The sequence below is a fragment of the Clostridiales bacterium genome (assembly GCA_017569285.1).
In the GTDB taxonomy this organism is placed as follows: Bacteria; Bacillota; Clostridia; order Christensenellales; family Aristaeellaceae; genus Aristaeella.
Map to the genome: position 1 here is coordinate 3,050,683 of CP069419.1, position 57,671 is coordinate 3,108,353.

The following is a 57,671-nucleotide window of genomic DNA, read 5'->3' on the forward strand; positions in this document are numbered from 1 at the left end:
ACAAATGGAAACCCAATTCAGTACTCGTTTGATATTTCACCATACAATTACACAAGAAAGAGAGTTGTTGTACATAACGGATCTTTAAGCAACAACGATAATACGATATCGTTCCGGAATGTGAACGGTGATGTGACTGTAGACATTTACCTTGATGCGAATTCCGGAAAGAGGATATTCAATTCCGGTATGCTGATCGCTTCCGGCGGTGTTGCTGTACTGGGCGGCAACAGGAGCAATTCAGGCCTGCCAGAAGGGTATGCGGTCGATTCCGATTTCCAGACACTCACCATGGTACTGAACAGTGGAAACAGTTGGGAGAATGTATTCAGGCATCTGGATATTTTTGATGACTATGGCCGTGAATACTATTACGGGATTGAAGAAATCTCTATACCTGGATATATCACAACTATCAATCCAAGCGGACCGATATCTGCCAGGACAGAGAATATAGCATTTACGGTTACCAATGATCCTGTTTTGCCAACACTTGGCGACATTTCCCTGAAGAAAACGGTTGCCGGCGAGGGATGTGATCCAAACCGGGAGTTTGTATTCACGATTACCATTGTGGATGAAAACGGAGATGCAGTGGCTTCCTTTACGGGCGAGCACGGGGATGTGACGTTCACAAATGGAACCGCGACAGTGACACTGAAGGGAAGTGACACTGAGCCGAAGTGGATCCGCAACCTGCCGAGCGGAACAAGATTTACTATTCAGGAGACGCCGGTTGAAGGCTATCAGCAGGGCGTAGTGACGATTACACCGGAAGGCCGTGCATCAGTGGACGGTGATGGTGTAATCTCCGGAACCATAATCGGTGGAGAACAGGACGGGCTGAACAGCGCAGTCACCATTCAGGTTCAGAATATTCATGTTCCGACGGTGAACATCAGCGTAACCAAGAACTGGGCAGAAGGAACGACGGATTACCAGAAGGCAAAGGGAATCCGGTTCGAACTGTATCGAACTGCGGGTGAAGGTGGAGAGAAGACAGCGGTTCCGGCGGAAGAAGCCGGAGAGAATCCGGCCGTACTTGTTGGGAACACTGACTGGACAAACAGCTATACATGGGAGAAATTGCCCCGGTATGTGGATTCCATGGCGGATCCGCTGGTGGAGTATATCTACAGCGTTGAAGAAACGGCGGCATACTTTGGAGAGTTGGAAGAAGGACAGGTGCCCGATGACGCAGCATGGTCGTCTGCTGCACCGGATGATATTTATACAATTGAGTACAGCGATATCACTGCCGGCGTGATTACTGTAACCAATACGCCGAAGACCATTAATATTCCGGTGGAGAAAAAGTGGACCGGCATTGAAGCCGACACACTTGACTGGACAATCACAGTAAAGCTGCAGTCCGATCATGAGGTTACGGTGGATCCGGATACAATGACCATCTCCAAAGCAACCGCTGAATCAGAGCGAACATTCCGGAACCTGCCGAAGTACTACAATGGCCAGGAAATCGTGTATACCGTTGAAGAAACAGGATACCTGGTTAAGCGGGGGGATGAAGTTCTTTACTCCAAAGACGGTACAACAACCGTTGGTGAAAAAGAAGTCACGACTTATTATTCTTATCTGATGGATGAAAGCAGGGAGAACCAGAAAGCCCTCATAACCAACAGTATTGCCACAGCTACATTTACAGTTTACAAGGAATGGAAGGATATTGTTAATAAGAACGATATGCCGGCCGTTCACTTTACACTGTACTGCTACAGAACATCGGAAGGCAATAACAGCGCAAGGGTTTATGTGGATGAAAACAACATACGATATGAGAACCTGGAACTGAGCCCAGCAACCCAGTGGAAATGGGAGAAAGAACTGCCGGATTATTATCCGGGTGATGAAGAAACTCCCGGGAACAAGTTGTGCTACTATATTATTGAAACCAAGGAGAATGGTAAGGTTGCTTTTGACAAAACCACAATTCCAGAAGAATTAAGGAACAGCCGTTTCATTGAAGAGGACAGCTATGTTTCCAGCCAGGGAAGACACACAGATCCAAATTCAGAACAGGTCCAGGACCCATACAATGCGTACGTGGAGGGTGGAACAGGGTCCATCACCGTTACAAACAGAGCACCGGGCGGATACATGCAAATGGATATCAAGAAAAAATTCCTTATGCATCAGGACGGATCCCTGTATACGGTGACAGGTTTTGATGTCCTTAAGCAAAACCGTGTAATCGAGGTACAGATATACCGCAGGGCGGTTGAAGACATAGCAATAACGATTCAACAATTCCACCCAAACGTCCCAATTGTTCAAAAAGACGGATGGAGACCATATGGAGATCGAATCCGGGTTGGATATGACAGCGCAGGGAATCCTGTGAAAGATCCAGGTAATAATACATTTACGGTGGATTATGCCGGAGACTGGCACTGGACGATCAATCAGGGAGAGCATAAGGGCGGACTTCCCAAATATGGTTTTATCTATAACAACAATACAAACCAGTATGAATCAGTCCGATATCAATATGTGCTGGTAGAAACCGGTATGTACAAAGATTTGTCCGGCACACAACTCGATGACGGCTTTGACTGGTATGCGATTCTTCCGGCGGTTTGGGAAGCTAACGGGCAGATCATTATGTTTGATCAAGAGATTGCACAGGACCAGGACCGCCTGATGAATGCCCAGGGAACGGATCTTACTATTACCAAGGCCTGGAAAGGCAAGCCACAACCGGGAACAAAAGTGTATATCAAGGTATACCGGCTTGCAGACATGAATTATAATCCGGGAAGTGCTGAAGACTATACAGCAAAGATTAATAAACCTATTGCAAACTGGTCCGGCGGTGCTGGGCTCCCCATCCCGAATGACGGCAATGTGGGTGACCAATACCTGGACACGACGACAGCAGGCGGGCCGTACATTGTGCTGAGCGAGGAAACAAACTGGACGGTTACAATTAACAGGACACTTGCGGCCGGGAAAAACGGGGCATACCGCTATTGGATTCAGGAAGTGGGTTACAGCTATCAAAACGGAGAGTTTATCCAGAATGTTTCCCAGTTTAATCCTGAATACAGTGTGATATCCGGATGGAGCCAGGGAGTGTTTAACAATAATCCGACAGGTATCAAAGCAATCGTGTTGGAACGGAAGGGCCAGAATAATCTGGGCGTAACCAATACTGTTACAGAGACAGCAGAAGATTTCTCCAAGACATGGCAGACTCACCTGGGAGAAGCGGTTGACTGGCCGACAGACAAGAGCCTGACCGTTGTGCTGAGCCGGTACAGCGGAGAAGGCGATGCACGACAGAAGGATACCTCGTTTGAATATACGATCACGGTAACACCCGACGGGGAGAATTTCAGTTGCAGCGTTACGCCTCAGACGGACGCAATCACGGTGGAAAAGGTCAGCATGACGGAAGGAAAGAAGTATACCTTCCGGATCAGCGGACTGCCGGCAAGGGACGGAGAAACCGAGTGGGACTACGTTGTTGAAGAAACACAGGAGCCTGATGGTTACACCTTCATGGCTGGAGAAGGAGAAAACGAGTTTATCAACAAGGCAGAATTCACGCAACGGCATGCGACCAAAGTCTGGGATGATGAAGGCAATAGGTATGATACACGTCCGGGAAGCATCACATTCAGGCTGATTGCCAAAGTGAACAATACCGCACTGAACGATGCAGAAATGGCCAGTGAAGGGATTACGACAGATGAGCAGCCGGCGGAACAGACACTGACCCGTCCGGAAGACGAAACCGCAGACTGGGGAACTGTTAACTGGACAAACCTGCCCAAGATCACAAAAGCGGGGCAGACCATTGAGTATTCGATTGAGGAACTGCCAGTTCCTGGTTACACATCAGAGGAAGCCACATTGAATGAGGATAACCTGACCTGGACAGTTACCAACACACTTAACAAAACGGATATCAGAATCATCAAGCGGAAGCACAAAGAAGAAGGCGATGAATCTCCTGATGAGTTCCTGACCGGAGCCGAATTCCGCCTTGACCGGAAGAACGGCGGAAGTGCATTCGTCCCCGTTGGGGATGCTGCCGCGGTAAATAATGTCGGTGAACTGTCATTTACAGGACTGCCGGACGGCGAATATCGGATTGTGGAAACGGAGGCACCAGCCGGATATATGCCGCTGGCATCGCCGATCACGTTCACAATTGCAAACGGGAAGGTCAACGAAGAGTCAATTGTCGCATCCAGCCTGGTAACCTATACAGCAGCGACGGAAAGCCTACCTGCTACATTCACTGTGGACAACAGGCCCGGTGTGGCACTGCCTTCCACAGGCGGCGAAGGCACCGCACCGTACATCCTGACCGGAATTGCCCTGATGGCGTTTGCGGGAATACTCCTGATGGACCGGAAAAGAAAAGCACACAAATGACAGATCCGGGGACTGAGAAATCGGTTCCCGGATTTTGTATGCACAAATACCTTCTAAGCCTTGAAAAAAAAGGATTGCAAACCCATATGAAGTATGTTATACTGACGTGCGTGTGGTGATTCACACAGTATATATGGCATAACGCCTTGAAAGAAGGGTTTATCGTAAAGAGTGGAAAAGGCCTGAAGGTTCCCGGAGTCCGGAAAGACATGGCTTTTCCGGCTGACAGGGGGACTGAAGAAGGGTCTTGTTTCCGCTCTTTTTGATTGCCCGGAAAGACGAAAGAAACGGAGCACAAATGGCAAAAGCGGAAGTTGCGGCAATTGAGAAACGGTGCGAGCAAATCGCGGCGGACATGGGCTACGAGCTGGTGGACGTTGCGATTGAAAAGGAACCGACGGGAAAGTACCTGCGGTTCTATATCGACCGGCCGGAAGGCATCTCCCTGGATGACTGCGAAGCGTACCACAAGGCTGTCCGCCAGCTGGCCGACGCGCTGGATTACGACTTCATGGAAGTCTCCTCGCCGGGGATTGACCGCCCGCTGAAGAAGGACCGCGATTTCGAGCGCGCGCTGGGAACAGAAGTGGAGATCAAGCTGTTCAAGGCGATTGACGGCGTGAAGGTGATTACCGGAACGCTGGCCGGGCTCGAAGACGGAGACATTGTGCTGGATACGCCGGAAGGTGAGAAGCGGGTTGCCCGCAAGGCCGCCGCGCTGGTGAAGCCGATCGTCGATATGAGTGGTGTGGAAGACGTCGACCTCGGCGACGAAACGGAACAAGAATAATCATTGCATTGACAACGGATACGAAAGAGAGGATGCACCAATGAAGTCGGAAGTTATTGAAGCCATCAGAATGCTGGCAAAGGAGAAGGAAATCAGCGAGGAATCGCTGTTCGGGACCATTGAGGAGGCGCTGAAGGCTGCTTACAAGAAGAACCTTCCGAAGGGCGAGAACGCTCCGAACAACCTGGACGTGACGGTGAACCGGGAAAACGGCGCCATTTCCGTGTATGCCCGGAAGCTGATCCTGGAAGACGAGGAAATCGAGGATCCCACGAACCAGATTTCCCTGAAGGACGCGCAGAAGATCAATCCCACCTACCAGATGGGCGACATCGCCGAAGTGAACGTGACGCCGAACGGCTTCCTGCGGGTGGCCGCGCAGACGGCGAAGCAGGTGATCATCCAGCATATCCGTGAGGCGGAGCGCGGCAAGATCTACGACGAGTATGTGGAGAAGGAAAGCGAAATCCTGACCGGTATCGTCGAGCGGATTGAGCCGAAGGTTGTGTATGTGGACCTGGGCCGGACCGAAGGCGTGCTGGAAAAGGACGAGATGATCCCAGGCGAAACCTTCCATGACGGTGACCACATCAAGGTTTACATCCTGGAGGTGCACCGCAGCAACCAAAACTCCGGATACACCCCGCAGGTGTATGTGAGCCGGATCCATCCGAACCTGGTGAAGCGCCTGTTCGAAATGGAAGTGCCGGAAATCGCCGGTGGTATCGTGACGATCAAGAACATCGCCCGTGAAGCCGGAAGCCGGACCAAGATCGCCGTGCACAGCGCGGACATGCTGATCGACCCCGTCGGCGCCTGCGTCGGACAGCGGGGCGGCCGTGTGGACCGGGTTGTGGCTGAACTGAAGGGTGAGAAGATCGACATCATCAAGTGGAGCAGCAATCCCGCGGAATTTGTGGCGAACGCCCTGAACCCGGCGCACGTGCTGAGCGTGTACCAGGCCCGGGATGAAAAGGCCTTCCGCGTGATCGTTCCGGACAACCAGCTGAGCCTGGCCATCGGCAAGGAAGGACAGAACGCCCGCCTGGCCGCGAAGCTGACCGGATGGAAGATCGACATCAAGAGCCAGAGCCAGGCCGCCGAAATGGACGACATGGTGGACGAGAACGGCCAGGCGACCGAATACGTGCAGGTGGAGACGCCCACGTATGACAGCTTCACGATGGACTTCGACGCCAGCCTGATGGGCGACGACGACACGATGTAAGGAGCACAGATGAAGCCGAAGAAGATCCCCATGCGGATGTGCGTCGGATGCCGGGAAATGAAGGAAAAGAAGACGCTGATCCGGGTGGTGCGGAATCCCGAGGGAGAGGTTTCCATCGATCCCACGGGGAAGAAGAGCGGCCGGGGCGCCTATGTATGCCGGAATCCGGAATGCCTGAAGCGCGCGATTAAGCAGAAGCAGCTGGAACGCCAGCTGGAAGCGGTGCTGGGACCGGAAACGGCCGAGGCGCTGCAGGCGGAGCTGGCGGCGGCGCTCGCGGGAGAAGCCCATGAATGAGCAGCGGCTGAAGGGCCTGATGGGCCTGTGTGTACGGGCCGGCCAGGCGGTGTTCGGTGAGGACGCGTGCCGGAAGGCCATAACGACCGGGCAGTGCGGAATCCTGCTGACAAACGGCGACATGAGCCGGAACACGCGGGAACGCTACGAGCGCGTGTGCGAAGTGACCGGAACGGAGATGGCGGTGCTTCCGGCAGGACTGCTGGAAGAGGCGACCGGACGGCCCGGGGCAGCGATGGCCGTAAAAACGGGATCGTTCGCGGAACAGATATCCTGCTGTATGAAACAGGACAGCTGAGGAATACCAACTACGACTATTTTAGATGCCGGAAAACGGCGGGGGGACAAACGTCGAATGGCGAAGGTAAACTTGAAAGATGCCACCAAGGGACTTGTGGACGAGGCTTCCGAAATTCTGGAAAAGGCCGTAGGAATGCGCCGTGAGGCGGATTCCCTGATGGACGCGCTCCGCAGGATGGACGCGGAGATGAACCGCCAGAAGGAAGAGGAGGAATTCCGCCGGAAGCAGCAGGAGCAGCTGAAGGCCCAGTCCGCCCACACGAAGGCGTTCACCATGCTGGACGAAGACGAAAAGCAGATGATGGAAGCTGCCATGCAGGAAGAGCAGGTAGCCGCCGCCGAGGCGCCCGCGGAGGAGAAGAAACCCGAACCGAAGCAGGAAGCGGAAGAACCGGTGAAAGCCGAAGCCAAGGCAGAGCCCAAGGCTGAAGAAAAGCCGGAAGCCCCTGCGGCGGAAGAAGAAAAGAAAGAACCCGCGCCGGAACCCGCGAAGCCTGCCCGCCCGGCAGAGCCGAAGAAACCGGCGATCGGCCAGATTGTGAGCCGGCCCGGAGATGCCCCGCAGCGTCCGGCCCAGGGCACAGCACGCCCGGCAGGACAGCCTGGCCAGTATGGCCGTCCGGCAGGACAGCCCGGCCAGCCCGGTCAATACGGCCGTCCGGCGGGACAGCAGGGCCCCTATGGCCGTCCGGCAGGACAGCCCGGCCAGCCCGGTCAGTACGGTCGTCCGGCGGGACAGGGCCCCTATGGCCGTCCGGCAGGACAGCCCGGCCAGCCCGGTCAGTATGGCCGTCCGGCAGGACAGGGTCCCTACGGCCGTCCGGCAGGACAGCCCGGCCAGCCCGGTCAGTATGGACGCCCGGCAGGCCAGCAGGGACAGTTTGGCCGTCCGGCAGGCGGCCCCCAGGGCGGAGCACGCCCGCAGCAGGGCGGCGGATTCGGCCAGAACCGCGGCGGCGGTGCGGGCCGTGCCCGGACCCCCGAGCTGACGGTTCCGATGGAAAAGGAACGGGTATCCAACTATGACCCGAACAAGAAGAACTATATCCGCCAGCACGATCCGGAGCATGTGAGCCGGAACCGGAAGCAGGCGAGCAAGAACACCTTCAACGGCTATGACGATGAGGTGATCCGCGGCGGCAAGCGCGCCCGGGCCAAGAAGCCCAGCGCCCAGCAGATGATGGCGCCCATCAAGATTGAGACGGCGTACATGGCCGGCGACACCATCACCGTGCGCGACCTGACCGAAAAGATCGGCAAGCCCGCCGGCGAAATCATCAAGAAGCTGTTTATGCTGGGCAATATGGCCACCATCAACAGCGAAATCGACTTTGATACCGCCCAGCTGGTATGCTCCGACTTTGAGATTACCCTCGAGCGGAAGCAGGAACAGACGGCCGAAGCCGCGCTGGTTGCCGAAGACTTTGACGATACCGAGGAGAATCTCGTGACCCGTCCGCCGGTTGTGACCATCATGGGCCACGTTGACCACGGCAAGACGAGCCTGCTGGACTACATCCGCAAGAGCCGGGTGACGGCCGGGGAAGCCGGCGGCATTACCCAGCACATCGGTGCGTACACCGTGGACGTGGACGGACGGCAGATCACCTTCCTCGACACCCCCGGCCACGAAGCGTTTACCGCCATGCGTGCCCGCGGAACCCAGGCGACGGATATCGCCGTACTGGTTGTCGCGGCGGATGACTCCGTAATGCCGCAGACCGTTGAATCCATCAACCACGCCAAGGCGGCCGAAGTGCCGATCATCGTGGCGATCAACAAGATGGACAAGCCGGCCGCGAACCCCGAGAAGGTAAAGCAGGACCTGACCCAGTACGGCCTGGTGTGCGAAGACTGGGGCGGCGAGACGATCTGCGTGCCGGTATCCGCGCATACCGGCGAAGGCGTGGACGAACTGCTGGAGATGATCCTGCTGCAGGCGGACGTGCTGCAGCTGACGGCCAACCCGAACCGGATGGGCCGCGGCGTTATCATCGAAGCGAAGCTGGACAAGGCCCGCGGACCCCTGGCGACCGTGCTGCTGCAGAACGGTACGCTGCACGTGGGCGACAGCATTATCGCGGGTATGGCTTCCGGCCGTGTCCGCGCGCTGATCAACGACAAGGGCGAGCGGGTGGAATCCGCCGGTCCGTCCATGCCGGTTGAGATCATGGGCTTTGACGACGTGCCGAGCGCCGGTGACGAGATGATCGCCGTGAGCGACGACCACCTGAGCCGCCAGGTTGCGGACGAGCGCCGCGAGAAGCTGAAGGCCAGCCGCGAGGCCACCATGGCCAAGATGAGCATGGAGAACCTGTTCTCCACCATCGAGGCGGGCAAGGTGACCACGCTGAACCTGATTATCAAGGCAGACGTGCAGGGCTCCGTGGAAGCGGTGAAGCAGGCCATGGAGAAGCTGAGCAGCGACGAGGTGAAGATCCGCGTGCTGCACAGCGCTGCCGGCGCCATCACCAAGGACGATGTGAACCTGGCTTCCGCGTTCAACGCCATCATCATCGGCTTCAACATCCGGCCGGATGCTTCCGCCCGGGAAGCCGCCGAAAAGGCGAAGGTGGACGTGCGGCTGTACACCGTGATTTACAAGGCCATCGAGGATATGGAACTGGCCATGAAGGGCATGCTGGAGCCGGAGTACCGCGAGGTGCTGCTGGGCCATGCCGAGGTGCGGAACGTATTCAAGATCACCGGTTCCGGCATCATCGCCGGCTGCTATGTGCAGGACGGCAAGGTGCAGCGGAACGCGGGTGTCCGCCTGCTGCGTGACAACGTGGTTGTATTCGAAGGCAAGCTGAGCAGCCTGCGCCACCTGAAGGATGACGTGAAGGAAATGGCAGCCGGCTATGAATGCGGTATGAGCCTGGAAGGCCACAACGATATCAAGGAAGGCGATATCGTCGAGTGCTACATCATGGAGGAAATTCCGCGCTGAGATTTGCGGAAGATCTTCGGACGAGAATTGATTAAGGATTAATCATGAGCAGTTATCAGAGAATTGACCGGATATCGGAAGAAGTCCGCCGTGAGCTGGACGCGATTATCCGGGAAGAGCTGAACGACCCCCGGGTGGACGGAACCTTTTCCATCACCCGGGCGGAAGTGACCGGCGACCTGCGCTTTGCGAAGGTCTATGTGAGCGTGCTGGAGGATGACAAGCGGGACGGGCTGATGGAAGCCCTGAAGAACGCCAAGGGATTCATCCGCCGCTCCCTCGGAAAGCGGATGATTATCCGCTACGCGCCGGAGCTGATTTTCGTCAGCGACAAGAACATTGAGTATGGCGTGCATATCGCCAAGGTGCTCTCGGAAACCATCAAGACAAATGATGACGGGGGAGAACCGGATGAAACGGAATCCTGAAGCGGTTGCTGAAGCGATACGGGAAGCCCGGAAAATCGCGATTGTGAGCCATGTGAACCCGGACGGGGACACAATCGGCTGCGCGGCCGCGATGCGCCTCGGACTGCTTTCCCTGGGGAAAGAAGTCGAAATGTATTGCGAGGATCCGGTGCCGGAGTACCTGGCGTTCCTGCCGGGCGTGTACATGTTCCGTACCCCCGGGGAGAACGACGGGCCGTTTGACCTGCTGCTTTCGGTGGACGTAAGCGACATCAAGCGGATGGGCAAATGCGAAGCGCTGCGGAAGGTGAGCCGGAAAACCGCGCAGATTGACCATCACGGGACCAACCCGGAATTTATGGAGATCAACAGCGTGGACGGGGACGTACCGGCCGCATGCGTGCTGGTGCGCGAACAGCTGAAGGTGCTGGGCGTGGAGCTGACCGAGGATATTGCGAAATGCCTTTACACGGGCATCAGCACGGATACCGGGAACTTCGCCTTCTCCACCACAAGCGCGGAATGCTTTGAAGTGATGAGCGAGCTGATGCAGGCCGGGCTGCCGCTGGCTGAGCTGAACCGGATGCTGTTCCGCGTGAAAAGCCGGCCGCACATCAAGCTGCTGGGCCGGGCGCTGGAAAGCCTGACGTTCCGCGGCTACGGCCAGATCGCCGTGATGAAGCTGACACAGAAGGATTTTGAGGACAGCAATGCAACCGGAGAGCACGCGGATACCATCGTCAACTACGGGCTGGATACCATAGGGACGACGATGGCGCTGCTGGCCCGGGAAACCGCAGGCGGAATGATCAAGATGAGCCTGCGCGCCAAAGAACCGGCCCGGGTGGATGACGTTGCCCAGATCTTTAACGGCGGCGGTCATGAACAGGCGGCCGGAATCACGATGCCGGGCACGCTGGATGAAGCAACCGAGCGTGTGCTGGCAGAAATGGAGCGGAAGATTAAAGCGGAATGAATGGCTTTTTCAATATCATGAAGCCCTCCGGGATGAGCAGCGCCGCCGTGGTGGCGGTGATGCGGCGCCTGACGGGTGAAAAACATGTGGGCCATGCCGGGACGCTGGATCCGGAAGCCGCGGGTGTTCTGCCTGTGATGACAGGGAAGGCCGCGCGGCTTTTTGACTATTTGGTGGACAAGGAAAAGGAATACGAGGCGGTATGCGCCTTCGGCAGCCGGACGGACACACAGGATGCGACCGGTACAGTGCTGGAGACGGGCGAAAATTACCCGGACCTGGACACCGTGCGGGAAAAGGCCGCGGAACTGACCGGCGACATCATCCAGAAGCCGAGCATGTACAGCGCGATCAAGGTGGGCGGGAAACCGCTCTATGCGCGGGCCCGGAAGGGCGAAACCGCCGAAGTGCCGGAGCGCACGGTGCATATCTATGCCATTGAGGTGGCAGGCGAGGAGCCGGACCACGGCGTACGCATCCGGGTGAAGTGCGGCAAGGGCACCTATATCCGGACACTGTGCGAGGACCTGGGAAAGAAATGCGGCTGCCCCGCGCATATGCGGAGCCTGGTGCGCATCCGGAGCGGCGTGTTTACCCTGGATACTGCCATCCCGCTGGACGAAGCGCGGCAACTGGCGGAGCGGGGTGAACTGCTGCGCCGGATGATGGCGCCGGACGCGCCGATCGGGCATATTCCCCGGATTGACATCCGGCCGCGGTACGGCAAGGCGGTGGCTGCCGGGGCGAAGCTTCCGGCGGAAGCCGTGATGAATGAGCTGCCGTCGGACGGGACAATCGTCCGGGTTTACCTGGAAAACCAATTCTGGGGCATGGCGGAGCGGCAGGGAGACCTGATCGTATGGCGGGCTGTGATTGCGCCGGAAAACTGATATTCAGGAGAAAGACAAAGCATGAAAGTGATTTGGCAGAAGGAAACTGCCGGGGCACGGATTGTGGCGCTGGGCACCTTTGACGGGGTGCACCGGGGCCACCGGGAGCTGCTGGATACGGCGATCCGCTATGCCCGGGAGAACAGGATCCGGATGCGGGTATGTACGTTTGACCGGCACCCGCTGGAGGTGATCCGGCCGGAATTTGCGCCGAAGATCCTGACGACGATTCCGGAACGGGCCGGCCTGCTGGCCAAAGCCGGGGCGGACGAGACGGCGCTGATCCGTTTCCGCAGGGAAATTGCGGACATGGAGCCGGAAGACTTCCTGGCGATGCTGCGGGAGACGGTCCAGCTGCGGGCAGTCGCGGCCGGATGGAACTACACCTTCGGCCGGCAGGGCCGGGGAACTGCCGATATGCTGCGCGAAGACGGGGAGAAGCATGGATACGATGTACTGATCCAGCCGCCGGTGACCATGGAAGACGGGACACCGGTTTCCTCCAGCGTGATCCGCGAAAAGATTTCCTCGGGAAAGATCCGGGAAGCGGAAGAACTGCTGGGGCATGAGTATGAGGTGAGCGGCCGGATACCGGACGATGCCGTGACGACAGAAGCAGAAGAATTTCCGGTCCGGGTGCCGGCACGGAAGCAGCTCCCTGCGGGCGGAGCCTACTCCTGCCTGGTGAAGACCCATGACGGACTGTACGCGGCGGCGGTAAACGTTTGCGGCGGAGACGGCACCGTAACGGCGCGGCTGCTGCCGGAGACGGCGGCGGACATCGCCGGAAGGGCCGTGCGGCTGGTGTTTACGGACCGGCTGCACATGGCATAGATGGTAGAAAATCGGACATTTCGTTGCCTTGTAATACAAGATATCGGAATGGTATAATAATATGGTATGTAGTTATCGGAACCCGGACGGAACCGGAGGAGGTTCAGTATGCCAGCTACGAAGTTTGACAAGGAATCGATTAAAAACACGATCATCGGAAAGGTGCAGCGGTACAACGGCCTGCCCATCGAGGAAGCCTCGAACGCGCAGATTTACCGCGCGCTGGCTTCCACGGTGCGCGACCAGATTATGCAGAAGGTTGTGGAATGCCGTGATATCCGCAAAAAGAGCAAGGGCAAGCGCCTTTACTACCTGAGCGTGGAATTCCTGATGGGCCGCAGCATGTACTGCAATATGCTGAACCTGCTGTCCACGAAGGAATATACCGAAGCGCTGCAGGAACTGGGGATTGACCTGCGGGAGATCCTGAAGGAAGAGCCGGAACCCGGCCTGGGCAACGGCGGACTCGGCCGCCTGGCCGCCTGCTTCCTGGACAGCCTGAGCAGCCTGAACCTGCCGGCGATGGGCTGCACCATCCGCTACGAATACGGCCTGTTCCGCCAGAAGATTGTGGACGGACAGCAGGTGGAGCTGCCGGACAGCTGGCTGGACAACGGCAACGCATGGGAAACCGCCCAGATGGAGGACACCTGCGAGGTGCACTTCGGCGGCCATGTGGAAGAAACCATGATTAATGGGCAGCAGAAGTTTGTGACCCGTGACTACTATACCGTGGAAGCGGTTCCGTACGACATGCCGGTGGTCGGCTACGATGCCGTGACCGTGAACCCGCTGCGCATGTGGTCCGCCCGGAGCCCCAAGAAGCTGGACCTGAAGGACTTCAGCGAAGGCCGGTATGTGCAGGCTTCCGAGGAGATTGAGCTGGCCGAGACGATCAGCAAGGTGCTGTATCCGGAAGACCGGCACTACGAAGGCAAGATGCTGCGGCTGAAGCAGCACTACTTCTTCACGAGCGCCTCGCTGCAGTACATCCTGAAGGAATACAAGCAGACCTTCGGCAACGACATGTCCAAGCTGCCGCAGAAGGTGGTTATCCATATCAACGACACGCATCCCGGCATGGCGATTCCGGAACTGATGCGCCTGCTGATCGATGAGGAAGGCCTGGGCTGGGACGAAGCGATGAACATCACGCGGCAGACCATTGCCTACACCAACCACACGATTATGGCGGAAGCGCTGGAAAAGTGGCCGGTGAACATGGTGCAGCAGCTGCTGCCGCGGTGCTACCAGATCATCTGCGAGATGAACCGCCGCCTGTGCGAGCGGCTGTGGAACTTCTTCCCGGGAGACTGGGACCGGATTGCCCGGATGGCCATCGTAAGCTACGACAACGTGCATATGGCCAACATGCTGGTGGCGATGAGCTACTCCGTGAACGGCGTGAGCAAGCTGCACGGCGAGATCCTGAAGGAAGAAACCTTCCATGACTTCAACCTGGTGATGCCAGAGAAGTTCAGCGCGATCACCAACGGCATTACACACCGCCGCTGGCTGATGAGCTGCAACCCCGAGCTGACCGACCTTATCAACCGGTCGATCGGTACGGACTGGATCCGCGAGCCCGAAAAGCTGAGCGAGCTGCGTCCCTTTGCGGATGACGCCGCGTTCCGCGAGGAGTTCGCGAAGATCAAGCAGCACAACAAGGAACGCCTGGCGAAGATGCTGAAGGACCGCCAGAACGTGGACGTGGATCCCGCGTTCATGTTTGACGTCCAGGCCAAGCGCCTGCACGAGTACAAGCGGCAGATGCTGAACGCGCTGCACATCCTGGTGCTGTATAACCGGATTGTGAACGACGAGAACTTTACCATGCAGCCGCGCGTGTTCATCTTCGGCGCGAAAGCCAGCCCCGGATATACCCGCGCGAAGCAGATCATCCGCATGATCTGCGCACTGAGCCGGCTGATTGAAAAGCATCCGCGGGCCCGGAAGATGCTGCAGGTGGTGTTCCTGGAGAACTACGACGTGAGCAGCGCGGAAGTGTTGATTCCCGCGGCGGAAGTTTCCGAGCAGCTGAGCACGGCCAGCAAGGAAGCCAGCGGCACCGGCAACATGAAGTTCATGATGAATGGCGCGGTGACCATCGGCACGCTGGACGGCGCGAACGTGGAAATCAGCGAGCAGGTGGGGATGGACAACATCTACATCTTCGGCATGCGGAGCAATACGGTGCGCGATATGTACCGCGAGAACACCTATAATCCCATGACGATCTACGAATCGAACCATGAGATCCGCGAAGCGATGACCCAGATGATCGACGGCACGCTGATGCCCGAGAATCCCGCCGCCCTGCAGGAACTGTACCACAGCCTGCTGCTGGGCAGCTGGGGAAGCATCGGCGACAGCTACTTCGTACTGAAGGATTACGGAAGCTACTCCATGGCGCAGAAGCGGCTGAACGCCGACTATGCCGACCAGGTGAAGTGGCAGAAGATGGCAGTGACCAACACGGCCATGTCCGGTATCTTCTCCTCTGACCGCACGATCCGCGAGTACAACGAGAAGATCTGGCACCTGGAACCGCTGGCAAAGCCCGGAAAAAAGAAATAAGGGAACAAAAAAGGAACCGGAATTTTTCATCCGGTTCCTTTTTCTATGGGAAGGATTACTTGCCGAAGAGGCTCTTGATCTTGTCAAGCAGGCCTTTGCCTTCCTTCACGACATCACCGACGTTGCTGCCGAGCTTTTCGGTAACGCCCTTGACGACCGCGTCCAGCTGGTCCTTATCCAGGTCGATGCCGAGGAGTTCCTTGATGGCGCCGAGCGGATCCGAGGTGAACTTGCCGATCAGGTCCTTGTTGCCGGTCAGCTTCGGTACGAGTTCGGAGATAATTTTCTGGATATCCATGAAAAAGCCCCCTTCTATTTTTTGAATCGGATATCAACCATCCGATTTGTATTATATATATTATACAAAACAGGAAACGGCATGACAAGAGGAAACGGAAAATTTCCATATAGCAGAAGGGCTTCGGGGTTGAAACCGGAAGGGGAAATGGAGTACAATACAGGCAGCAGAACCGGAAAATAGAAAAGGAGGCATCCGTATATGGCAACAAAGAAGGTTGGAGCGCTGATTAAGGAAGCGCGCACGGCCGCAAAACTGACCCAGGAAAAGCTGGCCAAGGCGGCCGGAGTGACGGCCAATGATATCGGGAAGTGCGAACGGGGAGAGATCGACCTGAGCGCTGCCCAGCTGAAGAAGATTGCGGTAGCCTGCGGCGTGACGCAGACATCCCTGGTAAACGCGCCGAAGAATCTCTCTGCCGCGGCCGCGAAGAAGGCGGCTGCCGCTGCCAAGACCGCTGCCGCCAAGACGACCGCAGCGAAGAAGACGACCACAGCCAAGACCACCACCGCGAAGACCGCCGCAGCGAAGAAGACGACGGCTGCCAAGACAACCGCCGCCAAGACTACGGCAGCCAAGAAGACGACCACCGCCGCCAAGAAGACCACGACAACGGCCAAGAAGCCTGCGGCAGCGAAGACCACCACAGCCAAGAAGACTGAAGCCAAGACCACCGCGAAGAAGCCTGCTGTGCCGGCAAACGCAAACACCTCCATGAAGGTGACGGCGGCCGAGCAGAAGCTGGTGGAAGCCTACCGGGCAGCCACTTCCGACAATAAGAAGATCTCCCTGAAGGTGCTGAAAGGGGAGTACGGCGAGACTGCGCTGAACCTGCTGAACATGGTGGGCGGCGCCGGAAGCGCCGGTTCCAACGCAGCCGACAACATCGGCGACAAGATCGGAACCCTGCTGGGCAACCTGATCGGCGGCGGGAAATAAACCTGACAGCAAATGAAAAACTGCGGTATGGCAGATGCCATACCGCAGTTTGCTTATCTGATTACTTTTCCCGGGATTCCCGGACCAGGGAGATGACCAGGGAAATCACGAGGGTCGGGATGCCGACTGCCCCGGCAAGAACATACCAGCTTGCGCAGAAGTTCTTGAACTGCTCCAGTGCGAAATCGTAGCGGTACCGGGCGCTGAACGCATCGGGGTTATTCGTGACGGTGAGACCGACCACAAATACAACCGTCAGCAGGACGCCGATGAAAATCGCAACCGCGTTGGATTTCGAACGCTGCTTCATCTTACTTCAGGAACTCCTTCTTCATGTAGTATTCCTTACCGTCGATCTTGACCTTGACCCAGGCCTTGTCCTTGGGATAGGTGCCCACAACCTGCACGGTGGTGCCGGGATCGAGGCGCATGACCGCAGAGGACTTGTAGGGCTTGGAGCGGACGTTCACCTTTTCGCCTTCAGGGCAGGTAACGGTGGCCGTGTAGGGCTGGAAAGGAGTCGCCGTGGGCTTGGGAGAGGTATCCACGCCCGGGGCGGGAGTGGCATAACCGCTCGGCAGGGACAGGGTGATGAACTTGTTCTGCATATAGCCGGTTTTGCCGTTCTGCTCGATCTTGTCCCACTTGTCGTTATGCTCGAGGACCTTGATCTCAGAGCCGTAGGGAGCCTTGAAGAGGACGGTGTAGCCGGTGCCGGGGCCCTTGCGGATGTTGACAGACTTGCCGTTGTCACTGGTGACGTAGGCCGTGTAGGCGCCGGGCTTGGGGGTAGGAGTGGCAGGCACATCCGTCGGGGCGGGCTTGGCCGTGGTGAGGAATTTGGTCATCATATAGCCCGTGTTGCTGCCGACCTGGATGTAATCCCAGTCAGCCCCATGGGAAATGACGTTGACTTGCGTTCCGGTGGGATAGTACATGATGATCGCAGACTTGGTGCTCGGTTCCGCACGCAGGTTGACGACGCGGCTGCCGTTGGTGACATAGGCCGTGTAGTTGGCATTGGGCTTGAAGGCGGGGACGGACGCGTTGCCGGAAGCCTTGACCTTCTTCTTGCTCAGCCAGCCGTTCATGACATATCCATAGCCGATGGAGCTCTTGACGTAGTCATACTTTTTGCCGTGGGTGAGCACGGTGACCTTCGCACCGCGGGCAAGACGGCCCACTTCGGTGGAATTGTACGCAACGCCCTCCCGGATGGGAGTATCGTCATTCGTGACCCAGGCAGAGTAGCTCTTGATTTTGGAAATGTACTTGGTCTGGACGTAGCCTTCCTTACCGCCGATGAATTCGACATAAGACCACTTGCTGTCGATCTTCTTGGAATACTTCAGCGCGGTGTCGAGGGAGTAGCTGGCCAGCTTGGTGGCGTCATCCTCGGGCAGCATACGCACGACCAGGGAAGAGGTGTTGACACGGTAGTAGGTGACTGCGGAAGCAATCGCCGGCACCAGCATCAGCAGGACAAGAACCAGGGCCACAACACGTTTTTTCATAGTGATTCCTCCTGTTTTATCCACTCCCGGCCAACCCGGGAGATTCAAATCCAACTTATATTATATCTAAAAAAACATAAAATGCAAACCTGTTCAAAAGGTACAAACGGCGTCATACCGCCATTTTGGCCGGATGAAACCGACCCAAACCACAAGATGTACCCCCCGGGAATCCGGGCAGGCACAAAAAGCGGAAAAACGCGGGAAATTATTAAATTTTTCAGGGCACAAAAAACAGGCCGGCAGCAGGTGCCGGCCCGGGAAAAACGATTACAGCATCAGGCGGTAGATGTTCGCGCAGTCCTCCTCACTGAGGGTGACAAAGCCCGAAATGGAGCCCTGGCGGCCGTCGCCCCAGCAGAGGGCTTTGACCAGCGCGGGGATATCCTCTTCCTTTGCGCCGAGATCCGCGAAATTCTTCGGCATGCCGATGGAAGTGAAGAAGGCACGCAGCTTTTCGATTCCCTCCCGGGCGGTGACTTCCGGATGGGCAAAGTCCATCTGGCAGCCCCAGACGCGGACGGCTGCCTGCGCAAAGCGCATGACATCGTGATTCATGACATAGGTAAACACCGCAGGCAGGGTGACCGCGAGGCCGGCACCGTGCACGCAGTCATACAGGGCGGAAAGCTCATGCTCGATATTGTGGCTGTTCCAGTCCTGGCTGCGGCCGACACCGCAGGAGTTGTTATGGGCCATCATACCGGCCCACATGATGTTTGCGCGGGCATCATAGTTATCCGGATCGGCGATGACGCGGGGGCCTTCGTGGATCATGGTGAGGAGCAGGGATTCGATGAGCCGGTCGGTGACTTCCACCTCTTTGGTGTTGGTGAGATACCGCTCATAGAGGTGCGCCATGATGTCCGTGATGCCGGCGGCCGTCTGGTAGGGCGGGAGGGTCTGCGTGAGGGCAGGATTGAGGATGGAGAAGCGGGGACGGATTGCATCGCCGCTGGCGCCGCGCTTGAACATGCCGTCCTCCCGGGTGATGACGCTGTCCGGGCTGCCTTCGCTGCCGGCGGCGGCAATAGTGAGCACCGTACCGACCGGCAGGGCTTTTTCGATCCGCTTTCCGCTGTAGAAATCCCAGAAATCCCCGTCGTACACCGCACCGGCAGCAATCGCCTTGGAGGAGTCAATGGAGCTTCCGCCGCCGACGGCCAGGATGAAGTCGATGTTTTCCTTTCGGCACAGCTCAATGCCCTCGTAGACGAGGCCGCTGCGGGGATTGGGCCGGACGCCGCCCAGCAGGAAATAGGGGATGCCTTCCGCCTGGAGGGAAGCCTCGACCCGGCCGATGAGACCGGAACGGACAGCGCTGCCGCCGCCGTAATGAATGAGCACGCGGGAACCGCCGAAACGCCTGACCAGCGCACCGGCCTGCGACTCCGTATCCTTGCCGAAAACGAAGCAGGTGGGCGAGTAGAAGATAAAGTTATTCATAAAATCCATCCTTTCCGGAAAGAGTTTCAATAGGTGTAAGACCATCATAAGAGATAGAGTTCACTCTAAGTCAATAACAGGCAGAAATTCTTTTGAAAATCCCCCTTGACTTTATCACAGTAAAGCAGTAATATGATGAAGTATTTTGGCGAGGGGGTTCCCCCGGCCGCCAAAAGAATGTATAGTAGGATGAAACCGAACGGATGAGGTGAACCGGAATGATGATCGAGGATCAGGTAATGGACGCGCAGGAGCGGATCGGCTTCCGCCTCCGGGGACTGTATAACGGCTACGGGTACAGCCGGTACCGGATGGGCAAGTTTGAGGAATACGACCTGTACAGCCGGAACAAGGACTTCCTGTTTTCCGACAGCGTGATTACCTTTACGGATACGAACGGGCGCCTGATGGCCCTGAAGCCGGACGTGACGCTGTCCATAATCAAGAACGGACGGGACAATCCCGGGCAGATCCGCAAGGTATACTACCATGAGAACGTATACCGCGTGACATCCGCCGAGGACGGCTTCCGCGAGCAGACCCAGGTCGGCGTGGAATGCATGGGCAGCGTGGACGGCGCGTGCGTGGCCGAGGTGCTAAAGCTGGCGGCGGAAAGCCTGAAGCTGTGCGCGGATGAGTTTGTGCTGGAAGTGAGCCACCTGGATATCCTGAGCTCCTTTGTGGACCAGATTGCCCCTGACGCGGCAACGCGGGAGGCGATCCTGCACTGCGCCGGGGAGAAGAACCTGCACGGGATCCGCCGCATCTGCCGGGAAAACGGCATTGCGGAAGGCGCCGAGGAGCCGCTGATCCAGCTGCTGAGCCTGTATGGTACGCCGAAGAGCGTAATGCCCAAAATCCGGGCACTGGCCGAGGAAAACGGCGTGGGTGAAGCCGCGGCGGAGCTGGGCCGGGCGGTAGCCGGATTCGCGGGAACCCCGATGGAGAACAAGATCCGCGTGGACTTCTCCGCGACGGGAGACACGAAGTACTACAACGGGATCGCTTTCAAGGGATTCATCAGCGGCATTCCCGGCAGTGTGCTCTCCGGCGGGCAGTATGACCACCTGATGCGCCGGATGGGCCGGCACGACAAGGCCGTGGGATTCGCGGTATTCCTGAATATGCTGGAACGGCTGAACGAGGAGGCAGGGACGAATGCTTAACATCGCACTTCCCAAGGGCAGACTGGGGGAAAAGGTTTACGCCATGTTTGCCGGGGCGGGCTTTGAGTGCCCCGCCCTGCTGGAGAACAGCCGGAAACTGATTTTTGACAACGAGGAAGCCGGCGTCCGCTATTTCTGGGTGAAGCCTTCGGACGTGGCCATCTATGTGGAACGCGGCGCCGCGGATATCGGCGTGGCAGGCAAGGACATCCTGCTGGAGTACCGGCCGGATGTGTACGAGCTGCTGGACCTGAACGTGGGCAAATGCCGGATGGCCGTGGCTGCGCCGGAAGGATTCAAAGACAACCAGGACCGGACGCTGCGGGTGGCAACGAAGTTCAGCCGCATTGCAAGAGACTATTACACCTCCCTCGGACGGGACATCGACATCATCCACCTGAACGGATCGATTGAGATTGCCCCGATCCTGGGACTGAGCGACGTGATCGTCGATATCGTGGAGACGGGGACGACCCTGCGGGAAAACCACCTGGAGGTTATTGAGACCATCGTGCCAATCTCCGCCCGGCTGATTGCGAACAAGGCGGGATTCAAATTCAAGACGGAACCGATTGAACGGCTTGTGAATGAGCTCAGGAAGGAAGTGTCCCAGGAATGATCCGGATTATGAAATACGGCGAGACGCCGAATACGGAGATTTTTGCCCGCACGATGCCGACCGTGAACGTGACGGACACCGTGGCGGAAATTATCCGCAACGTGCGCGAAAAGGGCGACAAGGCGCTGCGGGAATATACAAAGAAGTTTGACAAGGCGACGGTGCGGAGCCTGACCGTAACGAAGAAGGAGATGGAGGAAGGCATCCGGCAGGTGGAGCCGGAATTCATCGCCGTGCTGGAAAAGGCTGCGGCGAACATCCGGAAATTCCACAGCCGGCAGGTGCGGAACTCGTTTATCATCAACGATGAGGATGGCATCGTGATGGGCCAGAAGGTGATTCCTGTGGACCGAGCGGGCCTGTATGTACCCGGCGGCACCGCGGCATACCCCTCCACCGTGCTGATGGATGTGATCCCCGCGAAGATCGCCGGGGTGAAGGAAGTGATCGTGACCACCCCTCCGGGAGCGGACGGGAAGATCAATCCCGTGATCCTGGCGGCGGCGAAGATCGCCGGGGCGGACCGAATCGTGAAGGCAGGCGGCGCGCAGGCCATCGCGGCGCTGGCATACGGAACGGAATCCGTGCCGAAGGTGGACAAGATTGTCGGGCCCGGGAACGCGTTTGTGGCGGAGGCAAAGCGCCAGGTATACGGCGTGGTTTCCATCGATATGATCGCCGGGCCGAGCGAGATCCTGGTGGTGGCGGACGGAAAGAGCAACCCGGCTTACCTGGCGGCGGACCTGCTGAGCCAGGCGGAGCACGACAAGCTGGCCAGCGCGGTGCTGGTGACCGACTCCATGAAGCTGGCCAAGGCAGTCAGCAAGGAGCTGGAGAAGCAGCTGCCGGAGCTGGAACGGTACGAAATCGCCCGGGCATCCATTGACAACAACGGCAAGATCATTGTGGCAGACGACCTGAAGAAGGCCATCGACATCGCAAACGAGATCGCGCCGGAACACCTGGAGCTGTGCGTGGACAATCCGTTTGACTACCTGGACAGCATCCGGCACGCGGGATCCGTATTCATGGGCCGTAACTGCCCGGAGGCGCTGGGCGACTACCTGGCGGGACCGAACCACACCCTGCCCACGCAGGGAACGGCGAAGTTCTCCAGCCCGCTGTCGGTGGATGACTTTGTGAAGAAAACGCAGTATACTTACTTCACGCGGGACGCGCTGGCACGGGTTGCGGAGGACGTGGACCTGTTTGCGCGGAAGGAAGGGCTGACCGCGCACGCGCGCAGCGCCACGATCCGCACCAGGGAATAAAAAGATTAACGGAATCAGGGAGACAGTGGAATATGAGCCGTTATTTTTCGGATAAGTACGCGACCCTGAAGGCATATGTACCGGGAGAACAGCCGCGGAACCAGAAGTACATCAAGCTGAACACCAACGAGAATCCGTATCCGCCGCACCCCGCGGTGGCAAAAGCCGCGGAGGAGGCCGCAAAGAGCCTGCAGCTCTATTCGGACACAGAAAGCACCAGCCTGCGGGCGGCCCTGGCCAAACGGCTGAACGTTTCGATGGATGAGCTGATCATCACAAACGGATCGGATGAGGTGCTGAACTTCGCGTTTATGGCATTCTGCGACAAGCATACGCCGGCGGTATTCGCGGATATCACTTACGGATTCTACCCGGTGTTCGCGCAGATTGACCAGGTGCCGTACCGGGAGATTCCGCTGCAGGACGACCTGACCATCCGGATTCAGGACTATTTCCAGACAGCCGGGACGATCTTCATCGCCAACCCGAACGCACCGACGGCCATTGCCCTGACGCGGGAGGAGATTGTGCAGATCCTGGAGCAGAATCCCTACAACGTGGTGGTTGTGGACGAGGCGTATGTGGACTTCGGCGCGGAAAGCTGCGTGCCGCTGATCCGGGAATATGACAACCTGCTGGTAACCCAGACGTTCTCCAAGAGCCGCAGCATGGCGGGCGCCCGGCTGGGAATCGGCATCGCGAACCCGGAGCTGATCCGGGACCTGAAGACGGTGCAGTTTTCCACCAATCCCTACAACATTGACAGCGTGACCATGGCGGCCGGGACGGTGTGCGTGGAGAACGACGAATACAACATGGAGAACTGCCGCAGGATTATCGAAACCCGCGAGTGGGCCCGGCAGAAATTCGAGGAGCTTGGATTTGAGGTAACGCCTTCCCGGACGAACTTCCTGTTTGCCCGGCACCCGGAAATCTCCGGTGAGGACCTGTACCTGAAGCTGAAGGAACAGGGCGTCCTGATCCGCCACTTCAGCGTGGAACGGATCAAGGATTACAACCGGATTACGATCGGTACCCGGGAAGACATGGAGACGGTGATCGAAAAGATCAGCCGGATCCTGAAAGCATAAAAAGGAGGACTGCGGTATGCGGCAGAGCGAGATCAGCCGGAAGACGGGCGAAACGGACGTGCAGGTCCGGCTGGACCTGGACGGAACCGGAGAATACGCGATTGACACGGGAGTCGGATTCCTGAACCACATGCTGGAGCTGTTTGCCCGGCACGGCCGGTTCAACCTGCAGGTGACCTGCAAGGGCGACACCTGGGTGGACGACCACCACTCCACAGAGGATATCGGAATCGCCCTGGGCCAGGCCTTTGACAAGGCGCTGGGCGACCGGAAGGGAATTACCCGGTACGGGAGCATGCTGCTGCCGATGGACGAGAGCCTGATCGAGAGCGCCGTGGACATTTCCGGACGGGGAATGCTGGCTTACGGGCTGGTCATTCCGACGGAGAAGGTCGGGACATTCGACACCGAGCTGGTGGAGGATTTCTTCCAGGCATTTGCCCAGAACGCGCGGTGCACGCTGCATATCCGCCAGCTGGCGGGACGGAACAGCCACCACATCATTGAGGGGGCGTTCAAGAGCGTGGCCCGGAGCCTGCGGGCGGCCGTGAAGATCGACCCGGACACAGCGGGTGAGATTCCCTCCACGAAAGGAGTACTGTGATGACAGCCATCATTGACTATGGCGTCGGGAATTTGTTTTCCCTTCGCTCCTCCTTCGCGGCAATCGGCGAGGATGCCGAGGTGACTGCCGATCCGGAACGGATCCGGTCGGCAGACCGGGTGATCCTGCCCGGCGTCGGCGCCTTTGAAGACGCCGCGCGCAAGCTGCGGGAAAGCGGACTGGATGAAGTGGTCCGGGAGGAGGCGGCGAAGGGAAAGCCGCTGCTGGGCATCTGCCTGGGAATGCAGATGCTGTTTGAGCGCAGCTATGAATACGGCGAGCATCCGGGACTGGGCCTGCTGAAGGGCGTGATCCGCCCGATGGCCGGTCGGATTCCGGAAAACCTGAAGATTCCCCAGATGGGATGGAATGACCTGAAGATCAAAAAGGAATCCCCGCTGCTGAAGTACACCCGGGAGGGGGATTATGTGTACTTTGTCCACTCCTTCAGCGCGGTGGAATGCGAAGAGTCCCTGCTGGCCACGGTGGAATACGGCGAAGAGATTACCGCGTGTGTCGGCAAGGACAACGTGTTCGGCTGCCAGTTCCATCCGGAAAAGAGCAGCAATACGGGACTGCAGATCCTGCGGGCCTTCTGTGAAACGGAGGGAATCGCATGATCCTGTTTCCCGCGATTGATTTGTTTGAAGGCAAGGCGGTCCGCCTGTTCAAGGGCGACTATGCCCAGATGACCGTTTACAGCGAGCATCCGGAAGAGATCGGGAAGGACTTTGCCGCCTGCGGCACGACCCATGCCCACCTGGTGGACCTGGAGGGCGCAAAGAGCGGCGAGACACCGAACCTGGAGACGGTGATCCGGATCCGGGAGAGCAGCGGACTGTTCTGCGAGATCGGCGGCGGCATCCGGAGCATGGAGGTTGTGAAGCGCTACCTGGACGCCGGGCTGGACCGGGTGATCCTCGGGACGGCGGCGGTGGAGGATGAGAAATTCCTGACCGCGGCGGTGGAAAAATACGGGGAGAAGATCGCCGTCGGCGCGGACGTCCGGGACGGATTTATCGCCGTGAAGGGATGGACGGAAAAATCCTCCATCGGCCTGATGGACTTCTGCCGGAAGATGGAAAAGATCGGCGTAAAGACCCTGATCTGCACGGATATCTCCCGGGACGGCGCAATGCGCGGGACAAACCGCGAAATGTACAGGCAGCTGTCTGAGGAACTGGGGCTGCAGATTACGGCATCCGGCGGGGTATCCAGCCTGGAGGACGTGGAAAGCCTGCGGAAGATGAACCTGTACGGCGCGATTATCGGCAAGGCCTACTACACAGGCGATATTGACCTGAAGAAAGCATTGGAGGCGGCCCGGTGATTACCAAGAGAATTATACCCTGCCTGGACGTGAAGGACGGACGGGTGGTCAAGGGCGTGAATTTCCAGAACCTTGGGGACGTGGATTCCCCGGTGAAGCTGGCCAAGTATTACAGCGACTGCGGCGCGGACGAGCTGGTGTTTTACGACATTACCGCCAGCGCGGAGGGCCGGGCGCTGTTTACGGATATCCTGACGGAAACCGCGCGGACGGTATTCATTCCGCTGACGGTCGGCGGAGGCATCAACACGACGGATGACTTTGACCGTGTGCTGAAGTGCGGTGCGGACAAGGTGTCGGTCAACTCCGGCGCGATCCGGGATCCTTCGCTGGTGGGCAAGGCAGCCAGGCTGTACGGCGACCAGTGCGTGGTGCTGAGCGTGGACGTGAAGCGGGTGGACGGCGTATTCCGGATCTTCGCCAAGGGCGGCCGGGAGAACACCGGGCTGGAAGCAATCGAGTGGGTCCGCCGCTGTGTCGGCGAAGGCGCCGGTGAGGTCGTGGTGAACTCCATGGACACGGACGGCGTGAAGCAGGGATTTGACCTGGAACTGCTGGAGAAGGTGTGCTGCGCGGTGAAGGTGCCGGTGATCGCCTCCGGCGGCGCCGGGAAGATCGAGGACTTCATTACGCTGTTCAAAACGCTGCCCGGTGTGGACGCGGGGCTGGCGGCTTCCATCTTCCACTTCGGGGAAGTGAAGATTGCCGACCTGAAGCAGGAAATGCGAAGGAACGGGATCAGCGCGAGGATCTGAACCGGATTCCGGTAAAATATATACATCTGTAAAGGAGCAGGAAACCATGCTGAATATCGATGAACTGAAGTTTGATGAAAAAGGACTGATTCCGGCGATTGTGACGGATGCCATCAGCGGCAAGGTGCTGACGCTGGCGTACATGAATAAGGAAAGCCTGAAGATCTCCATGGAGAAGGGGCTGACCTGCTTCTGGAGCCGGAGCCGGCAGGAACTGTGGCTGAAGGGTGAGACCAGCGGCAACTACCAGCATATCGTATCCATTACGGCGGACTGCGACCGGGATGCCCTGCTGGTGAAGGTGGAAAAGGACGGCCCGGCCTGCCATACCGGCGCGGAATCCTGCTTCAACGACGAAGTGTGGGAGAGCGATGAGCTGCATGAGTTCACCTACGAAGGGCTGATGAACCTGCTGATCGGCCGGAAGATCGAGAAGAAGGAAGGCTCCTATACTACCTACCTGTTTGAGAAAGGACTGGACAAGATCCTGAAGAAGGTGGGCGAGGAGACCACGGAAGTGATCATCGCCGCGAAGGACAAGGACAAGAAGAACACTGTGTATGAAATCGCGGACCTTGCGTACCACGTCATGGTGCTGATGATTGAAGCGGGGATCTCCCTGGAGGATATCCACCGGGAGCTGGCATCCCGCCATGTGATTGACAAGAAAGTAAAGCAGGAGAAAATGGTCTGATGTTCGATCTTCACATGCATACCGTCTGGTCCGACGGGACGAATACGGCGGAGGAGATGGTACAGGAAGCAATCCGGAAGGGACTGGAAACCGTCGGGATTTCCGACCACAGCTCCGGGGACCCCTGCGGGATGACGCTGGAGCAGAGCGCGGACTACCGTGCGGAGATCGCCCGGCTGAAGGAAAAGTATGCCGGACAGATCCGCGTGCTGTGTGGGCTGGAACGGGACTACTTTACCGACGACTTTGCTGATTACGACTATACGATCGGATCGGTTCACTGGCTTGCCATGCCGGACGGACATCATGTGCCCGTTGACTACATGGCGGAAAAGCTGCGGGAAGGTGCGGACAAGTATTTCGGCGGCGACTTCTACGCCCTGGCGGAAGCTTACTACGCGATGATGGCCAAAGTAGTGGAAGTGACGAAATGCGACATCATCGGGCATTTTGACCTGATTACCAAGTTCATCGAGCAGGATCCTGCCTTTGACACAAACCATCCGCGGTATGTGAAAGCCTGGCAGCAGGCGGCGGATGAGCTGCTGAAGACCGGGAAACCCTTTGAGGTGAACACCGGCGCAATCTCCCGGGGATACCGGACAACGCCGTATCCGGCGAAGGAGATCCGGGATTATATCCGGGAACACGGCGGAAAGCTCATCATGTCCAGCGACGCGCACGCGAAGGAGAATATCGCGTTCCGGTTTGATGAGTGGGAAGGGAAATAAGCAGGGGAAACCCTGCTTTTTCTTTGTAAAAAACATATAATGATGCTCAAACTCAGTAAAACCCGATTTGGGATTTTTCTTGCCTGGTCGCTCCTCAGTTCGCTTCAATCCGAGGAATTTCGTCTCGGGACACGGCTCTCGCCTGTATTCAGCACGCAGCGGCTGCTAAGCTCTGCCGTCGCTTTACAGCTCGGCAATCGCTAAGCATCGGCTTGCTTCATAACGTCCCGAAACGAAACACCCCGGGTTTTCGCTTGTCAGAAAATACTTGCAATTGAAAGGATGTAAAAAATAAAAATCGGCCGGGAACTTTTTCGGATTCCGTGCGTCTGACAGGATGAGACCGGGAGAACCGGACACTGAAAGGAGAACACGGAGATGAAAAAGATCATTGCGGCATTGCTGGCGGCGGTCCTGGCGCTGACCGGGATGGCGGCGGCGTTCGCGGAAGGAAACGAGATCCTGCGGAAGGGCGACAGCGGAGAGAAAGTGACATGGATCCAGACGAGGCTGATTGAGCTGGAGTACCTGGAGGGAAATGCCACCGGAACATTTGATGACGCTACGGAGAAAGCGCTGCAGTGGTTCCAGAAGGATAACAGGCTGCTGGCAACGGGAATGGCGGACGAGACCACGATGAACGTGCTGGCGGAATGTACGAAGAAAGCGTACAAGCCGACCGATTCGGGCCTGGAATGGTTGTTCGGGGACAGTGTGGTGTACGAGGCGTGCACGGAAGCCGACGCAAGTGTGAATTACGCACCCATGCCGATGACCACCGCAGCCGCCATGAAGATGATGGATACGGGTTACTGGAATACGGAGGAGTACACCACATTCCGGGGCAACCGTTTCCTGAGCACGAAGGTATCCCCGCTGAGCACCTTTGCGGCGGACGTGGATACCTCCAGCTACACACTGCTGCGGCGGAAGATTCTGAGCGGGGAACGGGTGCCGGCAGACAGCGTGCGGATTGAGGAGATGCTGAATTATTTCCGGTATGACTACAAACAGCCGGAAGGGGACGAGCCGTTCGGCGTGACGATTACCTGCGCACCGTGCCCCTGGAATGAAAAGACACAGCTGCTGCAGATCGGCCTGCAGGCGAAGGTGATTGAGGAAGAAAACCGGCCGGGGCATAACCTGGTGTTCCTGATTGATACATCGGGCAGCATGCAGGGGGAAGACCGGCTGGACCTGGTGAAGCGCGCGTTCCTGATGCTGCTGGATGACCTGAAGCCGGAAGACACGGTGTCCATCGTAACCTATGCCAGCCGGGACCGCGTGGTGATTGAAGGCGTGCCGGCCCGGGAAAAGACCCGGATTATGGAAGCCATCAACGAGCTGGAAGCTCACGGATCGACCAACGGCAGCGCCGGCATCATGCGGGCATATGAAATCGCGGAGAAGTACTACCTGAAGGATGGTGTGAACCGCATCCTGCTGGCGACAGACGGCGACCTGAACGTCGGCATGACCAGCGAGGGCGACCTGGCCCGGCTGGCGGAAGAAAAGCGCAAAGGCGGCGTAAGCCTGACCTGCCTGGGGTTCGGCATGGGCAACTACAAGGACAACAAGATGGAAGCGCTGGCGGATTACGGCAACGGCAACTGTTGGTATATCGATACGATCCATGAGGCGCGGAAGGCCCTGGTGACCGAAGGCGGCGGAACCTTCATCACCGTGGCGAAAGACGTGAAGATCCAGGTGGACTTCAATCCGGCATATGTGCGCGGATACCGGCTGATCGGCTATGAAGACCGGCTGCTGGAGGCGGAGGATTTCGCGAATGACGCGGTGGACGGCGGCGAGATCGGCAGCGGGCACCGGATGACAGCCCTGTATGAGATCGTTCCGGCAGGCTCCGACTTTGACTTCGGTGACGCGGAAAGCCGGTATTCCATGGCAGTTCAGAAAGTGGGCAGCCAGGAAATGCTGACTGTCAGCATCCGTGCCAAGGAGCCGGACGGCAACGAAAGCCGGCTGTATGAATATCCGGTGAGTGCCGCGACGGTGAGCACAGAGATGGATGACAACATGAAGTTTGCGGCGGCGGTGATCGAGACCGGCATGATCCTGCGGGACAGCGAGTGGAAGGGAACCGCCACATATGCCGGCGCACTGGAACTGCTGCGGAGCTGCGGCAGCGTGACCGGGGACAGCTGCAAGGAAGAATTTGTGTACCTGGTGAACCTGCTGGAGCGTGGAAACTGACAGCGGGAAATGAAACGGGCGGGGTATCTGGAAGGATATCCCGCCTTTGCGCGTTATATGGATGTCCGGTTGATTTTTGCGGGGGACAATGCTATTCTCTTGGAAGAACCTCCGGAAAAAAAGGAGTGATCGGGCATAATGAAAGAATGGCGGAGATGGCTGCCGGCGGTGTTCTTCATCGCGGCCCTGGGCATGTGCGTATACGGCGCGGTGACCGGGCAGGCGGAGGACGTGCTGCGGAAGGCCATCCGGATCTGTATGGAGTGTATCGGCCTTGGGTAAGTTTTTCAGGAAGATGGCCTCAGCCATCGGAAGGCACCGGAGGAAGATCGTCCAGCTGGGATGGGGCCTGCTGTCCAATGCCTATGTCCAGGGATTCCTCCCGGGAGGCCCAAACCTGTACGAAGGCGGGCTGAAGCGCGTATGCGTGCCCGGACTGAACTGCTATTCCTGCCCCGGAGCGCTCGGTTCCTGCCCGGTCGGAGCGCTGCAGAACGCGCTGAGCGCGCGGAGGCTGAAATTCCCGTTTTATGTGCTGGGATACCTGATCGCCATCGGGATGCTGGCGGGCCGGCTGATCTGCGGATGGCTGTGTATCTTCGGCCTGATCCAGGAGCTGCTCTACAAAATCCCGACGCCGAAGCTGAAAATACCCGAAAAAATCGACCGGCCGCTGCGGTGGCTGAAGTACATCGTGCTGGCGGTGCTGGTGATCGGGCTTCCGCTGTTCTGGAGGGATGAATTCGGATCCGGCGCACCGTTCTTCTGCGAATACCTGTGCCCGGTCGGCACGCTGCAGGGCGGGATTCCGCAGGTGCTGATGAACGACGTACTGCGCCCGGCCCTCGGATGGCTGTTCCGGTGGAAGATGGCAATCCTGGTCCTGTGTGTGCTGAGCTCCATATTCATTTACCGGCCGTTCTGCAAGTACCTGTGCCCCCTGGGCGCGTTCTACTCCCTGTTCCAGAAGGTGAGCATCGTCCGGATGAAGGTGGACAGGGAGGCCTGTGTGGACTGCGGCGCCTGCGGAAAGGCATGCAGGATGAACGTGGATCCGCATCAGATACCGAACAGCACGGAATGTATCCGCTGCGGGGAGTGCATGAAGGCATGCCCCGTACACGCACTGAAATATACCGTTGCGGGAAAGGAAATCCGCAAACGGGAAGGAAAGAAGGGGAATGCTGTATGAAGAACCATGGAATGATGAAAACCATCCTGACCCTGATCCTGGCATTATCCATCTGCCTGATTCCGGCCTGTGTAACGGCGGAAGAGATTCCGCAGGACACACCGGTGTTCAAGTATCCGGGTACCGGTGTACAGATTGAAATACTGCCGGCTTTCGAGGAGGCAGAAGGTGTTATCACGCCCTCGTACGATTTTGAATTTACGGGCACCGGCGTATATGTGGCAGGCCTGACCTACTATGCCTTTACAAGTGAGAAATATGCCGAACTGGCCGGGAAGGACCAGCTGACAGACGAGGAAATGGAATTCGTGACACAGCGGACAGCCGACCTGCTCTGGGTATTCGGTATCAAAAAGGACCGGGATGTGAGACAACTGCTGGATGTACTGGGCGGCGTTGTCGGCATCCAGGTGGACGGACTGCAGGAAATCGAATCAGCCGGAGAATACCGCTACTTCCGCAAGACCGGACCTGACCGGGAAATTGCCGGCGGATTTGAAGCAAAGTACCGGGACGAATACGAAGCACTGGTGAAGGCCTGTGAGGAAAAAACGTCCATGATCCGGGTAACGGAACCGGCAATACAGGCATCGGCGGAAAGCGGATCCGTGATTTCCTTTGAGACGACCGACCTGGCCGGGAATCCGGTGAAATCAGAAGAGCTGTTCAGTCCTTATAAACTGACGATGATCAACCTGTGGGGGACCTTCTGCGGACCGTGCATCCAGGAGATGCCGGGACTGGAAACCCTATACCAGACAATGAAAGCGAAGGATGTGAACGTCATCGGGGTGGTGGTGGACATCAGCGGACCCAACGACAAGGGCCTGATTGAAGAAGCTGAGGACATTATCAGCACGACCGGCGTGAAATACATGAACCTGCTGCCCTGGGACGGAATCGACGCGGCGCTGCCGGCAACGGCCATCCCGACCACCTACTTTGTGAATTCGCAGGGACAGCTTGTCGGGAGACCGGCTGTGGGCTCCCGGAGCGCGGCTGCCTATGAGGGACTGATTGACTCGGTTTTGGCGCAGATGGGCAAATAACCCGGTAAGGAAAACAGTACGGAACGCCCGGAAGGGCGTTCCGCTTTTTTTGTCAACAACAGGCACGGTTTTTATCTTGCGAAGCGGATGGGTTTCGTGTAATATAAGACGGTTGCTGAGGGAAGGAGATCGGAAATCATGCCGTTTTTGTATGAAACCCACATGCACACTTGCCTGGCGAGCGCCTGCGGGACGAGCACCGGGAAGGAACACGCGCAGTATTACAAATCCATCGGATATACCGGAATTATCATGACGGACCACTTTTTCCGGGGGAACACGGCGGTGCCGCGGGACCTGCCCTGGGAGGAACGGGTGGATCTGTACTGGCGCGGATATGAAGACGCAAAGGAAGAGGGCGACCGGATCGGGCTGGACGTTTTCTTCGGAATTGAAGAGAACCATAAAGGAGACGAATACCTGATCTACGGCCTGACGAAGGAATATATGAAAGCCCATCCGGAAATGGAACACTGGACCCGGCAGCAGCAGCTGGATGAGGTGCACAAGGCCGGGGGCTGTGTGATCCAGGCCCATCCTTTCCGGATGCGGAACTACATGGACCGGATCCGCCTGGGACTGCACTTCTGCGACGGAATTGAGGCCGCCAACTTCGGAAACGACCCGCTGGACGACGCACGGGCAATCCGGTACGGACGGGAGTTCGGCCTGGTGATGACCGCCGGATCGGACAACCACAAATCCCCGGCAAAGGAAACCTACGGGGTGGAGCTGCCGAGGAGGCTGACCTGCATCCAGGACTATGTTCAGATGATCCTGAACCATGAAGAGATCAAACTGCATGTGCCGGAAGAAAGGTTTGCGATGGAGCCCGGGATTATCCCGGATGAACGCCATAAGGCATATATGCTGAACGAACGCGAGGAGGATGTCCCCGCGGGCAAGGAATGGCTGGACTGAGCCGCCCATGCCGGAAAGAAAAAGCCGGCCGCTTCACTCGAAGCGGCTGGCTTTTTCCATGATGCGGAGTCCCCGGCGGGACGGTTCCTTTCGGTCCGGGGTATCCGGAAGATCGAACACATAGGATGTGGAGGCATTGATGACCGGAATGCCGTGGTAATCCCGCTGGCGCTGGAAAAACGCGGAATAGGCCTGGTGCACATGACCGTGGATCATGACGGCGGGACGGTACTTGTCCAGCAGGGGCCCGAAACATTCGAACCCGCGGTGGGAGATATGCTCCTGGTCGCCCACACCGCGGATCGGGGAGTGGGTGAGGAGAATATCGAAACCGCCGGTGGAACGGAGATTCCAGCGGAGCGACCGGATCCGGTCTTCCATCTCCTGCTCGGAATACATATTGACGGCATCCGGCCGGTAACGCAGGCTGCCGCCGAGACCGAGAATCCGGACCCCTTTGAGCTGCACGATCTTTCCGTCCGCACAGAGGCAGCCCTCCGGCGGCTTCTGGGCATACTTGTCATCATGGTTGCCGTGGACATAGATTACCGGGGCATTGGTGAAGCATGTGATGAATGACAGGTAGCTGGAGGGAAGGTCACCGGCGGAAAGGATCAGGTCAATTCCGCTGAGCGCATCCCTGCACCGGTCGCTCCACAGCCGATCGGAAGGTTCATCCGCGAGAGCCAGAATCCGCATAATTGTTTGCTCACTTTCTGTTCCAGCTGAAGGAGGAGAGCTCCGGACGAAGTTCGCCCCGGATGCCCTGGAGACGGACGAGCGGACGTGCGGTTTCGATCAGTTCCTCCTCCGCGGGGAAGGAACCAACAATATTATCGACCAGGTAATCCATGCAGAGGATTTCGGCCGGGGTCATGCGGCGGTCGGCTTCGCAGCGCAGCGTTCCGGCCTGGTCCCGGATCTCGCCCTCGAAGGGGGAGAACGTGTCTTCCTTCAGCTCATCGCGGAAGTGACGGATGATCCGGGCAGCATAGGGATCGAAGCGGGAAGAGAACGCCACATCAATGATGCGGGAGCCGAGGCCCCACCAGTAGTTGGTTACGGACTGCCGGTCACCGGCAGCATCGAAGGTGCCGTCCAGCATCATTTCAATCATCGTGCGGTAGAGGACACCCCAGCGTGGGACCAGGGTGGCCATGTTGATGATATCCTTTCCGTCCCGCACATACAGGCCGTAGTCGCGGGCGGTGTGGATCGGGGCGGTGATATCCCGGTTGCAGATGACGCGGATTTCCGGGTCCTCAAACGGGTTTTCCGGATCGAACCAGGAGGCGGAAGACCAGTTGAGGAAGACCTTTGCCTTCGGGTTGACCATCCGGGCACCGAGGGCGAAGGCATTGGCGGCGGAAGGGGAACCGTGGATCGGGAAGTCGGCGATGTAGCCGATTTTTCCGCTTTCCGACAGGATGCCCGCCGCCAGGCCGAGCAGGAACTTCGGCTCGTAGAACCGGATGTAGTAGTTGCGGATGTTCTTGTAGTTGGACAGCAGCGAGCAGCAGAGGAAGCGGACTTCCGGATGTTCAAGCGCCGGCTGGATCGCGCTGTTGAGCATGACAGGGGATGTGGCGAAGATGGCAGTGTAGCCGTCTTTGATCAGGGCGTCGACCTCATCGGCAAAATCCGCCCGGGAAGGAATAATCCGCATAGCGGTTTCCAGCTTGCTGCCGAGCTTTTCCTCCGCTTCGATCCGGCCCAGGTTGTGCCAGTAGTTCCAGGCAGAAAGCTCAACCTGCCTTGTAAACAGGAAGGCGGCCCGGACCTTTGAGGGGGCGAACAGCTGGCCGAGAATCGGGATGGGCGCCGGCTTGCTCCGGTCCATGACGAGGCGGACCTGGCCGTCGTGCGCTTCGAATTCGCGGGCCATCAGGCGGATCCGCTCTTTGGTTTTGCCCATGTCGTCATCCCGGACTTCCTTATAGCCGAAGGCCACCAGGTAGGCCAGGAAGGCATCCCCGGCGGGAATGGAGGGCGTACCGCGCATGACGGAATTGTAGGACGAGTAGAAATAGTGATACAGCTTCCGGAGGGACATGATTTCGTCTTCCGTCCACTTTTCCCCGGCACGGACACCGGGGAAGGAAACCAGCTTCTGGTAGGAGCCGGGACGGGAGAACAGGATGTTGTACAACCCTGTTTCTTTCGTGAAGTCACAGTATTCATAGTAGGCGATGACATCCGGATCGTTCGTATGCTCCGGCAGGACGCGGGTGACATCGGCCTCGATATCCTCGGCTTCCATGGCCTTCATGACGGAAACACGCTTGTTTCCTTCAATTACATAATACAAGCCCATATACTCGAGCGCGGTGATGGGCATGTTGACGCCTTCCGCCTCGACACTCTCGTACAGGCGGTCCCATTTGGCGGCGAACTCGCTGCCGCCGTCGAGGATCGGCAGGAAATTTTCCGTAAACGCGAAGGCGCGGCCCTGGGATACGGAACCGACCACCCGATCCAGTGGGACGGTCATGACCCCCAGGGAAAGACGGCTCAGCTGGGCAAGGTTCGGCACCTTGTTCTCCAGCACGGGCAGGTAGGGATCTGTATTGGCCTGGATTGCGGCGGTATAGATCCGCAGGCCGTCGCGGCGGGCTTTGCCATAATGATCGCTCATAATCTCCCTCCCATCAGAAAAGCAAACAAAAAAGCGCGGGTTAACCCACGCCGATCATACGATGAAGCACTTCCTGGTATGCTTCCGCGACATTGTCCATATCTCTCCTGAAACGGTCCTTGTCGAGCGGCTCGTGGGTACTGCTGTCCCAGAAACGGGAAGTGTCCGGGGTAATTTCATCGGCCACGATGATCTTTCCATGGAAACGGCCGAACTGCAGCTTGAAATCAATCAGCTCAATATTGATGCTTCCGAGGTACTCCTTGAGGATGGTGTTCACCTTCAGGGCGGTTTCGTCAATCTGCTTCATGTCCTCCGGGGTGGCGGCCTTCATGGCGTAGATATGGGTATGGTTGATCACGGGATCCAGGTCCATATCGGTATCACGCATGATATACTCCACCACCGGCTGCTCCAGCTTCATACCGATGGGAAGACCGGTGCGCAGGGACAGCTGGCCCGCGACCACGTTGCGGATCTTGACGGAGAAGGGGAACATTTCACAGCGCTTGATAAGACTGTGGCGCGCGTCGATCCGGCGGATGAAATGGCTTTCGATGCCATGTTCCGCCAGGAGGTTGAACAGGGTTTCACAAATCTGGTTATTCACTTCGCCCTTGCCGAGAATGCGGCCGCGCTTGAGCCCGTGGAAGGACATTGCTTCATCTTTAAAGAAAACAATCGCCTCGTCCGGGTTGTCCGTTGCGTAGATTTTTTTCCCTTTTCCTTCCCGCAAAACTGCCCCGATCTCCGGCATCGCAACAAATCCTCCACCCATTAAAATTGATATGGTATTTTATCATTTTTTGCTGAATATCTCAAGACGTACAAATTGTCACGCCTTTGACCCAAATCAGACAAATTGCGGACAATTCCGGACGGCTGACGGGGAACGTTCGGGAAAACGGCCCGGAACCGGGCAAAAAAAGAACGCTGAAAGTCTTATCAGGAAAGGGATTGCAATGGAAAGAAACTTATGGTAGAATCGCATGCGGCGTATTGTGGATGCGCCGGTGTATTCAGTGTGAGACAACACAGGAGGAAAGATATTCATGAGCCACACCTATGAGAAGGTATCCGGAAACAAAGCGAAGCTGACCTTTACCGTTCCCGCCGAACAGTTCGACGAGGCGATGCAGAAGGCGTATCTGAAGATGCGCGGACGTATCAACGTTCCCGGATTCCGGAAGGGCAAGGCTCCCAGAAGCCTGATTGAAAGAATGTACGGCGAAGGCGTATTCTACGAAGACGCGTTCGACCTGATCTTCCCGGAAATCTACCAGGAAGCCGTGAAGGCGGAAGATATCCATCCCGTCGACCAGCCGAACATCGACATCGATGAAATCGGCGCCGGCAAGGAACTGAAGTTCCACCTGGAAGTGTTCGTGCGGCCCGACGTGGAACTGGGCGAATACAAGGCGCTGAGCGTGGAAGCGGAACAGCAGAAGGTGACCGACGCCATGATCGACGCCCGGATCGGCCAGGACCAGGATAAGGCCAGCCGCACCATCGACGTGGAAGACCGTCCCGTGCAGGAAGGCGACACCGTGAACCTGGACTATGCCGGAACCGTGGACGGCGTTGCGTTCGCCGGCGGCACCGCGGAAAAGCAGACCCTGAAGATCGGCAGCCATCAGTTCATCGAAGGCTTCGAGGAGCAGATGATCGGCATGAACATCGGCGAGGAGAAGGACCTGCAGGTCAAGTTCCCCGATGAGTACCACGCCGAAGAGCTGAAGGGCAAGGACGCGGTGTTCCATGTGAAGGTGAACGGCATCCAGGTGACTGAGAAGCCCGAGCTGGACGACGATTTCGCCGCCGATATCAGCGAGTTCGACACGTTTGCCGCCTACAAGGACAGCATCGTGAAGGAACTGACCGAGCAGGTTGAACGCAGCAACAACGCCGCGCTGGAAAACGCGCTGGTGGACAAGGCCGCGGAGAACGCCAAGGTGGATATTCCCCAGGCGATGATCGATGACCAGGCGGAATACATGCTGCGCGACATGGCCATGCGGATGAGCTACCAGGGACTGCGCCTGGAAGACTACATGAAGTATACCGGCCAGACCCGCGAGGACATGGTGAACATGCACAAGCCCGAAGCCGCGAAGCGCGTGAAGGCTGAGCTGGTGATCGAAGCGATCCGCAAGGCGGAGAAGATCGAGCCCACCGAGGAAGATGTTGAAAAGGCGATTGCCGACCAGGCGAAGAGCATGGGCCAGGACGTGGAAGAATTCCGCAAGGGCCTGACCGATGAGCAGAAGAATTACCTGAAGGAAAACGCCGCGATCCAGCTGGTGCTCGACCTGCTGAAGAAGGACGCGAAGATCGTCGAGAAGAAGGAAGAAAAGGCTGAGAAGCCCGCGAAGAAGACCACCGCGAAGAAGGCTGCCAAGGCCGACGACGCGGAGGAGAAGCCCGCGAAGAAGCCCGCCGCGAAGAAGGCTGCCAAGGCCGACGACGCGGAAGAGAAGCCTGCGAAGAAGCCCGCCGCGAAGAAGGCTGCCAAGGCCGACGACGCGGAGGAAAAACCCGCGAAGAAGCCGGCCGCCAAGAAGGCCGCCAAGACCGCGGAATAACAGCATATGAACGGCGGCCCGGCCGGGCCGCCATTCCTGTCAAAGGGAGGGAAACACAATGCCGCTCGTACCGATGGTTATTGAACAAACGAACAGGGGAGAACGTTCCTACGATATCTACTCCCGGCTGCTGAAGGACCGGATTGTGTTCCTCGGCGGCGAAATCACCGACGACACCGCCAACCTGGTGGTGGCGCAGCTGCTGTTCCTGGAAATGGAAGACCCGGACAGCGATATCAGCCTGTACATCAACAGCCCCGGCGGTTCCGTGACTGCCGGCATGGCCATCTATGACACGATGCAGTACATCAAGCCGCAGGTGCGGACCGTATGCGTCGGCATGGCTGCCAGCATGGGCGCGTTCCTGCTGATGGCCGGCGAGAAGGGAAAGCGCCTGGCGCTGCCCAATGCCGAAGTGATGATCCACCAGCCGCTGGGCGGCGCCCAGGGCCAGGCGACGGACGTCGCGATCCGCGCTGAATGGCTGATGAAGACCAAGAAAAAGATGACCAACATGATGGCCGAGATGACCGGCCAGCCGCTGAAGAAGATCCAGGCGGATGTGGAACGCGACTATTTCATGAGCGCGGAGGAAGCGCTGCAGTACCACATCATCGATGAGATTTACCAGCCGCGCGAAAAGAAATAAGGATCGGCTTTAACAGCCGAGAGGTTTAATGCATGGCGAATAACAGCTATACCAACCGGCAGGGGCCGAGGTGCTCCTTCTGCGGAAAGACGCAGAACATGGTGGACCGCCTGGTGGCCGGCCCGAACGTATACATCTGCAACGAGTGCATTGCCCTGTGCAACGACATCCTGAGCGAAGAGGAAGAATACGCGGAAGGACATTCCGAAGTCCGGAATGCCGGCCCGAAGAAGCTGCCGCTTCCCTCCGAGATGAAGAAGACCCTGGACGAGTATGTGATCGGCCAGGAACGGGCGAAGAAGGCACTGAGCGTTGCCGTTTACAACCACTACAAACGCATCAACCGGAAACAGCGGAAGGAAGACGTTGAGCTGCAGAAGAGCAACATCCTGCTGCTGGGACCGACCGGAAGCGGCAAGACCTACCTGGCCCAGACGCTGGCCAGGATCCTGGAAGTGCCGTTTGCCATCGCGGACGCCACGAGCGTGACGGAAGCCGGTTACGTGGGCGATGACGTGGAAACCATCCTGCTGCGGCTGATCCAGGCCGCGGACTGGGACATTGAAAAAGCCCAGCAGGGGATTGTGTACATCGACGAGATCGACAAGATTGCGCGGAAGGGCGAAAACATGTCCATCACCCGCGACGTCAGCGGTGAAGGCGTACAGCAGGCGCTGCTGAAGATCCTGGAAGGTACGGAAGCTGCCGTTCCGCCGCAGGGCGGCCGGAAGCATCCCCACCAGGAGATGATCCGGATCGATACGACGAACATCCTGTTCATCTGCGGCGGCGCGTTTGACGGCCTGGTGCCGATCATCGAAAGCCGCATCGGCAAGAAGACGCTGGGCTTCGGCGCGGAACTGCAGAGCCAGCGGGATCCCTCCCGGACAGACGCCCTGAAGGACGTGCGGCCGGAGGACCTGACCAAGTACGGCCTGATCCCCGAATTTGTGGGGCGCCTGCCGATCGTGGTGACGCTGGACGGACTGGATGAGGACGCGCTGGTGCGCATCCTGACCGAGCCGAAGAACGCCCTGTGCAAGCAGTATGAAGCACTGCTGGACATGGACGGTGTGAAGCTTACATTTGAAGAGGACGCCGTACGGGAAATCGCGAAGCAGGCGATTGCCCGCAAGTGCGGCGCGCGCGGCCTGCGGGCGATCATCGAGGACGCGATGCTTGATACGATGTTCGACCTGCCGGGCATGGCAGAAATCAACGAGTGCGTGATTACTCCAGATTCAGTGAAGGGCGGAAAGCCCAAGCTGATTGCGGGCGTACGCAGGAGAACAGCCAAAAGAACCGAACAACGGACTGATTCAACCGACGCCTCCTGACCGGAGGCGTTCGGATTATCGGAGGAATGAATGAAAAAGATCCAGACCATCGACCTGCCGGTACTCCCGCTGCGGGGCCTGATGATTTTCCCGAATATGGTGCTGCATTTCGACGTCGGCCGGAAAAAATCCGTGGCGGCGCTGGAAGAGGGCATGACCGGAAACCAGAAGGTATTCCTGGTCAGCCAGAAGCAGGACGACACGGAGGAACCGGGATTCGGCGACTTGTGCCGGGTCGGCACCATCGCGGAGATCCGCCAGGTGATGAACCTGCCCGGGGAAAACATCCGTGTGCTGGTGGAAGGCGAGAACCGGGGAATCATTGAAGAGACACTGGGCGACGACCCGTGCATGAAGGCACGGATCCGTGTATGCCCGGACCGCGCGGCGCGCTCCGCGGAAGAGAAGGCGCTGCTGCGCACCTGCCAGGACCTGTTTGACGACTATGCCCGGAACAGCCAGCGGGTGGGGCAGGACACAGTGGACGCCATCCGCAATATGGAAAAGCCCGGCGAAGCGGCGGACCTGCTGGCCGCGAACGTACTGACCCGGCGTGAGGACCGGCAGCAGATCCTGGACGAGCTGGACCCGGTGAAACGGCTGGAGAAGGTATGCGCCATCCTGATCCGCGAGAGCGATATGGCGGACATGGAAAAACAGATCCAGGCCCGGATCCGGAAGCAGGTGGAGAAGAACCAGAAGGATTACTACCTGCGCGAGCAGATCAAGGCCATCCAGACGGAACTGGGCGAACGCGATGATTCGGACGTTGCCGAGCTGCGGAAGCGGATGGAGGAAACCCCGCTGAACGAGGAAGCGCGGTCCAAGTGCGAAAAGGAACTGGACCGGCTGACCCGGATGGGCCCGGGTACGCCTGAGAGCTCCATCAGCCAGACCTATATCGAGTGGATCCTGGACCTGCCGTGGGGCAAGGAGACCGAGGACAACCTGGACCTGGCCCGCGCGCGGGAGATCCTGAACCGGGATCACTACGGCATGGAAGACGTGAAGGAGCGGATTGTCGAGTACCTTGCGGTGCTGCAGATGAAGAAGGACATGAAAGGCCCGATTCTCTGCTTCGTCGGACCTCCCGGCGTCGGCAAGACCAGCATCGTGAAGGCCATCGCCGAGGCGGTCGGCCGGAAATTTGTGCAGATGAGCCTGGGCGGCGTGCGGGATGAAGCGGAAATCCGCGGCCACCGCCGGACGTATATCGGCTCCATTCCCGGACGGATCATCTCCGGCATGAAACAGGCCGGAACGATGAACCCGGTATTCCTGTTTGATGAAATTGACAAGATGAGCGGCGATTTCCGCGGCGATCCGGCATCCGCGATGCTGGAAGTGCTCGATTCCGAGCAGAACAACGCCTTCCGGGACCACTACATGGAGCTTCCGTTTGACCTGAGCAAGGTGATGTTCATCACCACGGCCAACAGCATGGATACGATTCCCGAGCCGCTGCTGGACCGGATGGAGCTGATTGAGGTTCCCAGCTATACCGAAGAGGAAAAGCTGCAGATCCTGAAGCGGCATCTGCTGCCCAAGCAGATCCGGGAACACGGAATGCGCGAGAATGCCCTGAAGGTAACCGAAGGCGCCATGAAGGCGATGATCGAGGGATACACCCGTGAAGCCGGCGTGCGCACCCTGGAGCGGGTCGCCGCCCGGGTATGCCGGAAGAGCGCGGTGGAGATGCTCGAAAAGAAAAAGAAGACGCTGTCCATTTCCGAAAAGAAGCTGCACGAGCTGCTGGGCGCGCCGCGGTTTATCCGCGAGGAGCCCGAGAAGGAACCCCGGATCGGGATCGTGAACGGACTGGCGTATACCTCCGTCGGCGGGGAAATGCTGGAAGTGGAGTGCATGCTGATGCCCGGGAAGGGCGGCATGCGGATGACCGGCCAGCTGGGCGACGTGATGAAGGAATCCGCGGAAGCGGCCTTCAGCTGGGTGCGCTCCCACAGCGCGGAGCTGGGGCTGGATCCCGAATTCTACCAGACGATTGACGTGCATATCCATGTGCCGGAAGGCGCGGTGCCGAAGGACGGACCGTCCGCCGGCGTTACGATGACGACAGCGCTGGTGAGCGCGCTGACCCGGAAACCCGTGCGCCAGAATGTGGCGATGACTGGTGAGATCACGCTGCGCGGACGTGTGCTGCCCATCGGCGGACTGAAGGAGAAGACCCTGGCGGCCTACCGCGCGGGGATCAATACCCTGATCATCCCCGAGGAAAACAAAAAGGACCTGGAGAAGATCCCGGATTACGTGCTGGAGAAGTTCAAAATCATTCCGGTGAAGGAAATCCAGCAGGTACTGAGCGCGGCAATCATGGAGGGCTGAACGGTGCTGGAAATCAAAACGGCGGAATTCATCACTTCCATGGCGGATTACGGGAAGTTCCCCGGAAAGGGGCTTCCCCAGATTGCCGTGGCCGGAAAAAGCAACGTCGGCAAGAGCACGCTGATCAACACGCTGTGCCGGCGGAACAAGCTGGCACGCACCAGCACCACCCCCGGCAAGACGCGGCTGCTGAACGTTTTCCTGCTGAACAACGCATTCCACCTGATCGACCTTCCGGGATACGGATTCGCAAAGGTGGACAAGAAGGAAAAAGCCCGCTGGGGCCAGATGATGCAGGACTACTTCGAGAAAGCGGACGAGCTGCGCCATGTGCTGTGCCTGGTGGACATCCGGCATGAGCCGACCGAGGATGACCGGATGATGAACCGTTTCCTGCGGGATTCGGGCATTCCGTTCACCGTAGTTGCGACCAAGGCGGACAAGATCAGCCGCGGCGCACGGATGAAATACCTCGCACCGATCTGCCGGGCTCTGAGCGTCCAGCCCTGGGAAATCCTGTGCGTAAGCGGCGAGGACGGAACCGGCCGGGACGAGCTGCTGAAGCGGATTGAGGAAATCCTTTCCGCCCCGGAAGACGCGGAATAATTAAAAAAACGGGAAAAACAAATTCCCTATTGCATCATACAGGGGATGAGAGTATAATCCCGTCGTGGTTCAGGAGGACATAGGCTGGAAGCCGGGTGGGCCGGGCATACACGAAAGTGGAATGGCGCACCTGATTTTTTCCTGCGAAACGGGATTTTCCGCCCGGAAACGGGTGAAATCCGGAACCGCGGGCCACAAAGTGGCAGAATAATCCTGATGGGACCATCGAGGAGGAATAGGAACAAATGCAGCTGATCAAATGCCCCCGTTGCGATCTGAACTACATCCGGGAGGATGAAAAGTACTGCAAGGTCTGCCTACGGGAGCTGAAGGGCGAAAAGAACACCGAAGAAGTGGAACTGTGCAGCATCTGCAATGAAGAACCGGCCCTGCCCGGACGCGACGTCTGCATTTTCTGCCTGAAGGAAATGAACAAGAGCAACAGCCTGCCCGAGGAACAGGAAGAGGAAAACGCCGAGCCGGTGGATACCAGCAGTATCGGCGATATGGATTCCGTGAGCGGTATGGATGAGATCATCCCTGAGGTGGAAGAGGATTCCGATATTCCGAGCCAGGAGTTCGGTGAGATTGAGAACGAGCTGAGCCTGGAAGATGTCCGCGAGGACGAGGAACGCAAAGCGGACGAAGACGAATCGGAGGAAGAAGAATAAGACCATGCGCCTGTTTGCTATTGGAGACCTGCATATGCCCGGGGGCGACGATAAACCCATGGACGTATTCGGGCCCCAGTGGGACAGGCATTTTTTACGCATCAGCGAGAACTGGCGGAATACCGTCGGGGAGGAGGATATCGTCCTGGTTCCCGGCGATATCAGCTGGGCGATGCAGCTGAAGGACGCCATACCGGACCTGGAGGAAATCGGCCGGCTTCCCGGGAAAAAAATCCTGTGCAAAGGCAACCATGAATACTGGTGGAGCGGTATCGGACGGGTACGCGCAGCGCTGCCGGAAGGTATGGCGGCCCTGCAGCATGACGCCATGGACCTCGGTCCGTGCGTGGTATGCGGAACGCGGGGATGGACATTTCCGACAGAACACATGCCCCTGGAAGCCGAAGACCGGAAGATCCTCGAACGGGAGCTGCAGCGGCTGAAAATGGCGCTGGATGACGCGGAGCGGATTGCCCCGGACAAGCCCATCCTTGTAATGATGCATTTTCCGCCGCTGCTCCAGACAGACCGGGAAACGGTGTTTACGGAAATACTGGAAGCCAGGAAGAATGTGGCAGCGGTCGTTTCCGGCCACCTGCACGGGGCAGCCTGCGCGAACGGATTCACGGGAGAACAGCGGGGGATCCGATACTATCCGGTATCCTGCGACGCCATCGAATTCTGCCCGCTGGAGATTCCATGGCCTGCTAAATCTTAATTTTTTGTAACAAAATATTTGTTCCCCTTGACAAAAGCCGAACCTTTGAACGGGTTCGGCTTTTTCTGTCCACAAAATATGGTAAAGGGGAACAAAACAGAGGCACAAACGGCCAATAATTATTACAAAAATATTACAAATAGTTTACAATAAATTTAAATCAGGAGTCCGAAGAGCCGGAAAAAAATATGATTTTTTTCTTGCACTGAGGCAAATTCTATGTTAAATTTGTGGGGAAAAAGGGAAGAGAAACCCAAAAATGAGCATAAAAGTGGTAGAAAGGGGTGTGAAAGCGTGGACGAGAACCATGAAACCAACAACAAGCAGTCCACCGAAACCCCTGCAAATACAAGGAAATACCGCTTTATCGGCTCATTCAGCCACGGCCTGGATGCCAAAGGCCGCCTGGTGATCCCGCAGCCGTTCCGCGAAAAACTGGGCGAGGAGTTTTATATTGCCCCGTCTTTCGATTTCAAATCGATTGCGATTTACCCGAACGACAAGTGGGAAGAGCGAAGCGCCGAGCTGGAAAGCCGGAACAAAATGAGCCCCGAGCTGAACATCGTGAAGAATTTCTTCTACGCGTTGAGCTACGACGGCCAGACCTGCGACGGACAGGGACGTGTCCTGCTGCCGGCCAACATCCGCCAGAAAATCCTGGGCGAAGAGCGGGACGTTGAGATTACCGGTGCAAACGACCATATCCTGATTAACGCCGCGGCTGCCAGCGCCGACAACTGGACGCAGTTCCTGAACAACCTGCCCGCCATGCTGGAAAGAATCGCAGGGCTCGGGAATTCGGACGAAAAGGAATAAACCCCGGAAAGGGGCTATCATATCAAATCGTAACGGAGTGAGGAAAGGATGACGATATTCTCCACCACAGCCGGAAAACTTCAGACAACCGCGGCCGACTGGATTGAGAACAGACGGCGGAAGAGCGAATTCCGCGTACAGGATGTCGACATCTACCGGCAGCGTATGCGCTGCGCGGATTCGGTCCGTTTTGATACCAGCCCCCAGAACTGGACCGGAAGCATGCAGATGAGCCCGAGCGGCCGCTTCCAGGTGATTGAGGAAGCCCGGCCGAAGCGGAAGATTGTGAGCGCTGAAGGCGTCCGGTGGGACGCGGCCGTGATCGCGATCATCGCGGTGGTGATCCTCTGCACGGCAATCCTGCTGGGTGACCTGGCGAACATGGGAACCGGCACGAGGACGATCTCCCGGCTGGAAAACCAGATTGCCGGAAGCACGGAATACAACGCGGAGCTGCAGCGGGAGCTGGCGCAGATTGCCAACGACGTTACGGTATGCACGGAGGCCGTGAAGCTGAACCTGATCTCCAGCAACGCGGTGCAAACCATCCGCCTGACGGTGGCGGCGGACACGAACATGACCGTAACGGCAATGCGTGCCGGGGAATAAAAACAGCGTGGGAGACTGACATCGTCGGTCTCCCGCTTGGTGTATACTACAGGCAATAAAGAAAAGGATGAGCGCGTATGAAACTGTGGGAACTGCTGACAGAACTGCCCTATGTGGTGGATACCCGGGGAGACATGAACACGGAAATCCGGGAGATTACATCATCCAGCCGGGACAAAACAGACCACGGACTCTTTTTCTGCATTGTCGGCGCCCGGTTTGACGCGCATGACTATGCCTGGGAAGCGGTTGAAAACGGCTGCGTGGCGCTGGTTGTGGAGCATTATGTGGAGATGGAAGTGCCGCAGATCCGCGTGAACAACGGCCGCGGCGCCATGGCGCGGATTGCGGATGCTTTCTACGGCCATCCTTCCCGGCAGATGCGGATGATCGGAATCACCGGGACGAAAGGGAAGACAACAACAACCTACCTCCTCAAGAGTATCTGCGAAAGCGCAGGACTGAAGTGCGGAATCATCGGTTCCACCGGTACGCTGGTGGAGAACCAGCACCTGGACAGCAAACTGACCACGCCGGATCCCATCGACCTGCAGAAGACGCTGCGGATGATGGCGGATGAGGGCGTGCAGGTGTGCTGCATGGAAGTTTCCGCCCACGCGATCGATATGTGCCGGCTGGACGGAATGAGCTTTGAGGTGGGCTGCTATACCAACCTCAGCCAGGACCACCTGGACTATTTCTACACAATGGAACGGTATTTTGAGACGAAAAAGCGTTTCTTTACCGAAGGGATGGCGCGCAATGCCGCAGTGAACGCGGATGACGAAACCGCCGGGAAGCTGATTCCCGACCTGGTGCAGCCGCATATCACCTACGGCATCTGCGTGGATGCGGACGTGTTTGCCCGGGATATCGAAATCACCGAGGAGGGCGTACGCTTTACCGTACAGCTGCACGGCATGAACGAGATCCTGATCCATATGCATATGACGGGCATGTTCAACGTATACAATGCCCTGGCTGCGACCAGCTGCGCGCTGATCATGGGCATTGCGCCGGAAAAGATCCGTGCGGGCCTGGAGGCAGTGACCCGGGTTCCGGGCCGGATTGAGGTGCTGCCGACCGGCACCCCGTACAAGGTCATCCTGGACTACAGCCATTCCCCGGATGCTCTGGAGAACATCCTGAAGACGGTCCGCCAGTTCACCCGCAACCGCGTGATTGCGCTGTTCGGATGCGGCGGCGACCGTGACAAGGGCAAACGTCCGATGATGGGTGAAATCGGCGGCCGGCTGGCGGATTACTGTATCCTGACATCCGACAACCCGCGGACGGAAAACCCGCAGGTAATCCTGGCCGCGATTGAAAAGGGAATCAAACCCACGGGCGGCAAGTATGAAGTGATTGAGAACCGCCGGGCCGCGATCGACCGCGCACTGCGGATGGCCGAGGAGGGCGACGTGATTGTGCTGGCCGGCAAGGGACATGAAACCTATCAGGAAATCATGGGAATCAAGCGGCCGTTTGATGAGAAGGTGATCGTAAGCGAACTGCTGCTCGAGATCCGGAAAGAGCAGGAAAACGGCATCTGAAAAGCGAATTTTAATTAGATAGTTTTCCACGGAAAGGACGATGACACGGGAATGGTATTCAGAATGACAGGCGCGCTGCTGGTAAGCGTGGCGATTGCCCTGCTGATCGGGCCAAAGCTGATCAGCGAGCTGAAAAAACTCCATTTCGGACAGACGATTTACGAACTGGGGCCGAGCCATCAGAGCAAGCAGGGAACACCGGTCATGGGCGGCCTGATGATGGCCGCGGGCATCCTGGTATCATCCCTCGCGTTCCATCCGGCAGAATGGAAAGGCGGCCTGGACGCCGTTATTCCGCTGCTGCTGGTGGCATTCCTGAGCATGGCTGTCGGCTTTGCGGATGACTATATCAAGGCAGTTAAAAAACGCCATGACGGGCTGAATCCGTGGCAGAAGATCGCCGGACAGGTGATCGTGGCCGTCGGATTCAGCGTTTACTGTTATTTCCACCCCGCAATCGGAAGCAAAATTCGTATTCCGTTTGCCGGAACGGACTGGGACCTCGGTCTGTTTTATATCCCGCTGATGACCCTGGTGACGATCTTTATTGTGAACAGCAGCAACCTGCAGGACGGCCTGGACGGACTGCTGGGCACCGTGACAGCCGTCAGTTCGTCGGCCTGGGCGGTGATCTGCGTGATGATCGCCGCCGTTCCAGCGATGCAGTCCATTGCCGACCGGGGAAACGCGCTGACTGCCGGGGTATTTGCCCTGGCAATGGCCGGCGCGTGCGTGGGCTTCCTGCGGTATAACCGCTATCCCGCCAGGACGTTTATGGGGGATACGGGCAGCATGCTGCTGGGCGGCGGCACCGTGGCCATTGCGATGATCCTGAGGCTGCCCCTGCTGCTGGTACTGATTTTCTTTACCCCCATCATGAGCAGCGTGAGTGTGATCATGCAGCGGTATTACTATAAGCTGACCCACGGGAAGCGCATTTTCCTGATGAGCCCGATTCATCATCATTTTGAAAAGAAAGGATATTCCGAAACCCAGATTGTGAGCATGTATGCCGGTATCACACTGGTGCTGAGCCTGATCGCAATCCTGAGCGTGAGCGGACTGTAAGCCGGAAAGAAGGCGGAACGCATGAATTACGAGAACAAGAAGGTCCTGGTGGTCGGCATGGCCCGGAGCGGTGTTGCCGCAGCCCAGCTGCTGCGCGCATACGGCGCCGAGGTGACTGTGAATGACAGCAAGAGCGAGGAGGAACTGGGATCCCAGCTGCGCCCCCTGGAAGGCCTGCAGCTGACCCGGCGCTTTGGCTGCCCGGCTATGGACCTGCTGGAGGGAATGGACGTCCTGGTGATTTCTCCCGGCATTCCGGATACCGCGCCGTTTGTGGTGCGGGCCAAGGAAGCCGGTATCTATGTGATCGGTGAGCTGGAACTTGCCGCACAGCTGTCCAAAGGTACGCTGACGGCGGTAAGCGGTACAAACGGCAAAACCACCACCGTGTCCCTGCTGGGCGAGATATTCGCCAACAGCGGCAAAGTGACGCATGTGGTCGGAAATATCGGATATCCATTCTCCCTGGCTGCCCTGGTGAGCAAGGAGGATGACGTGATTGTCTGCGAGGTCAGTTCCTTCCAGATGGAAACCGCGGACACCTTCCATCCGCATGTCGCACTTCTGACGAATATTACGGAAGACCACCTGAACCGCCACGGAACCATGGAAGTTTATACGGCCATGAAGATGCGGATGTTTGCCAACCAGACCGCGAATGATTATGCGGTATTCAACGCAGATGACCCGGGCCTGGAAGGGCTTGCAGCGCAGGTGCACAGCCATGTGCTCCAGTTCAGCCGGAAGACCGAGGTGAAGGAAGGCGCGTTTGTCCGCGACGGACAGATTATCATCCGGATGAACGGGACGGAGCGGAAGGTATGCGGGACCGAGGAAATCTACATTCCCGGGCCGCACAACCTGGAAAACGCCCTGGGCGCCGTATGCGTGGCAGCTGCCATGAAGGTTCCGATACCGGTAATCCGGCACAGCCTGCGGACGTTCCGGGGCGTTGAACACCGTATTGAACGGGTGCGTGAGCTGGAAGGCATTACCTACATCAACGACAGCAAGGGAACGAATACCGATTCAACCATCAAGGCCGTACAGACGATGACCGCTCCGACTGTGATCATCCTTGGCGGTTATGACAAGCATACATCCTTTGAGCCGCTGAGCCGGGAAATGCGGCAGAGCCCGATGATCCGCAAAGCAATCCTGATCGGCGAGACGGCGGACCTGATCCGGACCAGCCTGGAACGGAACGGGTTTACCAACTTTGAGTATGCCGGAAGCCTCGGTGAAGCGGTCCAGAAGGCCAGGGCATCCGCCGAAGGCGGCTGGAACGTCCTGCTGAGCCCCGCGTGCGCAAGTTTTGACATGTTCAAGGACTATGAGGAACGGGGTCGGGTGTTCAAGGAAATTGTAAACGGACTCGAATAAACAGACCAAAGTCTGGAAAGGGAGTGAACGTGTGGAAGGACCCGGAAAAAACTGGCCTGTCAAGCGGGCCGGCGATTCAAACGCCTCGCACGGCGCTCCCGGGGTACGGGACTGGCAGAAAAACACCTGGACCGGACCGATGCCGATGAACGCCAGTCCCTTTGAGGAACCGGAAGACGCACCGGAACTGCTGAAGGACCGGTCTGAAAACCTGAGCGACCGGGAAGGCGCATTCTGGCAGCAGGCAACAACCGGCTACCAGCACACTGCCGGCGGGGAACCCCAGCGTTCCGCCGCGGCGCAGGCAGCCAAATCCCCCCGAAAACCGAAAAAGAAAAAGACCAACAGAAGCAGCGCGGGCATGCGGGCCGCGCTGGCGCTTGTCGCGCTGGCGGGCATTACGGTGTGCGTGCTGTATTTTATTGTGTTCCGGGTACGGGAAATCCGCGTGGAAGGGAATGAACTGATCTCCCGGGCGGACGTCATCCGCCTGAGCGGCATCCAGTACGGATCCAGCATCCTGACACTGAGCGAAGAAATTACCGGACGGGATTTGGAAGCCCGGGCGGTCAGCGAAGCGAAGCGCACCGGCAACTCAAATTACTACTGCCTGCAGTTCCGCTACCTGGACAAGCTGATGCCCGGGACAGTCGTAATCTCTGTGAAAGAGCGGGAACCCTGCTGCTGGATGACCCTGAGGGGCATCATGTTCGTGATGGACAAGAACCGGATGGTGCTGTATGAAACCGAGGACCCGACCATCCGGCCGGCCAGCCTTGTGGAAGTGAAAGGGCTGAATATCCGCGGCGGAGATCATGCCGGACAGACGCTGACGCTGAATTCAGCGGTACAGCAGAGCATATTTGACAACCTGTTCCTGGAACTGAAGGTGCTTGGATGCACTTCCATCATTGAGGAAGTGGACCTGAGCAATACGTCCTCCATCCTGCTGGTGACCCGCGACGGTTATACGGTAAGCCTTGGCGACCGGGAACGGATCCATGCCAAGCTGCGCAGCATGCTGTATGTACGGGAAAAGCTGCTGGAGCTCGGGAAGAACGGAGGATCCATCAACGTATCCGTTCCGGAAACCCCGACGTATTCTCCTTCCGGGAGTTAAAAACAGACCGATGTCTAAAATTGTTACAAAATGGCGGAAAAATGTAATAAAATGGGCATAAACACTTGCAATCATTCAATAAAAGTCATATAATAACACATGATATGCCATTATATGGTAGGATTCTGCCTGAAAACAGACGGGATCCTGAGTTCACCAGGGGGGAACGAAACCTATGAAAACAACGGTTGCGGCCATTGATTTCGGGACGAGCAAGATTGTTACGCTTGTTGCCGAGAACAGCGGCAGCCAGCGGTGCGACATTGTCGCGGCCGGCGTGGCGAAGTATGACGGCTATCTGACAGAAGGATGGAACAATCCCGGCCAACTGGACGAGGCGATCCGCCGGTCCATCAGCGATGCCGAGGAGCAGTCCGGCAGCAAGATCCGGGAGATCACCGTCGGTGTTCCCGGAGCGTTCACCCGCGTTTATGCCACCCAGGTGACCATCACCCTGAAGGGGACGGATCCCCGCGTCACATCGGGCGATGTGAAGGCCGCCTTTGACAAGGCGTCCCAGAACCTGGCCAACATGCCCGGCGTTGTGGTCCATTCCAGCCCGGCGTGGTTTATGGTGGACAGCGGAAAGAAAACCCTGGAGCCTGTCGGCATGAAGGGACGCGAGATGACCGCGTTCATCAGCTTCGTGGTTGGCAACCGGTTCTTCGTCGATGACGTGACCAACCGGATGGCGGACCTGGGCATTGTGGTGACCAGCTTCTACTCCACATCCGCCGGTGAAGCGATGCTGTACCTGAACGAGCAGGAGCGCGACCATACATCCGTCCTGATCGACATGGGGTACCTGAATACCGAAATTATCGGGGTGGAAGGCGACGCGATCATCTACCACAAGGTGCTGGACGTCGGCGGCGGCGATATCGCCGTAGCCCTGGCGGAAGAACTGGACATCTCCCTGAGCGCCGCGGAAGACATCAAGCGCAAGTTCGTTTACGGCATTGAAACCAGCGGGGAAACCTACGAAGTCCCCGGAGCTGACGGGCAGAAGGGAACGACCTTTACCCGTGAGCAGGTGAAACCGATTATCTGCAAGGCGGTTGATGAAATCTGCGAGCAGATCAAGACCGCGATTGACGATGACTTCGGCAGCCTCGGCAGCTGGAGCAGCGTATTCATGACCGGCGGCGGAATGAGCTTCAACCGCGGCGGTAAGGAATACATGGCCGGGAAGCTCGGCCGGCCCGTCCAGGAAACCCCGCGCCGGACCACCAAGCTGAACAGCCACAGCTTCTCCAGCGCACTGGGCCTGATGGACCTGATTATCGATACGATTGAACAGCAGCGCCAGCCGGCAGCCGGTGTGGGCGGCAGGATCAAGGACTTCTTCCGGAGTCTGTTGGGAGGTTAAGAACATGATTGAATTCCAGAACGAAGAGCAGAGCAACTTTGCTTCCATCAAGGTCGTCGGATGCGGCGGCGGCGGAAACAACGCCGTGAACCGGATGATGGACGCCGGGCTGCGCGGCGTTGAATTTATCGCGGTGAATACCGACCGGCAGGCACTGGGCCAGTCCAATGCCCAGGTAAAAATCCAGATCGGCGAAAAGCTGACAAAGGGCCTTGGCGCCGGAGCCCATCCCGATGTGGGCCGCCGCGCAGCGGAAGAAAGCCGCGAGGAGATTGCCTCCGCGCTGAAGGGCGCTGACCTGGTGTTCATTACCGCCGGTATGGGTGGCGGCACCGGAACCGGCGCGGCTCCCATTGTGGCGGAAGTGGCCCGGGACCTCGGCATGCTGACGATTGCCGTGGTTACCAAGCCCTTCAACTTTGAAGGCAAACAGCGGATGAAAAATGCGGAAGCCGGCATTGAAGAGCTGAAGACGAATGTGGACACCCTGGTGGTGATTCCGAATGACCGGTTGCTGCAGGTGGTTAGCAAGCAGACCAGCATGATCGAGGCTTTCCGTGTTGCGGATGACGTGCTGCGGCAGGGCATCCAGGGCATCAGCGACCTGATTGCTGTGCCGGCAATGATCAACCTCGACTTCGCGGACGTGAAGACCGTGATGGAATCCGGCGGAATGGCCCATATGGGTATCGGTATCGGCAGCGGCGAGAACAAGCTGGTCGATGCCGCGAAGAACGCGATCGCATCCCCGCTGCTGGAGACCAACATCGACGGCGCACGCGCTGTGCTGATCAACATTACCGGCGGCGCCGATATCTCCATTGTGGATATCAACGAAGCGGCCAACCTGGTGATGGAAGCAGCCGATCCGGACGCAAACATCATCTTCGGTGCCGGCATCGACGAGACCATGGGCGACGACGTACGGATCACCGTGATCGCGACCGGCTTCGAAAAGACGCCTTTCCCGACCCGGGAGCCCGCGAAAAAGCCGCGTGAAATTGAGCATGAACGCCTGTTCGGATCCTTCGGGACCAACTTCAGCCGCGATACGGCCGCATCCGTAGCGGAACGGGATAACGGAAGCTCTTTCCTGAACCGGAGCACCGGAGAGGTGCCGACCTTCATGAGCACCAGCCGTCCCAGCATGGGCGTGCCCGGCATGGTGAACACCGGATCTTTCCAGACCGGGTTCAGCTACCAGCAGACCGCCCCGCAGGACCTCCAGGCAACGCGGCCCTACCAGCCCATGGGAAATAACCCCACCGGCGGCAACGCACCTGTGAATCCGAATCCGTTCCAGATGAACCAGCCGCAGAATTACCAGCCGCTGTTCAACAGCAACGGCCAGGTGACCGGCCAGACGGGCAGCTTCCAGCCAATTCCGCAGAGCCAGGCCATGACGACGGATGACCACGGCGTACCGGGATTCCTGAAGCGGAAAAAGTAATCTGACCCAAAATACCAGAAGCGCGGAGCATAAGCCCCGCGCTTCTTCCATACGAAAAACCCGGAGGCAGGGGAAGCCTCCGGGTTTTACTGAATCAGGGATCAGCGCTTCTTCACGCCGACATATATTTTTTCCGGCTGCGCAGGATACGTGCAGCGGCCCAGTTCCTTCCGCTCAATGAGACGACCGTTCCGGTATTCCTCCCGGTAGGTCATGTATTCATAACCCATCTTCGGATCGGAAACGGAGACCTGCTCATCGGTATAGGTGGCATACTTCCCCTCGGTGTCCTTGATGTATTTCGGTCCGCCGCTGGCCACCAGCTCCCCGGTTTTCTCTGATTTGATTTCATAGGACGTACCGCCCAGATCCCTGCCGTAAATGATCACATGCGTCTGCAGTGAGTTTTTCCCGTTTTTGCCGGGTTCAACCCTGGCGGCAATATAAACGGGGGAATCCGTATTGTTGACAAACTTCAGGTCGACTTTCCGGTTGCTGCCCCAGGAGACGGTGGCATCCAGGCCGTAGTCCGTATAATTGACCTTGTCGGAATGATAGGACCGGTCTGTGACTTCCAGGCCGGCCCTTACGGCAGCCTGATATACCGTGGTGCTGGCCTGGCATACACCGCCGCCGACTCCCATGACATGCTCGCCCTGGTCATATTCTTCCGCCGGATTGAATCCGTTTTTCGTTGAACGCTCCCCGACAATTCCGTTAAAGCTGAACACGGCACCCGGATCCAGCCGGTATCCGTTGAACCGGGAAAAGGCGAGGCGGATATTGTCATTCCGGTATGCGTCCGAGGAAGAGGAAATCTGCGTTACCGCTTCGCCGCGCTTTGTGTACAGGAGGCTGATGCTGTTTTTGGTCTGCTCCGGCGCAACCTGCTCCGGTTCGATGGCCAGGGTGCCGCTTTCCAGACGAGCAGCCATATCCGCAATACGATCCACCAGCGCCTGTGCATCCAGGTTCAGGCCGGCAATTTCATCCGAATATTCAAAGGGGTTCTCCCGGTCCGGATAAAAACCGGTCATTTCCGCGTTCTGCGGGGAACGGTCCAGACTCTGTTTGATGGTGTATACAATATCAATAATCCGGGACACATTTCCGGAAGTATGACCGGTGGAGAAATAACGCGGTTCTTCGGCAGCCGCGGCAATCTCGTCATACAGTTCCCGGTCGCTCCGCTTTCCGTTGTAATTGTGCCCGATTTCCCACGCGGCATCCAGCGCGGACGAGACGTCCGGTTCCATTCCGATGGCGGCGGCGGTGATGGTATTGGTGAAGCCGTTATAGGTGAGATCCACATGCCAGGCATTCAGCTGCTGCAGGCTCCGGTTCCGGACCGCGGTCCATCCCTCATCTGCCGTCAGGCCGCTGAGGGAAAGGCCGTCCACGTAGACACCGGGGCAGAAGACGTTATAGTTCAGTTCCACGGTGGAACGGACCGCATCCCGGACCGGGGCGGATGCCGGGCGGGTTATTCCGGAAAAGACCACAACCAGGAGGATGACCAGGACCGCAGCGGCAATGAAAAGGATATTGCGGTATTTTGTAAAGCCGGCAGGCTTCCGTGAAACATTTCCGGAGGGAACGCGGCTGCGGGGACCGGACGGCGCGGAAGGCGCCGGACCGATGCTGCCCGGATATGATGCGTACGACGCTGCCTGCGGACGGGGGACAGGAGCACCGGCAGAGGGCATACAGCCGCGCATGCTGCCCGATGGTACGGACCGGGGCTGCGGCTGACCCTGCGGGGAAACGGGAACCTGTCCCGGCTGGCTGACACCGTAATGCGGGTACTGGCTGCTGCGATAATCGGACATCGTCATTCCACCTTTCTACACGCATATAACGGACCTGGAATGATGTTTATTCCGCAAACGCAAAAAAGTCAAGAGGATTTTGCGTTTGACGGCATTCCGGAAAGACGGAAGAACGTTCCGCGGACAACAGTTCAGGGTGGAAAAAACGGCAGAGATGGAGTATAATATTATTTTGGAATGGAATGGAAACAGGGAGGAAGCAACATGCGGAAACTGCTCGCGATGATCCTGGCGCTTGTGCTGACGGCCGGCTGCGCGCTGGCGGAAGGGCCCAAGGCGCCTGACTATATCCTGGAAGGATTCGACGGTGAAAACTCCGGGGTCATATGGGAAACAAACCTGTTCTTTACGAGAATGCAGGAAAAAACCGGAATCAGCTTCCAGTTCCGCCAGGAAGCCACTGCGGACGGCTGGACGAACCGGAAAAAGGAAATTGCCCGGGGTGAAAACCTGCCGGATGTGCTGTTCAAAGCGGAACTGACGACCGAAGAGACCGCCCAAATGGCGAAGGACGGGATCCTGATTGACCTGAAACCGTACCTGGAGCAGTATGCGCCGGATCTGTGGGCGATCCTGCAGGCGAATCCGGAATATCTGGCGGCCATCACCCTGCCGGACGGCAAAATCGCGGCGCTGCCCGCGTTCAACCGGCTGCAGAACAATGACCTGATGTGGATCAACCGGACCTGGCTGAACCGGCTGCAGCTGAAGGCTCCGACCACCGCGGATGAGCTGACCGAGGTGCTGCGGGCATTCAAAACGCAGGATCCGAACGGACAGAACGGGGCGGATGAGATTCCGCTGGCGTTTATCGGCATGTGGGAGCTGCGCTTCCTGGGGCATGCCTTCGGAATCATCGACAATGACTATTATATGGCCGTTGAGGACGGGAATGTGGTTTCGCACCTGGATTCGGAGCAGAACCGCGCGTTCCTCAGCTGGCTGCATACGCTTTGGGATGAAAAACTGCTGGACCAGAACGGCTTCAGCATCGCGGATGCCCTGCGGCAGATTACCGACGACAAAAAGGCGATTCCCTACGGCCTGATTATGGGCCCGACCCCGCTGACCACTATTCCGGTTTCCGCGCTGGGACAGTATGACATCCTGATGCCGCTGAAGGCAGACGGAAAACAGGAATACCGGGACCTTCCCGGGGACCTGATTCCGGGAACGTTCGCGATCACGAGCGCCTGCAGGGAGCCGGAGAAGCTGGTGGCCTGGGTGAATATCCTGTATACGCGGGAGGGATCCTCCATGGCCCAGTACGGCCTGGAGGGAGAAGAGTACTCCTGGCGGGAAGACGGCCTGTGGGAGTGGAACGAAGACCTGAATACGGTTGCAAACTATATCCTGAAGGAAAAGACGATCAGCGGCGGAACCGCGGCGCCGGGAATCGAGCTGGAGGATTTCCAGCTGAAGTATTCGGATGAAGCCACCCGCCGG

General features: G+C 57.9%; 51 protein-coding genes (2 of these 51 only partly in view). 43 read left to right on the top strand and 8 right to left on the bottom strand.

Annotated elements, in window-relative coordinates; translation table 11 throughout:
* The 11 genes from JNO48_13405 to JNO48_13455 all read left to right on the top strand — a co-directional run.
* Positions 1-4,404 carry the 3' portion of a Cna B-type domain-containing protein gene (locus JNO48_13405; protein ID QTE68165.1) on the top strand. Its footprint begins 3,726 nt before the window's first position, so only the last 4,404 of its 8,130 coding nucleotides appear in the window; the start codon falls outside the window, past its left edge; the stop codon is at positions 4,402-4,404.
* A gap of 298 nt (positions 4,405-4,702) precedes the next feature.
* Complete coding sequence (locus JNO48_13410; protein QTE68166.1) at positions 4,703-5,194, top strand: ribosome maturation factor RimP; 492 nt, start codon at positions 4,703-4,705, stop codon at positions 5,192-5,194.
* 40 nt (positions 5,195-5,234) lie between these two features.
* Positions 5,235-6,422, top strand: a complete 1,188-nt coding sequence (gene nusA / locus JNO48_13415) for a transcription termination/antitermination protein NusA (protein QTE68167.1) — start codon at positions 5,235-5,237, stop codon at positions 6,420-6,422.
* A 9-nt stretch (positions 6,423-6,431) separates the two neighbouring features.
* Complete coding sequence (locus tag JNO48_13420) at positions 6,432-6,719, top strand: YlxR family protein (GenBank protein QTE68168.1); 288 nt, start codon at positions 6,432-6,434, stop codon at positions 6,717-6,719.
* Entirely contained in the window at positions 6,712-7,017 is a 306-nt protein-coding gene (locus JNO48_13425; protein QTE68169.1) for a hypothetical protein, read from the top strand. The genes JNO48_13420 and JNO48_13425 overlap by 8 nt, the downstream gene beginning before the upstream one ends.
* Positions 7,018-7,074: 57 nt before the next feature.
* On the top strand, positions 7,075-9,969 hold the full coding sequence (gene infB / locus JNO48_13430) for a translation initiation factor IF-2 (protein QTE68170.1): 2,895 nt from the start codon (positions 7,075-7,077) through the stop codon (positions 9,967-9,969).
* A gap of 44 nt (positions 9,970-10,013) precedes the next feature.
* Positions 10,014-10,397, top strand: coding sequence for a 30S ribosome-binding factor RbfA (gene rbfA, locus JNO48_13435; GenBank protein ID QTE68171.1), 384 nt, complete (start codon positions 10,014-10,016; stop codon positions 10,395-10,397).
* Positions 10,381-11,352, top strand: a complete 972-nt coding sequence (locus tag JNO48_13440) for a bifunctional oligoribonuclease/PAP phosphatase NrnA (GenBank protein QTE68172.1) — start codon at positions 10,381-10,383, stop codon at positions 11,350-11,352. The genes rbfA and JNO48_13440 overlap by 17 nt, the downstream gene beginning before the upstream one ends.
* Positions 11,349-12,242, top strand: coding sequence for a tRNA pseudouridine(55) synthase TruB (gene truB, locus JNO48_13445; protein ID QTE68173.1), 894 nt, complete (start codon positions 11,349-11,351; stop codon positions 12,240-12,242). Before JNO48_13440 ends, truB begins: the two co-directional genes overlap by 4 nt.
* Positions 12,243-12,263: 21 nt before the next feature.
* Entirely contained in the window at positions 12,264-13,076 is an 813-nt protein-coding gene (locus JNO48_13450; GenBank protein QTE68174.1) for a hypothetical protein, read from the top strand.
* A gap of 108 nt (positions 13,077-13,184) precedes the next feature.
* Entirely contained in the window at positions 13,185-15,653 is a 2,469-nt protein-coding gene (locus JNO48_13455; GenBank protein ID QTE68175.1) for a glycogen/starch/alpha-glucan phosphorylase, read from the top strand.
* Positions 15,654-15,708: 55 nt separating this feature from the next.
* Here JNO48_13455 and JNO48_13460 read toward each other — a convergent pair whose 3' ends face one another.
* The gene (locus JNO48_13460) at positions 15,709-15,951 is read right to left on the bottom strand and encodes a hypothetical protein (GenBank protein ID QTE68176.1); all 243 of its coding nucleotides are present in this window, start codon (positions 15,949-15,951) and stop codon (positions 15,709-15,711) included.
* Between the two features lie 201 nt (positions 15,952-16,152).
* On the opposite strand from JNO48_13460, the gene JNO48_13465 reads away from it, so the two are divergent.
* The gene (locus JNO48_13465; protein ID QTE68177.1) at positions 16,153-16,890 is read left to right on the top strand and encodes a helix-turn-helix transcriptional regulator; all 738 of its coding nucleotides are present in this window, start codon (positions 16,153-16,155) and stop codon (positions 16,888-16,890) included.
* Positions 16,891-16,951: 61 nt separating this feature from the next.
* On the opposite strand, the gene JNO48_13470 is transcribed toward JNO48_13465, so the two are convergent.
* The 3 genes from JNO48_13470 to JNO48_13480 all read right to left on the bottom strand — a co-directional run bounded on the left by JNO48_13470 (position 16,952) and on the right by JNO48_13480 (position 19,850).
* On the bottom strand, positions 16,952-17,200 hold the full coding sequence (locus JNO48_13470; GenBank protein QTE68178.1) for a hypothetical protein: 249 nt from the start codon (positions 17,198-17,200) through the stop codon (positions 16,952-16,954).
* A gap of 1 nt (position 17,201) precedes the next feature.
* Entirely contained in the window at positions 17,202-18,404 is a 1,203-nt protein-coding gene (locus JNO48_13475; GenBank protein QTE68179.1) for an SH3 domain-containing protein, read from the bottom strand.
* Positions 18,405-18,674: 270 nt separating this feature from the next.
* On the bottom strand, positions 18,675-19,850 hold the full coding sequence (locus JNO48_13480) for an iron-containing alcohol dehydrogenase (GenBank protein QTE68180.1): 1,176 nt from the start codon (positions 19,848-19,850) through the stop codon (positions 18,675-18,677).
* Between the two features lie 218 nt (positions 19,851-20,068).
* Here JNO48_13480 and JNO48_13485 point away from each other — a divergent pair, with 218 nt between their 5' ends.
* The 15 genes from JNO48_13485 (at position 20,069) to JNO48_13555 (ending at position 33,487) form a co-directional block, all read left to right on the top strand.
* A complete protein-coding gene (locus tag JNO48_13485; GenBank protein QTE68181.1) occupies positions 20,069-21,016 on the top strand; it encodes an ATP phosphoribosyltransferase regulatory subunit in 948 nt (315 codons plus the stop codon).
* Positions 21,009-21,635: an ATP phosphoribosyltransferase gene (locus JNO48_13490; GenBank protein ID QTE68182.1), complete on the top strand. Its 627-nt coding sequence runs from the start codon at positions 21,009-21,011 to the stop codon at positions 21,633-21,635. Before JNO48_13485 ends, JNO48_13490 begins: the two co-directional genes overlap by 8 nt.
* The gene (hisD, locus tag JNO48_13495; GenBank protein ID QTE68183.1) at positions 21,632-22,906 is read left to right on the top strand and encodes a histidinol dehydrogenase; all 1,275 of its coding nucleotides are present in this window, start codon (positions 21,632-21,634) and stop codon (positions 22,904-22,906) included. The genes JNO48_13490 and hisD overlap by 4 nt, the downstream gene beginning before the upstream one ends.
* Before the next feature lie 32 nt (positions 22,907-22,938).
* Positions 22,939-23,997 (top strand): histidinol-phosphate transaminase, encoded by a 1,059-nt coding sequence (locus tag JNO48_13500; GenBank protein ID QTE68184.1) that lies wholly within the window; start codon positions 22,939-22,941, stop codon positions 23,995-23,997.
* 16 nt (positions 23,998-24,013) lie between these two features.
* Positions 24,014-24,601 (top strand): imidazoleglycerol-phosphate dehydratase HisB, encoded by a 588-nt coding sequence (hisB, locus tag JNO48_13505; GenBank protein ID QTE68185.1) that lies wholly within the window; start codon positions 24,014-24,016, stop codon positions 24,599-24,601.
* Positions 24,601-25,221 carry an imidazole glycerol phosphate synthase subunit HisH gene (hisH, locus tag JNO48_13510; protein QTE68186.1) on the top strand — a complete coding sequence of 207 codons (621 nt, stop codon included), beginning with the start codon at positions 24,601-24,603 and terminating at the stop codon, positions 25,219-25,221. The genes hisB and hisH overlap by 1 nt, the downstream gene beginning before the upstream one ends.
* Positions 25,218-25,931, top strand: coding sequence for a 1-(5-phosphoribosyl)-5-[(5-phosphoribosylamino)methylideneamino]imidazole-4-carboxamide isomerase (gene hisA / locus JNO48_13515; protein QTE68187.1), 714 nt, complete (start codon positions 25,218-25,220; stop codon positions 25,929-25,931). The genes hisH and hisA overlap by 4 nt, the downstream gene beginning before the upstream one ends.
* Positions 25,928-26,686: an imidazole glycerol phosphate synthase subunit HisF gene (gene hisF / locus JNO48_13520; GenBank protein QTE68188.1), complete on the top strand. Its 759-nt coding sequence runs from the start codon at positions 25,928-25,930 to the stop codon at positions 26,684-26,686. The genes hisA and hisF overlap by 4 nt, the downstream gene beginning before the upstream one ends.
* Before the next feature lie 46 nt (positions 26,687-26,732).
* Complete coding sequence (locus tag JNO48_13525; GenBank protein ID QTE68189.1) at positions 26,733-27,380, top strand: bifunctional phosphoribosyl-AMP cyclohydrolase/phosphoribosyl-ATP diphosphatase HisIE; 648 nt, start codon at positions 26,733-26,735, stop codon at positions 27,378-27,380.
* On the top strand, positions 27,380-28,111 hold the full coding sequence (locus tag JNO48_13530; GenBank protein QTE68190.1) for a histidinol-phosphatase: 732 nt from the start codon (positions 27,380-27,382) through the stop codon (positions 28,109-28,111). Before JNO48_13525 ends, JNO48_13530 begins: the two co-directional genes overlap by 1 nt.
* 378 nt (positions 28,112-28,489) lie before the next feature.
* Positions 28,490-30,325: a von Willebrand factor type A domain-containing protein gene (locus JNO48_13535; GenBank protein QTE68191.1), complete on the top strand. Its 1,836-nt coding sequence runs from the start codon at positions 28,490-28,492 to the stop codon at positions 30,323-30,325.
* 138 nt (positions 30,326-30,463) lie between these two features.
* Positions 30,464-30,607 carry a hypothetical protein gene (locus tag JNO48_13540; GenBank protein ID QTE68192.1) on the top strand — a complete coding sequence of 48 codons (144 nt, stop codon included), beginning with the start codon at positions 30,464-30,466 and terminating at the stop codon, positions 30,605-30,607.
* A gap of 13 nt (positions 30,608-30,620) precedes the next feature.
* Positions 30,621-31,517: a 4Fe-4S binding protein gene (locus JNO48_13545; GenBank protein QTE69771.1), complete on the top strand. Its 897-nt coding sequence runs from the start codon at positions 30,621-30,623 to the stop codon at positions 31,515-31,517.
* Positions 31,514-32,566 (top strand): TlpA family protein disulfide reductase, encoded by a 1,053-nt coding sequence (locus tag JNO48_13550; GenBank protein QTE68193.1) that lies wholly within the window; start codon positions 31,514-31,516, stop codon positions 32,564-32,566. Before JNO48_13545 ends, JNO48_13550 begins: the two co-directional genes overlap by 4 nt.
* 138 nt (positions 32,567-32,704) lie before the next feature.
* The gene (locus tag JNO48_13555) at positions 32,705-33,487 is read left to right on the top strand and encodes a hypothetical protein (GenBank protein ID QTE68194.1); all 783 of its coding nucleotides are present in this window, start codon (positions 32,705-32,707) and stop codon (positions 33,485-33,487) included.
* Positions 33,488-33,520: 33 nt separating this feature from the next.
* On the opposite strand, the gene JNO48_13560 is transcribed toward JNO48_13555, so the two are convergent.
* The 3 genes from JNO48_13560 to JNO48_13570 are packed head-to-tail and all read right to left on the bottom strand — an operon-like array spanning position 33,521 to position 36,879.
* Positions 33,521-34,186: a metallophosphoesterase gene (locus JNO48_13560; GenBank protein ID QTE68195.1), complete on the bottom strand. Its 666-nt coding sequence runs from the start codon at positions 34,184-34,186 to the stop codon at positions 33,521-33,523.
* 10 nt (positions 34,187-34,196) lie between these two features.
* Complete coding sequence (locus JNO48_13565; GenBank protein QTE68196.1) at positions 34,197-36,122, bottom strand: BMP family ABC transporter substrate-binding protein; 1,926 nt, start codon at positions 36,120-36,122, stop codon at positions 34,197-34,199.
* Positions 36,123-36,162: 40 nt separating this feature from the next.
* The gene (locus JNO48_13570) at positions 36,163-36,879 is read right to left on the bottom strand and encodes a phosphoribosylaminoimidazolesuccinocarboxamide synthase (protein QTE68197.1); all 717 of its coding nucleotides are present in this window, start codon (positions 36,877-36,879) and stop codon (positions 36,163-36,165) included.
* Between the two features lie 295 nt (positions 36,880-37,174).
* Between JNO48_13570 and tig the strand changes: the two genes are divergently transcribed.
* The 15 genes from tig (at position 37,175) to ftsZ (ending at position 54,396) form a co-directional block, all read left to right on the top strand.
* Positions 37,175-38,704, top strand: coding sequence for a trigger factor (tig, locus tag JNO48_13575; protein QTE68198.1), 1,530 nt, complete (start codon positions 37,175-37,177; stop codon positions 38,702-38,704).
* A 58-nt stretch (positions 38,705-38,762) separates the two neighbouring features.
* The gene (gene clpP / locus JNO48_13580; GenBank protein QTE68199.1) at positions 38,763-39,353 is read left to right on the top strand and encodes an ATP-dependent Clp endopeptidase proteolytic subunit ClpP; all 591 of its coding nucleotides are present in this window, start codon (positions 38,763-38,765) and stop codon (positions 39,351-39,353) included.
* A 32-nt stretch (positions 39,354-39,385) separates the two neighbouring features.
* Positions 39,386-40,690: an ATP-dependent Clp protease ATP-binding subunit ClpX gene (clpX, locus tag JNO48_13585; GenBank protein QTE68200.1), complete on the top strand. Its 1,305-nt coding sequence runs from the start codon at positions 39,386-39,388 to the stop codon at positions 40,688-40,690.
* A 30-nt stretch (positions 40,691-40,720) separates the two neighbouring features.
* Positions 40,721-43,033, top strand: coding sequence for an endopeptidase La (lon, locus tag JNO48_13590; protein QTE68201.1), 2,313 nt, complete (start codon positions 40,721-40,723; stop codon positions 43,031-43,033).
* 3 nt (positions 43,034-43,036) lie between these two features.
* On the top strand, positions 43,037-43,639 hold the full coding sequence (locus JNO48_13595; GenBank protein ID QTE68202.1) for a YihA family ribosome biogenesis GTP-binding protein: 603 nt from the start codon (positions 43,037-43,039) through the stop codon (positions 43,637-43,639).
* A gap of 245 nt (positions 43,640-43,884) precedes the next feature.
* A complete protein-coding gene (locus JNO48_13600) occupies positions 43,885-44,310 on the top strand; it encodes a hypothetical protein (GenBank protein QTE68203.1) in 426 nt (141 codons plus the stop codon).
* Between the two features lie 4 nt (positions 44,311-44,314).
* Positions 44,315-45,028, top strand: a complete 714-nt coding sequence (locus JNO48_13605) for a metallophosphoesterase (protein QTE68204.1) — start codon at positions 44,315-44,317, stop codon at positions 45,026-45,028.
* A 294-nt stretch (positions 45,029-45,322) separates the two neighbouring features.
* Positions 45,323-45,844, top strand: coding sequence for a hypothetical protein (locus tag JNO48_13610; GenBank protein ID QTE68205.1), 522 nt, complete (start codon positions 45,323-45,325; stop codon positions 45,842-45,844).
* 48 nt (positions 45,845-45,892) lie between these two features.
* Entirely contained in the window at positions 45,893-46,453 is a 561-nt protein-coding gene (locus JNO48_13615) for a hypothetical protein (protein ID QTE68206.1), read from the top strand.
* Positions 46,454-46,530: 77 nt separating this feature from the next.
* On the top strand, positions 46,531-48,006 hold the full coding sequence (locus tag JNO48_13620) for a UDP-N-acetylmuramoyl-L-alanyl-D-glutamate--2,6-diaminopimelate ligase (protein ID QTE68207.1): 1,476 nt from the start codon (positions 46,531-46,533) through the stop codon (positions 48,004-48,006).
* Positions 48,007-48,057: 51 nt separating this feature from the next.
* Complete coding sequence (gene mraY, locus JNO48_13625) at positions 48,058-49,074, top strand: phospho-N-acetylmuramoyl-pentapeptide-transferase (protein QTE68208.1); 1,017 nt, start codon at positions 48,058-48,060, stop codon at positions 49,072-49,074.
* 21 nt (positions 49,075-49,095) lie between these two features.
* Entirely contained in the window at positions 49,096-50,457 is a 1,362-nt protein-coding gene (murD, locus tag JNO48_13630; protein QTE68209.1) for a UDP-N-acetylmuramoyl-L-alanine--D-glutamate ligase, read from the top strand.
* A gap of 31 nt (positions 50,458-50,488) precedes the next feature.
* Positions 50,489-51,577, top strand: coding sequence for an FtsQ-type POTRA domain-containing protein (locus JNO48_13635; GenBank protein QTE68210.1), 1,089 nt, complete (start codon positions 50,489-50,491; stop codon positions 51,575-51,577).
* Positions 51,578-51,752: 175 nt separating this feature from the next.
* On the top strand, positions 51,753-52,946 hold the full coding sequence (locus JNO48_13640; GenBank protein QTE68211.1) for a hypothetical protein: 1,194 nt from the start codon (positions 51,753-51,755) through the stop codon (positions 52,944-52,946).
* Between the two features lie 4 nt (positions 52,947-52,950).
* Positions 52,951-54,396, top strand: coding sequence for a cell division protein FtsZ (gene ftsZ / locus JNO48_13645; GenBank protein QTE68212.1), 1,446 nt, complete (start codon positions 52,951-52,953; stop codon positions 54,394-54,396).
* A gap of 101 nt (positions 54,397-54,497) precedes the next feature.
* Here the strand turns inward: ftsZ and JNO48_13650 are convergent, their stop codons facing one another.
* On the bottom strand, positions 54,498-56,225 hold the full coding sequence (locus JNO48_13650) for a VanW family protein (GenBank protein QTE68213.1): 1,728 nt from the start codon (positions 56,223-56,225) through the stop codon (positions 54,498-54,500).
* A 204-nt stretch (positions 56,226-56,429) separates the two neighbouring features.
* Here JNO48_13650 and JNO48_13655 point away from each other — a divergent pair, with 204 nt between their 5' ends.
* On the top strand, positions 56,430-57,671 hold the 5' portion of the coding sequence (locus tag JNO48_13655) for an extracellular solute-binding protein (protein QTE68214.1). The gene runs 264 nt beyond the window's last position; 1,242 of the gene's 1,506 nt are visible here — the first part of the coding sequence; its start codon is at positions 56,430-56,432; its stop codon lies beyond the right edge, outside the window.

Coding starts and splice junctions, on each gene's coding strand:
- JNO48_13545 (QTE69771.1), top strand. CDS start 30,621: ATGGCCTCAGCCATCGGAAGGCACCGGAGGAAGATCGTCCAGCTGGGA.
- mraY (QTE68208.1), top strand. CDS start 48,058: ATGGTATTCAGAATGACAGGCGCGCTGCTGGTAAGCGTGGCGATTGCC.
- hisA (QTE68187.1), top strand. CDS start 25,218: ATGATCCTGTTTCCCGCGATTGATTTGTTTGAAGGCAAGGCGGTCCGC.
- JNO48_13615 (QTE68206.1), top strand. CDS start 45,893: ATGACGATATTCTCCACCACAGCCGGAAAACTTCAGACAACCGCGGCC.
- JNO48_13525 (QTE68189.1), top strand. CDS start 26,733: ATGCTGAATATCGATGAACTGAAGTTTGATGAAAAAGGACTGATTCCG.
- JNO48_13500 (QTE68184.1), top strand. CDS start 22,939: ATGAGCCGTTATTTTTCGGATAAGTACGCGACCCTGAAGGCATATGTA.
- JNO48_13420 (QTE68168.1), top strand. CDS start 6,432: ATGAAGCCGAAGAAGATCCCCATGCGGATGTGCGTCGGATGCCGGGAA.
- JNO48_13550 (QTE68193.1), top strand. CDS start 31,514: ATGAAGAACCATGGAATGATGAAAACCATCCTGACCCTGATCCTGGCA.
- tig (QTE68198.1), top strand. CDS start 37,175: ATGAGCCACACCTATGAGAAGGTATCCGGAAACAAAGCGAAGCTGACC.
- JNO48_13480 (QTE68180.1), bottom strand. CDS start 19,850: ATGAATAACTTTATCTTCTACTCGCCCACCTGCTTCGTTTTCGGCAAG.
- JNO48_13640 (QTE68211.1), top strand. CDS start 51,753: ATGAAAACAACGGTTGCGGCCATTGATTTCGGGACGAGCAAGATTGTT.
- JNO48_13475 (QTE68179.1), bottom strand. CDS start 18,404: ATGAAAAAACGTGTTGTGGCCCTGGTTCTTGTCCTGCTGATGCTGGTG.
- hisB (QTE68185.1), top strand. CDS start 24,014: ATGCGGCAGAGCGAGATCAGCCGGAAGACGGGCGAAACGGACGTGCAG.
- infB (QTE68170.1), top strand. CDS start 7,075: ATGGCGAAGGTAAACTTGAAAGATGCCACCAAGGGACTTGTGGACGAG.
- JNO48_13600 (QTE68203.1), top strand. CDS start 43,885: ATGCAGCTGATCAAATGCCCCCGTTGCGATCTGAACTACATCCGGGAG.
- hisH (QTE68186.1), top strand. CDS start 24,601: ATGACAGCCATCATTGACTATGGCGTCGGGAATTTGTTTTCCCTTCGC.
- murD (QTE68209.1), top strand. CDS start 49,096: ATGAATTACGAGAACAAGAAGGTCCTGGTGGTCGGCATGGCCCGGAGC.
- clpX (QTE68200.1), top strand. CDS start 39,386: ATGGCGAATAACAGCTATACCAACCGGCAGGGGCCGAGGTGCTCCTTC.
- JNO48_13650 (QTE68213.1), bottom strand. CDS start 56,225: ATGTCCGATTATCGCAGCAGCCAGTACCCGCATTACGGTGTCAGCCAG.
- JNO48_13440 (QTE68172.1), top strand. CDS start 10,381: ATGAAACGGAATCCTGAAGCGGTTGCTGAAGCGATACGGGAAGCCCGG.
- hisD (QTE68183.1), top strand. CDS start 21,632: ATGATCCGGATTATGAAATACGGCGAGACGCCGAATACGGAGATTTTT.
- JNO48_13620 (QTE68207.1), top strand. CDS start 46,531: ATGAAACTGTGGGAACTGCTGACAGAACTGCCCTATGTGGTGGATACC.
- JNO48_13450 (QTE68174.1), top strand. CDS start 12,264: ATGAAAGTGATTTGGCAGAAGGAAACTGCCGGGGCACGGATTGTGGCG.
- clpP (QTE68199.1), top strand. CDS start 38,763: ATGCCGCTCGTACCGATGGTTATTGAACAAACGAACAGGGGAGAACGT.
- truB (QTE68173.1), top strand. CDS start 11,349: ATGAATGGCTTTTTCAATATCATGAAGCCCTCCGGGATGAGCAGCGCC.
- JNO48_13560 (QTE68195.1), bottom strand. CDS start 34,186: ATGCGGATTCTGGCTCTCGCGGATGAACCTTCCGATCGGCTGTGGAGC.
- JNO48_13490 (QTE68182.1), top strand. CDS start 21,009: ATGCTTAACATCGCACTTCCCAAGGGCAGACTGGGGGAAAAGGTTTAC.
- nusA (QTE68167.1), top strand. CDS start 5,235: ATGAAGTCGGAAGTTATTGAAGCCATCAGAATGCTGGCAAAGGAGAAG.
- JNO48_13410 (QTE68166.1), top strand. CDS start 4,703: ATGGCAAAAGCGGAAGTTGCGGCAATTGAGAAACGGTGCGAGCAAATC.
- JNO48_13565 (QTE68196.1), bottom strand. CDS start 36,122: ATGAGCGATCATTATGGCAAAGCCCGCCGCGACGGCCTGCGGATCTAT.
- JNO48_13465 (QTE68177.1), top strand. CDS start 16,153: ATGGCAACAAAGAAGGTTGGAGCGCTGATTAAGGAAGCGCGCACGGCC.
- JNO48_13555 (QTE68194.1), top strand. CDS start 32,705: ATGCCGTTTTTGTATGAAACCCACATGCACACTTGCCTGGCGAGCGCC.
- lon (QTE68201.1), top strand. CDS start 40,721: ATGAAAAAGATCCAGACCATCGACCTGCCGGTACTCCCGCTGCGGGGC.
- JNO48_13535 (QTE68191.1), top strand. CDS start 28,490: ATGAAAAAGATCATTGCGGCATTGCTGGCGGCGGTCCTGGCGCTGACC.
- JNO48_13455 (QTE68175.1), top strand. CDS start 13,185: ATGCCAGCTACGAAGTTTGACAAGGAATCGATTAAAAACACGATCATC.
- JNO48_13530 (QTE68190.1), top strand. CDS start 27,380: ATGTTCGATCTTCACATGCATACCGTCTGGTCCGACGGGACGAATACG.
- JNO48_13470 (QTE68178.1), bottom strand. CDS start 17,200: ATGAAGCAGCGTTCGAAATCCAACGCGGTTGCGATTTTCATCGGCGTC.
- JNO48_13540 (QTE68192.1), top strand. CDS start 30,464: ATGAAAGAATGGCGGAGATGGCTGCCGGCGGTGTTCTTCATCGCGGCC.
- JNO48_13460 (QTE68176.1), bottom strand. CDS start 15,951: ATGGATATCCAGAAAATTATCTCCGAACTCGTACCGAAGCTGACCGGC.
- JNO48_13485 (QTE68181.1), top strand. CDS start 20,069: ATGATGATCGAGGATCAGGTAATGGACGCGCAGGAGCGGATCGGCTTC.
- JNO48_13570 (QTE68197.1), bottom strand. CDS start 36,879: ATGCCGGAGATCGGGGCAGTTTTGCGGGAAGGAAAAGGGAAAAAAATC.
- JNO48_13605 (QTE68204.1), top strand. CDS start 44,315: ATGCGCCTGTTTGCTATTGGAGACCTGCATATGCCCGGGGGCGACGAT.
- rbfA (QTE68171.1), top strand. CDS start 10,014: ATGAGCAGTTATCAGAGAATTGACCGGATATCGGAAGAAGTCCGCCGT.
- ftsZ (QTE68212.1), top strand. CDS start 52,951: ATGATTGAATTCCAGAACGAAGAGCAGAGCAACTTTGCTTCCATCAAG.
- JNO48_13425 (QTE68169.1), top strand. CDS start 6,712: ATGAATGAGCAGCGGCTGAAGGGCCTGATGGGCCTGTGTGTACGGGCC.